A 57671-nucleotide genomic window follows, 5' to 3' on the forward strand; every position below is an offset into this window, starting at 1 on the left:
GAGCCCAAGCAGGTCAAACGCAACGGGAAGATCAAAGAGGTGCGGCGGTGGCAGGCCCGCTACTACGACGCCGACGGCAAGGAGCACGCCAAGAACTTCGAACGCAAGACCGACGCCGACAACTGGGAGCGGGCCCAGCGGGCCTCAGTCCGAGCAGGCACACACGTCGACCCCGCGGCCGGGCAGGAGACCTTCGGGAAGTACGTCGCCCGGTGGCTGGCGAACAAGCGGCGGCTGCGGGAAACCACCCGCACCAACTATGAGTCGATCATCGATTCGCGGTACAAGCCGCTCGCCGGCCGTCAGATGCGGGGCATCCGCACCGCTGACATCCAGGAACTCGTCAACCAGTGGATGCGCCTGTCCGGCAAGGCGTCGAAGGAGCCGCTCAACGCATCGACGGTGGTCTACACCTACCGGATCCTCAAGGGGATCTTCCGCAGTGCCGTCGACGACGCGGTCATCGGACGCAATCCCTGCGTCAACGTTGAACTACCCGAAGTGCTGCCGACGCCGCTGCTCCTCCCCACCAACCAGCAGCTGTGGGAGATCCACGACCTGCTCGCCGAGCATTGGCGGGCCCCCGTGCTGCTGATGGCAACCTGCGGCCCGCGGATCGGCGAAGCGCTCGGCCTCTGCGACGACCGGGTTGAGTGGGACGACGACATGGCGAGGATCGACCAGCAGTGGAACGAGCGCCTGGGCCGGCTTGCACCGCTGAAGCGCGGTACGCGGGGGCGGTCCGTGCCTGTCCCCGGCTTCACGATGGACGCGCTGAAGGCCACCAGGAAGGCCCGCAGTACCGGCCCGGACGGGATCCTGTTCTGGTCGGATCGTCTGCCGCACAGGCCGTGGGGGCAGTCCGGGCTTCGCACCGCGCTGGCGAACGCAGGGAACGAGGTTGGGATCCCAGAACTCGACCCGCATGATCTTCGGCATCTGTGTGCGTCGGCGCTGATCCGAGCTGGTGAGGATGTGACGACTGTGGCGTACATCCTTGGGCATGCAACGCCGAACGTCACGCTGCACACGTACGCGCATCTGTGGGAGCGGGATGACAGCCGTGTTCGGGCCCGGTTGGAGGGCGCGTTCAAGCGTCCTAGCTGACAGTAGGCGGGCTTCGTGCGGACTGGGGGGCCATTTCGAGCCTGTGACCTGCGATTTTATCTGTTCAACCAGAACGCGCGGGACCGCACCATCGCCTCGGCGTACTCGGCGCGGCCGCGGGCCTGGGCGCCGGTCTCCACCCCGGTGCACTGGGACGAGCTCCCTGACGTCGAGCCCCGCGATTTCACGGTCCGCTCCGTGCCGGAGCGGTTCGAGCGCCTCGGCGACCTGTGGGCCGGCATCGACGACACCCATCATGATCTCAGTCCGCTGCTGCAGTGGTGGGAGCGGGATGTCGCCGAGCACGGTCTGGCCGACCTGCCCTACCCGCCCGACCATCCGAAGATGGCCGGCGAGCCGCGCCGGGTACAGCCCAGCCGTGCGAAGAAGACCACCTGAAGCCCACCGAACGTCTCGCGAGGCGCCCGTGACTGCCTGGCCGTCGGCTGGTCGCGTACGCTGATCCACATACCCGAGGTCTCGTTCCGGTTGCCGTCGGTCAGGGGGGAGTCGGCGCGGTGTGGATTGTTCTACTGGACCATTCGGCGTCCATGTCGCGGCCGTTCGGCAGCGATTCCGTGCACGCCCGTTTCGGCCGCCGTCGAGGCGACCACACGGGTGCGGGAACGCGGCCATTCCCGAACCTCGGCGGTCTTCGGCACCGGCGTTCCGCGGATGGTCGCACCCCGGCCGGCTCGCGTTCCGGGCCGCGTTCGGGCCCGCGTTCCGGTCCACATCTTTCCGGCGAGCGGAAGAGCGCTGACGACAGCCGGCCCGGAGCCGGCTCTACACAGCACGGAGAGTCCGGGCGCGGCAAACTCGACGTCGCCGTCGAGAGCGTCTCCCACGCGCTTGCCGAACTGCCGCCGGCCATGCCCACCGTCCTGGTCGGCTTCACCGACTCCGCGGACGTCGTCTACGAGGGTCGCGCCGGCGACCGCGCCACCTTCGAACGGACGCTGCGTACCGTCGCCCCGACCGGCGACAGCGGCGGCGCGGACGTCGCCTCCGCCCTGGAGCGCGCCCGGCTGCACCTCGCCGGCCTGCCCGAACAGCCTCCCTTCGCCCGCCTGCTGCTCGTCACCGACGACCTCACCGCCCCCGGCGACCTGCTCCAGGCCGCCTATGACTGCGCCCACTCGGGGATCACGGTCGACGTCGTCGTGCTTGACACGTCCCCGCGCGCCGGCGAGCTCGCCGAGGTGATCGTCGGTGTCACCGGCGGGAGCTGGGAGGCCGCCCCCGGTGAAGGGGATCTCGGCCGGGCGATCTCCGCCGCCGGCCGCCGCGCCGCGCTGCAGTCGCTGGAGGCGGGCACCCGTCCGGTGGAGGTCGAGCCCGTGCCCGCCGAGCCCGTGCCCGCCGAGCCCGAGCCCGAGCGCGCGCCCGCCGAGTCGCCGTCGGCGGCGGCCGTGGCCGTGGCGGCCGACGGCGCCCTGGGCGCTGACGGAGTGGACTCCGCAGGCCTCCACAGCGGGGAGCCCGCGGACGCACCCGCCGGCGAGGCCGTGCGGGCCGAGGCGGAGGAATCCGCGGGCGCGCAGCCGGGAGCGGGCGGGGCGGCAGGCCGGGGGCCCGATGTTCCGGAGGAGGCCACCGCGGCTCCGGGAGGCGAGAACGCGGGCGGGGAGGGCGCGGGCGGGGAGGGCACGGGCGGGGAGGGCACGGGAGGCGAGGAGCCGCCGGGGCGCCGGCGCCCGGCGCCGCGCCGGGTCGACGTCACCTTCCCGGTGTTCACCCTCGTCCCGACGGTCGCGAACGGCAACGTCGAGCGCATCGGGGAGTCGCTGCGCACGATCGTCCCGTTCCTGGAGGATCTCACCGGCCTGCGCTACTACCCGCCGCCGACCTACGTCACCGACGACACGACGGTCACCCATCTGCGCCGCACCTGCGAGCCGGACGCGCGGTTCACCACCGAGGACCACACCGGCGACATTCCCCCCGGCGTGCTCGCCGCCGACGAGGAGGCGGCGGTCGACCGGGTCCGCGCGCTGCTGGTGACGTTCACCGAGCATGTGCTCGACGTCGGTCCCGACACCGACCTGGTCCACGTCCGGCGCGAGGCGCTGGGCGGCTTCGCTGGCAACGTCCGCCGCTACCTGGCGGGACGTCCCACCTCCCTGGACGAGGACAGCGGCGCGGGGCCGTCCTTCCCCGAGCCGCCGATGATCTGGCGCCAGCGGTGCGCGGAGGACTTCCCGAGCTTCGCCGGCCTCTACTGCGAGCTGGTGACCCGCTACACCGACCGGCACATCCGCGCCCACTCCCGCAACCGCATCGACCCCGAGGTGCGCGTACGGCTGGTGGCCGAGCTCGGGCCGCGCGCCGCCGCGGCGATCGAGCGGTCGGTGGGTGGGGTGGTTGCCGACCCGCCGATCGACCAGGACTTCCGCGTCCGCCTCGGCGCCGCGCTCGACGACCTCCGCGCCATGGTCGACGCCCGAGACCCGGTCACCTCCGACTTCCTGCGCTCCGGTGCGAACGTGTTCGGTGTCTTCCGGTACTCCGGCGGCGCGGGGCGCTTCGGGCGGTCCGGCATGCTGGTGCCGACGTCCGCGCCGGCTGTGCTCATGGGGGCGGGGGCGCTCGGCAAGGTGGCCGCGGCGCTGCGCGGTGACGCGGTCCTCGACGAGTCGACCTGGGAACGGGCCGCGGTGTTCTGCGAGCTGGCGCTCGTGCACGAGCACACCCACGCCGCCATCGCGACCGGCCTGGACGAGCACGGTGCCCGCGCGGCCGCCGCCGGGACGTCCGCCTGGGCCGCAGGCACCCGGCTCAACGAGGCGCTGGCTGCCTGGGCGCAGGCGCACTTCTACCGCGACAACCCGCGGATGGCGCAGGAGTGCACCCACTACATCCGGTCCGGAAGCCACCGGACCTGGCCCTACCGAGGCGCCGACATCCTGGAGCGGCTGTACCAGGACGGCGGCATCGAACCGGTCCGGCGGTTCATCCGGCTGCTGCGGGTCACACCCGAGACCGCCCAGGCGGAGTTCGACCTGCTCCCGGCCCGCTGACATCCCGCGAGCGGGCCGGAGCCGCGGCGCTCAGCGCTGCGGGCTCACCCCCCAGGAACCTCCGAACGACGCGCCCGGATCGAGGACGCGCAGCCCGGCGCCGCTGTTGAACGCGTTCGCGGGGCAGGTCAGCGGCTCCACCGCGATGCTGCGCCGCCGCTCGCCGGGCGCGAACGTGTCTCCGGTGAACAGCTGCACGTAGGGCCAGGTCTCGTCCTGCCAGATGGCGAGACCGCCGCCCGCGGATGTCAGCGTGACGGTCGCCCGGCCGGCGTCGTCGCGGGCGAGGTCGGTGAAGCAGGTGTCGAGGACGAGGTCCCCGAGGCGCCGCGGGTCGCGCAGGTCGAACGGGCCGTCGGTGACGTGCTCCGCACCGGTGGGGATGAGGCGGTCGTTGACCACCAGCCGGGTCCTCGCCGGCACCGTCGCGGTGATGTCGTCCGCCTGGACCAGGGCACCGTCCGCCCCGGGCAGCACGAAGTAGGGATGGGCCCCCATGCCGACCGGCGCCGGGGCCGCCCCCAGGTTCGTCGCGGTCACGGTGACGGTCAGCCCGCCGTCGTCCAGCCGGTACAGGGCCGTGAACCCCACGGTGAACGGGTAGCCCGACTGGGCGTGCAGGACGACCTGTGCCCGCGCCGTGGCCTCGTCGAGGCGTTCGAGGTCCCAGGCCAGCCAGCGGGTCAGGCCGTGGCTCGCGTTGCCGAGCGCGACCTCGTTCACGGGCAGCTGGTGCCCGGCCCCGCCGAAGGTGTAGCGGCCCCCGTCCACTCGGTTCGGCCAGGGCAGCAGCAGCTGGCCGCGGCCCCGGGTCGCCATCGCGTCGGCCGGGTAGCCGTCGAGCACGGCGACCCCGTGGGCGCGGTACTCGCGCAGTCCGGCACCCACCTCGGTGATCACCGCGCTGCTCTTGCCATGCACCAGCTCGAGCTGTCGCCCCGACGGCGCGCTCGTCCCCATCGCCTGGCCTCCGTCCTCGTGCCGCGGGATGCGGCCCCGCCCGCCGTCGCGGCGGACCGGTTCATCATCGCCGTCGCGCCGGCCCACCCTGCGCGCGGCCCACCCGGCGCGGCGCCCCCTCCCGCCTCGGGTCGCACCTCCGGCCCCGGGCCGGGGCACCTCCCGCCGCCGGCGGGTGACTCTCGACGGCCGGGCGTCCGATATCGGGGGCCGCGTGGTGGTGGGAAACCCCGAAGCCTCGCTGGCGGTGGGGTTTATCACGGCAGTCGACACCTGCCGGCCGCGTGACGGCCAGGCCGCCGAGGAAATGGATGCCGTCATACGCCGCTACCGCCGTCGACCCTTGGATCCGTCCGCGGGAAAGGCATCTTCGTGGGGTCTGCCATTGCGCTGCGTGGCCACCGAAGGCGGGCCTTCCCAGCTCCAGAATTATGGAGCATACGGACCATTGCGGCTGACCCCACCAACGGCGGAATAGGAGGCAATTTCCCGTTCTAGGGTGTTCGAATGACCGACAGGCCCGAGAAACTCACCGGGGTCGTGGGGCTTCTCGCGCGTTGCTGCGCACGCTATCGCTGGCTTGTCCTGGCGGCGTGGCTGGTGGCGTTCGTGCCCGCGGTCCAGTACATCCGGGAGGGCGGCGCCCGGTACGCCCAGCAGGTCGCCCCGACCGGTTCCGAGGCGGCGCGTGCCATGGACGGCGTCGCCCGCTCGTCGCCGAACGCACAGCTGCCGGACGTCGAGACCATCGTGGTGCGGGCCCGGCTCGGGACGGTCGACGTCGGCCGGGCCCGCGAGCGGATCACCGCTCTGGTCGCCGAGGTGGGCCGGCTGCCTGGCGTCATCCTCGTCGCCGACCCCGCCGGGCCGCTCGGTGCCGCCACCGCCGGCATCGACCCGATCAGCGCCGACCGCAGGACCGCGCTCGTCTCCGTGCTCCTGGACGACGACGCTCTCACCCCGGACCTCGACGACGTCCGCGATGTCCTGGCGGCGGCCCGCGCCTACGACGGGCCGGAGATCCAGGTCGAGATGTCCGGTCCCGGCGTGACCATGATCGAGTCCTCGGATCTCCAGCCCGCCCCGCTGGCCGTCGCCGCGTTCGCCGTGATCGTGCTGCTGGGGGTCACCCTCCGCTCGCGGCTGGCTGTCCTGGTGTGCGTGCTGCCCGCCGCGGTCAGCGCGCTGCTTGCCGTCGCGCTCACCGCCCGGCTCTCGCATGTCACCCAGCTGACCCCGTTCGCCCCGGTCACCGCCGCCGTTCTCGCCTTCGGGACCTGCCTGGGCGGTGCGATCGTCGCCGTGCACCGGGCCCAGTCGGCGCTGTTGAGCGGCAGGAACCGGGCTCAGGCCGCGGCGGTCGCGACCACCCGCTCCGGTGCCGCGGTCGTCGTCGGCGGGTTCGGCTTCTGCCTCGCGATGCTCGCCCTCGCGGCCCTGCGCCCCAGCCCGTTCGGCGGTCTGGCGCTCGCCGCCGCGGGAGGCACGGCCCTGGCCGTGCTCACCCTGCTCACCCTGCTTCCCGCGCTGCTCGCGACGGGCGGCGCCCGGCTGCTCGGCTGGGCCGAACGGCACTACCTGGCCATGGCCGGCGCAGGGCTCGCCCGGCGGCCCGGTCTGCGGTCCTGGTGGGCGGCGCAGGTCGGCCGCTACCCGGCCCTCATCGTCGTCGCGGCCGGCGTCCTGCTCATGACGCTGGGCAACCAGACGTCCGGCCTGCGGATCGGTGGCGGTGACTCGGGTACCGACCCCACCTCGATGACCACCCGGCGCGCCTACGACCTGGCGAGCGAAGGCTTCTTCGCCGGCATCAACGGCCCGATCCTCATCACCGTGGACAGGGGGCAGCCCCGCAACCCCACCGAACGGATCACCGAACCGCGCACCGTCGCCGCGGTGCTCCGCGGTGTACCGGGCGTGCGGACGTCGGAGGTCTCCCTGGACGACCCGACGCGCGGACCGGCGGTCATCCGGGTGCTGCCCGCCGACGGCCCCCGCACCACCCAGACCAGCGACCTGGTCCGACAGTTGCGGGACGAGGTGCTGCCCGCCGCACTGCGTGGCACCGTCACGACCGCCGCGGTCGGCGGCCCGACCGCCATGTTCGACGACGCCGCGGACGAGTTCCGGTCCACCCTGCCGCTGTTCCTCGCCATCGTCCTGCTCACGATCGGGCTGGTGGTGTACGCCGTGGCGGGCTCGCCGGTGCTCGCCGTCGTACTCGGCGCGGCCGGCGTGCTGAGCGTCCTCGCCTCCGCCGGCCTGCTGCGGGTCCTGTTCCAGGACCCCGACCTGGCCCGGCGGCTGGGGGTGATGACCAGCCCCGTCGAGCCGTTCGTCCTCGTCCCGGTCATGATCTCGGTGTTCGGGCTCGGGCCGGCGATGAACCTCATCCTGCTCATGCGGCTGCGCGAGGGCGGCTCCGCGGATCCGCCCGCGAAGACCGGCGCCGGGGCCGGGGGAGCGTTTCGGCGTGCCGCCCGGCTGGTCGCCCGCCGCCGGGACGGGGCCCGGCCCGACCCGATCCGCGACGGCCGCGACGCCGTCCGCCGGGGGCACGCCGACCTCGGCCACGTCGTCCTGACCATGAACTTCGTGATGGTCTTCGTGTTCCTCGCCGTCGTCGCGCAGCCACCCCGCACCCTGAAGATGCTCGGCTTCGGCCTGGCGATCGGCCTGGCGGTGGACGCCGTACTGGTGCGCGCGGCGATCCTGCCCGCCTCCGTCCACCTCGGCCAGCGCTGGCAGGCGGAGCGCACCACCCGCCGCGGGCAGGGCGCGTCGGGGGCCGCGGCCCCTGCCGGCAAGGGAAAGGGGACCGCCGCCGGGGCCGGGGCCGGCGGGTCGGCCGCCTCCGGTGGTTCCGCCGCCTCGGGTGGCTCGGGCGGCGGGCGCGTCGCCGGCGGATCCGGAGCGCCGCTCGTCCGTTGAAACCCCTTCCGGAGATGTCGCCGCGCGATCCGGGAGAAAGCTCGCCCCGTATTGTTCTCCCGGATCGCGTGCATTGTTCCGGGCTGGCAATCTCAGTTCCGGGCTGGCAATCTCACTGGACCTCGTCACGCCGGCCGGCGCCATGGCGCGGACCCAGGCACCGGAGCCTGACGCGACCTGGGATGGCCCCGGGGTGCCGGCCCGTGTCTGGTATGGCCGTGGTAACAAGGGCCTTGTTCGCCCGGTTCTGCTCGCCGACGGTTTCAACATGGGCCCGACCGACTTCGACTGGCTCTGGGAGGGGCTCGACGGCGACCCGGCCCGCGAGCAGTTCCTGAAGGCACTGGAGCGGGTGGGAGGCTGGCCCCGCATCCCGCGCCTGATCGGTGTCGCCAACGGCGTCGGCGACGGCCGCCGCAACGGCATCCCGGCGGGTGTCGAGGCACTGCGCAGCAGCGGCCCCTACTTCACCGGGACCACGCTGTTCACGCAGGCCGGCGGGCGCAACCAGCTCGTCGCCGACCTGCGCGGCGTCCTCGGCGAGCGCAAGGTCACCACCGACAACCTCCCCCAGATCGACGGCGCGCCCGGCGGCACGCTCGACTCCTTCGGCATCCTCGCGGACGCGCTCAACGCCGCCGACGCCAGCCGCTCCGAGCTGGACGAGTTCCTCTGCTCCTCGCGCCCCACCCCGCACACGATGATGACCGAGGAGCTCAGCACCTGGATCCTCGACCGCGTCGCGCACTGACCTGATCTGACCTGATCTGACCGGAACGATGGCCGGGCGCTGGCGGCCGTTGCGCCGCCTGCGCCCGGTCCCGGCCACGAACTCATTGACCGACATGCCGGCACAAGACTGGACGGACGCCCCCGTCGACGGCATCGTTGCCCGCGGTTGCTCCGCGACGATGGCCGTCACGAAGGTGGGTCAGTGCAGAACCGGAGGTCAGAGCAGATCCGGGGGTCAGAGCAGATCCGGGGGTCAGAGCAGATCCGGACCGAGGCACGCCTCGACCTCATCCGAGGCTCCGCCGCCCGCCGGCGCCACGACGCGCGCACCATCGCGGCACTGACCCGTAATCCCGGGTGCAACCGGCGGGCCGTCCTCGACGCCGCCGGGGTGGACAAGGACGGCCTGTCCCGCCACATCGGCTTCGCGGCCCCCTTCGGCCAGTCCCAGTTCGCGATCATTCGCGGCAACGCCTTCGAGGCCCGGGTCAGGAACGACGGCGGCACCGACCTGCTCCGTCTCCTGGCGGACTGTCTGGGGTTCGATCTCGGCCCCGCTGGTTCCCCCGGTGTCACCGTCCTCGACCTCGGCGCGTCCGCCGAGCAGGACGGGGGAGTCCGTCCTGCTGCGGAGAACCTCGCGGACCGGCTGGACCGGACGGTCACCGCGCTGCGCCCGGACCCGCACGGGATCGTTCTCGTCGCCCATCCGCTGCTGGCGCTGCCCGTCGGCGGGCAGGACGTCCACCTGGAACCGGACCTGCTGGTGATCCGCCCCGACGGGCAGTTCCACGTCGTCGAGATCAAGTCGTTCCCGGTCGTCGACGGGCAGGCCGACGGGGAGAAGGTCGCCGCCGCCGCGGTCCAGGCCGCCGTCTACGTGCTGGCACTGCGCCGGATGCTGCGCGCTCGCGAAGTCGTCCCGACCGTGCCGATGATGCCGGTCGTCCCGCCGGCCACCGTCTCCCACGACGTGGTCCTCGTGTGCCCCCGCGACTTCTCCAACGCACCCCTGGCGACCAGGGTCGACGTCCGGCGGCAGTTGCTCGGACTCGAGCACCAGCTCACCCGGCTGGCCACCATCGAGGCCCTGCTCGATGACCTGCCGGCCGACCTGACCTTCGACCTCGCCGCCGGCCCGGACGGTGCGCCGACCCGGCCCGCCACCGAGCTCACCACGGGACTCGACCTGCTCGACGCCCGCTACACACCGGACTGCCTGTCCACCTGCGAGCTCGCGTTCCGCTGCCGGCACGAGGCCGCCGGCCGCACCGCCGCCCTCGGCGCGAGCGTGCGCGAGGACCTCGGCGGCATCGACACCGTCACCGAGGCGCTCGACCTCGCCCACGGCACCCGCGCGCCGGCCGAGGACCAGGCCGAAGCCGCCGAACGCCTGCGGATCACCGCCAGGATGTACGCCGAGGCGCTGGCCGGCGCGTCCCACCCGCCCGGCGGTGCCGACGGGTGAGCGCGATCAGCTCGTACGCCCGCGCGCTCGCCGCCGCCACCGGGACCGCCGCGCCGATCGCAACCGTGCGCCATGTGCACCTGTCCGAGCGTCCGCTCGTCCTCGTCCCGCTGACTCTGGCCGGTGAGGCGAACGCCCCGCTCGCCGCGCTCGTCGGGACCCGCCAGGCCGACCCGACCCTCCTCGTCGTGCCCCAGCCGCGGAACCGTGACCTGCGCTTCGCCTTCGCGGCCGACCTCGCCGAGATCGTCCTGCCGCACGTCCTCGGCTTCGCCGCCGACGCCGAGGAGCTCGCGAACGGGCCGCGGGCCCACGATGCCCCCCAGCTGATCCTGCCCAACCCGGCGGGCCTCGCCTTCCTGCGGCTGTTCGGCCGTTCCACCCGTTTCCGTGCCACCGACGGTGACTACGCCGTCCCGCCGAGCGTTCCCCTGCTCGGGCGGTGGCTCACCTTCTTCGCCGAGCGGGCGGAGATCCCCGGCTCCTCGCTGGCCCGGGCCGTCACCGACCTGCTCTCGCTGCACTGGGCGACCGGACAGAGCGCCCTCGAGGACGCGAACCTCGCCGCCGCCATGGGCTGGATCGACCCGCCTCCCGGCCGGGACGGTCCGACGTCCGCCCGCCTCGCCGAGGACCCGGCGCACAGCCCGCCGGCGGGCCCCACCACCGACCCCGGCTTCGACAACGACATCCTCGCCCCCGCGATCGCCGCCTACGACGCGGTGACCGATCCCGCCGCGCTGCCGACGGTGCTGGCACGTCTGCGGGACGTCCTGCGCGGCCAGCTCCAGCCGACCTGGGACCTGGTCTGGCGTGCCCTGGACCTGCTCCGCCAGCTGCCGCCCGGCGCGTCGGTCGCCGGCCGCTGGGAGACCGACCGCGCCCGCTACACGGGATTCCACACCTACATGGCCGAGGAGGGCCTGCCGCAGGCCCGCCTCGACGGCGCGGTCGCAGCCGCGCGGCGGCTGAACCGCATCGAACAGGCCCAGTCCGCCTACGACGCCGAACGCGCCTTCGACGACCCGCTGGTCATGGCCGACCATCGGGTCACCGGCGAGGCCTTCCAGGGCACCGTTCTCGCCGTCGACCGCGACCGGCGTGTCCCCAACGGCCGGGGCAAGGGCCGGCTCGTCACCCGCCCCCTGCTCACCGTGCGGACGGAGGACCCGGTCCGCCTCACCCTCGGTACCCGCGTCGTCGCCAGCAGCCGGCGGAAGCAGGAATGCCTCATCGTCGCCATCGACACCCCCGGCGGCGACGATGGCCTCACCGGCGCCGGTGCCGGCACCGGCACCGGCGCGGACGGCGGCCGGAGCGCCACGGGCGCGACTCTGATCACTCTGGAGGCGCAGAGCGGAATGGGCCGGTCCGCGGCTCCCGCCCCGGGCTCGGTCCCAGAGGCGGGTGAGACCCTCTGCTACAGCGCGGTCCTCGCGGACGGAGTCCGCTCCGTCGCCATGCCGGACGCCGCGGACACCCCGTGGACGCACGGCGGCCCGCCCGAGCCCTACGAGCCGAACGAACGCGACACCGCAGAGGCCTGGGATTGACGTCCTCCCCGCCCTGAAGGGCGGGGATTCCAACTCCTACACGCCCACGAGGGGAGGTGTGGAATGTTGAGGTTCGCGGTTCCTGGGCTCCGGCAACCCGGTGCCTCCCCGCGCAGTCACGGCCCGTCCAGCCGCGATATTGCATGCCGCGTTGGTGTCGGCGTTGGCCGTGTGCCCGCAGGCGACGCACCGGAATCGCGCTTGGCTCTCGCGCGATGCGGCGGCGACATGCCCGCAGGCCGAGCAACGCTGACTCGTGTAGGCGGCCGGGATCCTCTCGATCCGGCCGGGCGCTTTCTGTTTCAGCCGTTGAACGAGGAGTCCCCACCCGTTGGCGAGGATGCCGCGGTTCAACCCGGCTTTCTGTCGGACGTTCTTCCCAGGCTCGGCGACCGTGCCGTGTGCCGACCGGGTCATACCGCGGATGTTCAGGTCTTCCACCCGGATCAGGTCGTACCGGCGGGCGAGGTCCGTGGACGTCTTCTCGGCCCAGTCCTTGCGCCGGTCGGCTTCCCGGGCCATCACCCGGGCGATCTGCTCCCGGAGCCGGGTGCGCCGGTTGCTGCCCCGCCTGGCCCTGGCCATCCGGCGTTGCATCCGGCGGAGCCGTTCCGCTTCCTTCGGCCGCAGCCCGGGGCAGACCAGCAGCTCCCCCGTCGACAGTGCGGCCGACACCGCCACCCCGCGATCCACCCCGACGATCTTCCCGGTTCCCGGGGCGTCGATCGGCTCGGGTGCGACGGCGAAGGCGATGTGCCAGCGGCCCGCCCGGTCCCGGGTGATCCGATAGGACCTGAAGTCCGGAACCTTCCGCGACACGCGGAACTTCACCCAGCCGACCTTCGGTACCCAGCAGCGGGACCACTTCCGGTTCAGCTTCTCGACCCTGGCGTTTTTCCCTACGATCTGGAAACCCTCGGACTGGCCGCGCTTCCGGTAGGCCGGGCGCCTGTGCGAACCGTTGAAGAAGTTACACATAGCCTGGTCGAAATCCCGCAACGCCTGCTGCTGAACCGTCTGCGACCCAGCCCGCAGCCAGTCGAACTCTGCCCGCGCGGCGGTCAACTGCCGGCAACGTTCCAGACGGTTCGGCGCCCTCCCCCGATAGGGCGTCCACCACGACTGCTGTTCGACGGCAAGATTCCACACAAAACGCGCATGCCCGCAGTGCTCATCGAGCCCGGCAACCTGTTCGGGTGCCGGATCGAGCCGGTAGCGGGACATACTCTGATTCTACCGAAAGGATTTTCGTATGCGTTCCCGTGCGGGGCGCCGTTTCCTCCCCGGCCTGAAGGTCGCGGTATCCATGGCGAGATACCGATGACCACACCCACACCCATCCCCACGTCGATGCCTACGCCTGCCGCCCAGCCGGGCGTAGGCGTAGGCGCCGACGGGACTGATCGCCCGACCGCGTCCGATCTCTCCGCCGGACCTGGTCGCTCGGCGGCGGCCGGCCGTTCGGCGGCCGCCGAGGCCGAGCAGGCCATCCGCGGGATCCTGGACGATCTGGCGTCGGGGCGTCACCGCGGCGTCATCGTCGACTCGCCGCCCGGTGCCGGGAAGTCGACCCTCGTGGTCCGGACAGCCGCGGTCCTCGCCGCCTCCGGCGAACCGCTGATGATCGTCGCCCAGACCAACGAACAGGTCGACGACCTCGTCGAACGGCTGTCGGCGCGCTTTGCTGCGGAGCTGCCCGGCGCCCGGATCGGACGCCTCGGCCGCGCCGGCTACGTCCCGTCCCCCCGCCTGGCGGAGCTCACGAACGTGGTCACCGCGAGCGACGTCGGCGGACTCGGTGAACCCGCCGTGACCATTTCGACAGCGGCAAAATGGACGTACGTCCGGGACGGGACGTGGCCCTGGGCGATCATCGACGAGGCGTACCAGATGCGGTCCGACACGCTGCTGGCCATCGCCTCCCGGTTCGAACGGGCACTGTTCGTCGGCGACCCGGGTCAGCTCGACCCGTTCTCGACGGTTACCAACGACCGCTGGCACGGCCTGGTCTGGAACCCGATGCAGAGCGCCGTCGCCGTGCTGCAGCGAACCAACCCCGACCTGCCGGTCCACCGCCTGCCGGTGTCGTGGCGCCTGCCGCGCACCGCCCAGGCCGTGGTCGCCGACGCCTTCTACCCGTTCACCGGGTTCCGGACAGGCACCGACTTCGGGGAACGTGGCCTGGTGCTCCCAGGGCGCGGCGACCGGCCGGTTGACGAGGTCCTCGACATCGCCGCGGGCACAGGCTGGGGGCTGCTCGAACTCCCCGCCCGCCACACCGTGCGCACGGACGCCGAAGCCGTGGCGGCTGTCGCGGCCCTCACCCGACGGGTTCTCGAGCGGGGCACGGTCGCCCGATCCGGCGGCGAGGAAACCCTGGTCACCGCGGACCGGATCGCGGTCGGAGCCGCCCACCGCGATCAGGTGGTGGCCATCCGCGAGGCTCTCGGCGACGACCGGATCGTGGTGGACACCGCCAACCGCCTGCAGGGCCGGGAGTACGAGGTCACCGTGATCCTGCATCCGCTCTCCGGCCGGCGCGACGCCACCGCCTTCCACCTGGAAGCCGGCCGGCTGTGCGTCCTGGCCTCCCGGCATCGGCAGGCCTGCCTGGTCGTCGCCCGGGCCGGCATCCGGGACCTGCTCGACGCCCATCCCACCAGCGATCCCGTCCACCTCGGAGAGCCGGTTCGGTTCCCGGACGGTTGGGCCGCCAACCAGGCTGTTCTCGCCCATCTGGCGTCCAGCCGCGTCCAGGTCTGACGCCCGTCGCTCGCCCGACCGGGTCCGGGTGGCTGCCTCTCGCGCCTCTGGGTCTCCCGTGCCTCTGCGCCTGTGGCGCAATGCGCCTGCGGAGCAATGCGCCTGCGCATCCCGCGGCCGCACGGCGCCAGGTGGCAGCGTGCGGCCGTGTCGGGCTACCGCCTGCGTTCAGCGTGGCTAGGCCGCCAGGTAGCCCCGGCGGACGGCGTCACCCACCAGGTGGGTGATGTACTCCCACAGGGCTTGCGAGCCCTCGGAGACGACCCGCTGGTGTGCCAGGACGTCCTCGGCGCGCACCCCGTGCGCCAGCCAGCTTCCGCCGCCCGTCGCGTAGTTCAGGATCAGGGGCTGGAGGCGGTCCAACGCCCGGGCGAAGCGCGCGTCAGGGGTGCGGCGCGCCTCGAACTCCTCCCACAGCGAGCGGAGCTGGACCGCCTGGTCGCGGGGAAGCTGGGGGAACAGCCGGTCGGCCGCTGCCCGCTCCCGGGCCTCCTGCTCGGCGATAGCCGTGGTGTCGTAGACGAAGGTGTCCCCGGCGTAGATCTCCACGAGGTCGTGAACGAGCAGCATGCGCAGCACCCGGCCGGTGTCCACCTCCTCCTCGGCGTACTCGCCGAGAAGCACGGCCATCATGGCGAGATGCCAGGAGTGCTCGGCATCGTTCTCGGCTCGGGAGCCGTCGGCGAGGTGGCTGCGCCGGAGTACCGACTTGAGCTTGTCGATCTCCAGGATGAACGCGAGCTGCCGCGCGAGCCGGGAATCAGCCACCGACGGCAGTGCGACGACGGGCTCACCGGGCCCCGCCTGTGACGCCGCATCCAGTGGGGGCGGGGACTGCGTCGACACCTGACCTCCTCGTATCGCCTTACGCCAGCTGTGGATTCGCGCCGCGACGCCACAGCATGACGCACCTGCCGTGTGCCCGCTCCCTGCGGAGTCTCGTGATCCGCTGGCAGGTTGCGGGGTGCATCGTGCCCTCAGTGTGCGCGGAATCGCCGCCACAGGCGTCGCCTTGCGATGTGAACAGAATCCGATCACCCTTCGGGTTGACAATTGGACAACGATCGATCAACCAGGCGGCTTTTTGTGGCTACTTAGTAGATAGAGGTGATGTCCTGTTGTAGTTCACTCTCCGGTGGGTGACTCCGGGTCGGCGGTCGCGGTGCGCGGCCGGACCCGCTATCCGTCCTGTGGCAGGGGTTCTTTGCCCTCGGCCGGCGGCTGGGCCGGGGCCGGCGGGGTCTGGTCCCCGGTAGGCGCCTGAGCTGGCGGGGTACCAGGTGGCGTGGCACCGGTCGGGGTGGCACCGGTCGGACCCGCACCGGTTCTCGGGGCCTGCTGGGGGACGGCTGCGAAGTCCTTGCCGCGGATCAGGACGAGGGCCAGGGTGCCGCCGAGGATCGCCAGGATGCCGGCCGTGATGAGCAGCTCGTTCAGCGCACCGGCGAAGCTGGCGTGGATCGCGTCGGTCAGTACGGGCCGGGCCGCTGCCGGGGCGGCGCCGATCACCTGGCCCGCGCCGCCGCCGTGCACCGCGTCGGCGATCTGGTTCGCCTGCCCGGCCAGCGCCGGGACGCCCGCGAGCCGGTCATCGAGGCCGTGCGCGAGCCGGGCGGTGAAGATCGAGCCGTAGACGGCGGTGCCGACCGCGATACCGACCTGACGGAACGTGGTGTTCACCCCCGACGCCATGCCGGACCGGAACGGGTGCACGACACCGACAGCCGTCGAGGCCAGTGGCGGGTTCACCAGACCCGACCCGGCGCCCGCGACGACGAGACCCGGAATGAGGTGCGTCCAGTCGGACCCGGCGTCCAGGCCCGCCATCAGCAGCAGCCCGGCACCGACGAGTGCGAGGCCCGGGCCGATGAGCCAGCGGACCGGCACGACCGTCGACAACCGCCCCGCCGCGGCCGACACGACCATCGCCGTCGCGGAGAGGACCACCATCCGCAGGCCGGCCCCGAGCGCCGAGTAGCCGAGGTCGTTCTGCAGGTAGACCGTCAGGTAGAGCAGCATCGCGTACAGCGAGCCGTTCATCGCGAACGCGGCGACCGAGCCGCCGAGGAACGTCGGGATCCGCAGCAGCGACAGGTCGAACATCGGGTGTGCCACCCGCGTCTCGGCCACGGCGAACGCCACGAGGAGCACCGCCGCCAGGACGAGACAGATGATCACGCCGGCGTCGCCCCAGCCGTCCGCACTGGCCCGGATCAGTCCGTAGACGAGTGCGACCAGCCCCGAGGTCAGCGTCGCGAACCCGGCCAGGTCCGGCCGGTGGGCATGCGGGGCGCGCGACTCGCCTACCTTCCGCAGCGTGATCGCGATCGCGGCCACACCGACCGGCAGGTTCACCCAGAAGATGCCCCGCCAGCTCACTCCGCTGGTGATCAGACCGCCGAGGATCGGCCCGAGCGCGGTCGACACGCCGGCGACCGCGCCCCACGCGCCGAACGCGATGCCGCGTTCCCGGCCGTGGAAGTTCATCGCGAGCAGCGCGAGCGACGTGGAGAACAGGATCGCCCCGCCGACACCCTGCAGTGCCCGGGATCCGATCAGCATCAACGGCGTCTGCGCCGCCGCGCACAGCGCGGAGCCGGCGGTGAAGGTCCCCAGGCCGATGAGGAACAGCAACCGGCGGCCGTACCGGTCGGCGAGCGAGCCGGAGGTCAGCAGCAGCGCGGCGAGGGTGAGCGCGTAGGCGTCGACGACCCACTGCAGGTCACTGAAGCTGGTGTTCAGCTCCTGCTGGATGTCGGGCAACGCCACGACGACGATCGTGATGTCGAGCAGGAGCATGAACGTCGACGCCAGCACCGCGACCAGCGTCCACCATCTGCGTTCCATAGACCCTCACACGTCTCCTCCGGACCGGCGCCGGCCCCGCGGCCGGGGCGAGCTCGCTCGCAGGACCGCCCCGCGACGCCGGTCTCCACTCTGCCGACCACTCGGAAACGAACCGTCGGATGGGGCGCGTTGTGTAGATTTCCATCCGTGACGACGGCTGTCCTGCGGGAATCCGACACAGCACTGGTTCGAAACGTGGTGACCGACCCGGACGACCTCCGGATCATCCGTGCCCTGCAGCTCGCGCCGCGAGCGCCCTTCGCGCGGATCGCCGCCGCGCTGCGCCTGCCCGAACGGACGGTCGCCCGACGCTACGGCGCGTTGCGCCGGGACGGGATCCTGCGGATCTTCGGCGTGCTGAACCCGGCCACGACAGGCGAGCATCCGTGGAGCGTGCGGGTGCACTGCCGTCCGGACAGCGCCGAGGCGCTGGCCGCGGCGCTGGCGTGGCGCGACGACATCGCGTGGGTGGTCCTGTCCGCGGGCGGGTCCGAGGTGACATTCGCGATCCGGTCGCTGTCGGCCGAGCAGCGCGACACCCTGCTCACCCACCGGCTGCCCCGCGCGACCCATGTCCTGAACGTCGAGGCCTCCGTGCTGCTGCATTACTTCGCCGGCCAGCGCTCCGACGACTGGGGGGTGCTGGCCGGGTATCTGGACACCGACGAGACAGCCGCGCTGCGCGCTGCCGCCACCCCGTCGTCCGCCGTCCCCGCGCCGCGGCCTGTGYCGCTGGAACCGGCCGACGAGGCGATCGCCACCGTCCTGGCCCGCGACGGCCGCGCGAGCTACGCGGAACTGGCCGCCGCGGCGGGGGTGAGCGACGGCCGGGTCACCCGCCGGCTCGGCGCGCTGCTGCAGAGCGGCACGATGCACCTCGACATGGATCTGGCCATGACCAGGCTCGGCTACAACGCGAAGGCCCATCTCTACATGGGAGTCAGCCCGGCACGGCTGCACGAGACCGGCCAGACGCTCGCCGACCTGCCGGAGGTCGCGTTCGCCGCGGCTAGGTCCGGCCGGCACAACCTGGTGGCCTCCGTCGCCTGCCGCGATCTGGCCGATCTCTACGCCTTCACCACCCGCCGTGTCGGCCAGCTCGACGGTATCCAGACCCTGGAGATCTCCCCGGTCTTCCGCACGGTCAAGCAGTCCGGAGCCTGGACCGACGACGGCCGTCTGGTCGAACCGCCCCTGGCGCACCGCCCGCGCCGCCAGCCGGCCTGACCGGCTGACGGCGCGGGCGACCCGATGGACGCTACGGGTGCCGGTCCACCGTTTCTCGTCCCCGGCGCACCCTGTTCTCTGGTAGCGTCGCAGCGTCCGTGAACCGGCCTGAGGAGGTGAGACCCGTTACCGCTGAATCCGACCGGGTGCTCTCCCTCCGTCCCGCGGAACGGTTCATCTGACCCAGGTGGCCGTCGGGAGCGCCCAAAGCGTCCCGAAAGGCAATGAGATTCATGCGTTTCACCTCGGAGACGACGACCTCGACCGGTGTTTCGGAAGGTCGGTTCGTCCTTGACGGCATTCCCGGTGTGCTCTGGTCGCCGGCTGATGCATTCGGCCCGCGCCCACTGATACTRCTCGGGCACGGCGGCGGTCAGCACAAGTGTGCCCCCGGCCTGCTGGCCCGTGCCCACCGGTATGTAACGGAATTCGGTTTCGCGGCGGCGGCGATCGACGCTCCCGGGCACGGCGACCGCCCGAGAACCGCGCAGGACGAACGGTTCGCCGTGCAACTGCGTAACGGGATGGCGGCTGGCGAGCCCGTCGGCGAGCTGATCGCTCAGGACAACGCCGTCCGTGCCGCGCAGGCTGTTCCCGAGTGGCAGGCCACCCTGAACGCTCTTCAGAGCCTCGACCGGATCGGCGCCGACGGACCGGTGGGGTACTGGGGCGTCTCGCTCGGCAGCATGATCGGCATGCCGTTGGTCGCCGCCGAACCGCGGATCACCGCGGCTGTCCTTGGCCTCGTCGGCTACGACATCCTTACCGATGCGGCCTCGCGCCTCACCGTCCCCGTGCAGTTTCTGCTCCAGTGGGACGACGAGATCGTGCCACGCGCGGCCGGCCTCGCCCTGTTCGACGCCATAGCCTCCCCCGAGAAGACGCTGCACGCCAACTCCGGTCGGCATGTCGACCTACCCAGATTCGAAATGGGCAGCGCTGAACGTTTCTTTGCCCGCCATCTCGTCGATAATGCCGTCACGACCGGGGCCCGTTAACCGCTGCGGGGATGACGCCGTCGGCGTTCGCAAGGGATGCCCTTGCGGACGCCGGCGGTCAGCGCCTTCGGGTACTGCCAACCGGGGGTGACACCTTCTCGACTCAGGTTGATCAACTTCCCCGCGAGACCACGAGAGACCCAGGGATGCGTGGCGAGGATCAGTCCTGGCCATCGCCGACGAGGTTGGGCCGGTCAGCGCGCGAGGTCCTTCGTTCCGGCCCGGGGTCTCTGGCCGATGTGTTCCATCGCGTCGACTGCGGGAGCGGTGAAGATCGTATGCCGCGATGATCGTTACCGGTGATGAGATGTGACGGGGTGTGGGCCGGAGACAGCCCGGGTGCGGGTGGTCGAGTCCTGGCTGTCAGAGGGCTGTGGCGTAGATGCGTGCCGCCTGGCCTGAACGGGTCTGGGTGTCGCGTTCGTGGGTGAGGCCGGTTTTCCTGGCGACACGCTGGGAGGGAGTGTTGTCCGGGTGGATGACCGCGATGAGGCGTTTGATGCCGAGGACGTCACGGGCGAGGTCTCTACAGGCAGCGGCGGCTTCGGTGGCGTAGCCGTGGCCTTGGGCATCGGTGCGGACGTGGTAGCCGATCTCGATGTCGGTGGTTCCTTCGATTTCCTGGGGAGTCAGGCCGCAGTCACCGATGAACTCGCCGGTGGACCGGAGCGTGACCAACCAGAGCCCGAAGCCCTCACGCCGGTAGAGGCGCTGGTTCCAGTCGATCCAGGCCAGGGCTTCGTCGCGGTCCTTCGCCCGCGGGTAGTACCGCATCACGTCCGGGTCGCCGAGGAGCGCGGCCATATCGTCGAGGTCGTCTGTGGCCATCGGGCGGAATGCGAGCCGTGGGGTCGGGGCCGGGATGTGCTGCTCGTGATTCACAAGGAAGCACTCTCTCACCTCACCCACATCCTGATCATCAGATCTCTGGTGTATTGCGGCAGTCCCGGCCGTGAGGAACCGTGTAGATCTCCCGACGACGGAGCCCTTGAGGCAGCAGATGATCTTCTTCGGTCGTGCCTTCGGCGGTGCGGCGTTCGGCGTAGGCCTGGTGGCTGGGTCACAGCGCAGCCGGCAGCGCACGACGCGGTACAGCGTGGCGTCGGCCTGGCGGTCCCGCCCCGTTTGAGTCGGTGCCGGTGCGTCCGTCCGGACGAGGCGGGCAGCGGGGCGACGCCGCAGAGCGGCGTGAACGCGGCCTCGGCACACAGCCGGCCGGAAGTTGCCACCGGTACTGACGAGTAGCTGGCCGGCGCTGTCAGCGCCGACCCCGTTCAAGGCCAGGCAGTCTCGGAGCGGCCGCGGCCAGGCGAGCCGACGCGGGGCTCGCTCATCTCCTCACGGTCACGTGACACCGAAGGGTGGGCGGTGGTGAGGATTGCGACCCGCATGGCCTGCCACGGCGTTCAGGRACCGGACGCCATACCGGCCTGCGGGCTGTCAGGGGTCAGGAGGGGTGTTGAGAGGAGGTCGGTGTCGTTCCCGGTCCGCCTGCGCGATGTCCTTGTGGAAAGGGCTGCCGATCCACAGCTGCTCGCCCGTCGCGGACGTGCTGCCCCAGAACAGGCCTTCCATCTCACCGAAGCGGGTTCGCCGCGGTAGCCGGGCCAGTGGTTTGTCGCCCGTGGGTCTGCTGGGCATCAGTCGCCGGGCACGCAGCACGATGATGCTGCGATCGGTGACGACAACGATCCGGCGGCCGATCATGAAGTGGGACGCGGRCATCAGAACGACCAGGAACTGCGAACGAGTCTGGGCCCTGAACACCTGCCGGACCTGTTCACCGGGCTCCAGATAAGGCCGGGYACGAGAGGTCAGTTTGTCGCGTATCGCCATCGAGGACTGAGCGTAGACCCTGCGTGCTCTGCGTGGAGGCCTTTCCATCAAACCGCAGCCCCGGCCGGTGCTGGCCGCTCCCGGCAGAGTTTCCGGGTCGGTCAGCGCGGCGCGGACGAGGTGAGGAGGACGCCGCCGGTGGGAAGGTCGACGCCGAGGTGGGTGGTAGGCCCTGAACATGACGCTGATGAGCGCGACCGTGCTGGCCGGCGGTTGCTCGCGCACCTGCACCAAAAGGCCGGTTATCCTGGGCATCAGCGTCCGACTCGGGTTTTCTGCGGTGCCTGCCGTCTGCCTGCCTGCGGCGTGTGGAAGGTGACGGGCGACGCGATGAAAGGCATCAGCCCTCAACCTGTTGCGCGGAGCCATCTCGCCCCGGTCTGCGCTGCTCCTGTCATTGCTGACCGAGGCCGAGGCTGAGGCGACTGTGACGGGTGAATGCTCGGATGCGGGCCGATCACTGCACAGCCTCCTCGTCGATCTCGTGCTTTCCGGACCCGCGGAGATCGTTGTCGATCTGGGTGCGGGGCGGGGCGACACCCTGGCCGAGACTGCCGCCCGCGCTCCGGCGAGTTCCCTGACCGCTGTGGACATTGATGGCAGAGCCCTGGCTGTCGTCGCCGGACGGATCCCGGGCGTCCAGGTCGTAGAACACGATCTTGTTGGCCCGTTGCCGTTTCAGGGGGAACACTGCGACTGCGTGGTGTCGCACAACGTGCTCGAGTGCCTGGTCGACCCGCCGGCGTTGCTCCGTGATATTGCCCGGGTCCTGCGACCAGGCGGGCGTGCGGTGCTGGGCCATACCGACTTCGAGTCGATAGTGGTAGCGGTCGAGGGTCGGGCTCTCACCCGCCGGGTGCTGCAGACCTACGCGGATCTGCCGGTGCTCTACGAGCACATGGCCGCAGCTGATCCCTGGATGGGCCGGAAGCTGGCCGGACTGGTTCGGCGGAGCCCGCTGAGTCTCGAATCGGTACGGACTTTCACGACGGTTCACACCGAACTGTCCGAAGCGAGAAGCGCCCGCCTGGACGAGGTGATGACGGCGGTCCGTCGAAGTGCCGAAAGAGGTCTCGGGTCGGTCACCGTGAACGAGGTCGACGAATGGCAGGAACAGCTGTGCACGGCGCAGGCCGCCGGTGAGTTCTTCTTCGCTGAGACGGCGTTTGTCGTGGTGGCGTCGAAGCCATGAGGCGTGACCGGGCCGAGCCGGCGGCCGCCGCGGACCGGTGCTGGGCCGCCGCCCGACCGGCCTGCGGACGGCGAGGCCCTCGCGCGGCCTTGAGGAGACGCACCCGGCCGGTCAGACCCGTCCACGCGGCTAACGGAGGGTGATGACTGTCTGGAGATAGGCCGAGGGCAGGGCGACCGCGTTCTCGCTTCCGCCGTAGCGGTCCCAACGGCGGGCCAGGTCGGTGAGCTCGGCTGCGAGCTGGTCGCGCCCCGCCGGATCAAGGGCTTCGAAGGCCTTGAAGGTCGGGCCGTACCAACGGCGGAAGAAGGCGACGAACTCCTCGGCGGACGCGAAGCGGAAGGTACACGTCTGTTCGACGGATTCCGCTGTGGCGATCGCGTTGCCGAAAAGGTCGTCCAGGTGTGGGAGGGTTCCCCACAGCAGCGGGGAGCTCACCCCGGCCGGCGGTGGGACGAACGTGGAGATGACCCGGAACATGTCCCCGACGAAGCCGTCGGGCGTCCACGAGGCGAGGCCGACGATCCCGCCGGGACGCGCCGCGCGCACGATCTCGGCGGCGGTGCGCCGGTGGTCGGGCGCGAACATCGAGCCGAAGACGCTGAGGACCGCGTCGAAGCTGCCGTCGGGCACCGGCAGGTGCTGGATGTCGCCGACCCGGAACTCGGCGTCGAGACCTTCGGCGCGGGACCGTGCCTCGGCGTCCGCCAGCAGCTGGGGAACGTAGTCGATGCCGACGACGTGGGCGCCGGCGCGGGCGGCGGCGATCGCGGCGTTGCCGGTGCCGCAGGCGACGTCCAGCACGCGCCAGCCGGCGTGCAGGTCGGCGGCGTCGGCGAGCAGCTCGCTGCTGAGCACGATGCGGGATGCGACCTTCGCGAAGTTCCCGCTGGACCAGGTCTGCTGCTGGCGTTCCGTGACGGCGGCCAGGTCCGGTGAGGTCTGGGTGGTGGGCATGCCAACTCCTCGAGTCGGTCGCCGTCCGTGATGGTGGCGGCGCACGGAGCCAGCATGCGTCGGATGGAGGTCGGCCGACGAGTACGGATCTCGTACTGGTCGGATGTCGGCCGGACGACAGCCGTCGCTCTGTGTTGTCCGGTACCGGATGTGTAGTACCTGAGGCGGGAAGGCAGTGCGAGCATCGGGGCATGGGTCGCCACGTCGAGTACTGTCCGATCGCGCTGGGCGTCGAGATCGTCGGTGACCGTTGGACGCCCCTGGTCATCCGCGAGCTGAGTGTGGGGGCGAGCGGCTTCAACGAGATCCATCGTGGGCTGCCCCGGCTGAGCCGGACGCTGCTGGCTCAGCGGCTGCGCATGCTCGAACGCCGTGGGCTGGTCCGCCGCGCGCCGGCCCCGCGCGGCCAGCAGGTGCGGTATTCGCTGACCGAGGCGGGGCAGGCGCTGTCACCGGTGGTGTGGGCGATCGGCCAGTGGGCGGCCGAGTGGATGTTCGGCGATCCGACGGACGAGGAGTGCGACGGCCTGGGCCTGATGTGGYGTCTGCACCAGTGCGCGATCGCCGGGGTGCTGCCGGATCAGCGGACCGTGGTCCACCTGGTGCTCACCGGCGCGGGCGCGGCCGAAGGCTGGCTTGACATCGATGACGGTGCGGTCACRGTGTGCCGGGAGGCGCCCGGCCGTGACGACGACCTGATGCTCGAGGCCGAAACGGCGCATCTGCTCCGTTGGCTGATGGGAATGGCGTCCTTCCGGGAGCTGCGGATCAACGGGCAGGTCCGCATGTTGGGGCCGGCAGGCCTGGTGCGGGGGTTCCCGGACTGGTTCAACACGGGCGTCTTCGCCGAGAGCCTGGGCCGGGGGCGGCAACGCCGCCCCCAGACCAGCGTGCCCTCCCGGCCCTCCCCGCGGGACGTCGTGCCGGCTGTGCAGCACGGTGTGCCTGCAGCACAGGAGATGCTGCCCGCAGTTCAGGAAGCGCTTCCTGCCTGAGCGCTGCGGGGCGCGACGTCCCCGGCCCCCGCGGCGCCTCCGGCTCCCTCGGATCCCGCTGGCTCCTCGGTCCCTCCGGCTTCGCGGGATGGTCGGGCCGCTCCGGCCAGCGAGGTCCCTCCGACGAGGGTCTTCTCGGCCGGGGCCGGGTCGGCGCCGGGCGCCGCCGTGCGGACCGCTGCGTCACCTGTCGCCTCCGAGGCCGAGGCGCTGCCAGCTTTCGCGACCGCCGTGGCTGCCGTGGCTGCCGCCGCGCGGCCTGCCTCGGCGCGGGCGGCTTCGAGCCCGGAGACGGTCCGCAACGGGACCTCGGGGAGGATCACCGCCAGCACCAGGCCGACCGCGATGACGGCGGCGGCGACCAGGAACACCAGGTCCATCGAGTTCGAGAAGCCGACCATGAACGGGTGGACGAGAGCCTTGTCGATCTCCTGCAGGAACGCGGAGTCGTCCAGGGAGCCGCTGGAGGTGACCTGGCGGAGCTGGTCGGGGTGGGCGGCGGCGGCCGTGGCGAATCCGGAGCTGCCCTGTGCGTCCTGGTAGGCGTCCGCGATCTGGGTGGGTGCCGCGCCGAAGAGGATCGACAGGAAGACCGCGGTTCCCAGGGTGCCGCCGATCTGCCGGAAGAAGGTGGCGGACGCCGTCGCCACGCCGATGTCCCGGGGGGCCACGCAGTTCTGCAGCGCGACGACCAGGGTCTGCATGCTCTGGCCCAGTCCGAGGCCGTACAGCGCCATCATGAGGCTCGTCTGCCACAGCGGCGTGTCGGCGCCGATCCGGGAGAGCAGGAGGAACCCGGCGATCATCGCCGCGGCGCCGATGATCGGGTAGGGGCGGTAGTGGCCGGTGCGGGCGATCAGGCGCCCGGAGATCATGGACGCCGTCATGATGCCGGTCATCAGGGGGAGCATCAGCAGGCCGGCTTCGGTCGGCGACGCGCCCTTGACGATCTGCAGGTAGAGGGGGATGGTCGCGAGGCCGCCGAACATCGCGATGCCGAGGACGACCGACAGCGCCGAGCCGACGGAGAACGCGCGGGCCCGGAACAGCCGCAGGGGGATCAGCGCGTCGTCGCCCATGCGTTGTTCGGCGACGATGAACCACGCGAGGCCGAGTACGCCGATGACGTAGCAGGCGATGGAGACGGGGGAGCCCCAGCCCCAGTCGCGTCCCTGTTCGGCGACGAGGAGGAGCGGCACGACCGCCGCGATGATCGCGACGGTTCCCCACCAGTCGATGCGGGAGTCGCCCCGGCTGCGGCCTCCCCGCAGGACCCGGTTGACGGCCACGAGCGCCGCCAGTCCGATCGGGACGTTGATCCAGAAGATCCAGCGCCATCCGGCGAGCCCGAGCAGGCTGTCGCGACCGGACAGGAACCCGCCGATGAGCGGCCCGGCGACGCTGGAGGTCGCGAAGGTCCCCATGAAGTAGGCCATGTACTTGGGGCGCTGCTGCGGCGACACGATGTCCGCCATGATCGACATTGCCAGCGAGAACAGGCCGCCGGCGCCGAGTCCCTGGAACGCGCGGAAGCCGGCGAGCACGTACATGTCGGACGCGATCCCGCACAGCACCGAGCCGACGATGAAGACCGAGATGGCGATCATGAACAGCGGCTTGCGCCCGTAGATGTCCGAGAGCTTGCCGTAGAGCGGGGTGGTCACCGTCGAGGTGATGAGGAACGCCGTGGTGACCCAGGCCTGGGCGGACAGCCCGTGCAGGTCGTCGCCGATGCTCCGGATGGCGGTCGTGACCACTGTCTGGTCGAGCGCGGCGAGGAAGGTTCCCAGCAGCAGTGCCGTGACGATGGTCATGATCTGGCGGTGGGTGAGCCCACCCGGTGCCGGGGCCTGCGTCGCGGTCGTCGTGTCGGCGGTCATACGCGGTGTGCCTCCGGAGCAGAGGTGTCCGTGCCGGCGCGGGTCGGGACGTCCTGCGGTGTGGACCGGCCGTGCGGTCCCGACGTGCCGTGCGGCGCGGGCCTGCCCTGGGCGGACGTCTCCGGGCTGAGTCGAGACGTCTCCGGGCTGAGTCGAGTGGTGTCGGGTCGGGAGACCCAGGTGGGCTGGTGCACCTCCATCTCGTCCCCGAACCTGCGCAGCAGGGTGGTGAAGGTGACCAGGTCCTCGCTGCTCCAGCCGGCGAGCATGTCCTCGTAACGCCGGTTGCGGATCTCAATGTGGTCTCTGTAGACCTCCCGGCCCGCCTCGGTCACGTCAAGGACCACGGCGCGCCCGTCATCCGGATCGGCGCGACGCTCGACATAGCCGGCCCGGACGAGGGCCGAGACCTGCCTGCTGACGGTGGACGGATCGGACTGGACGGACGCGGCGAGGGCACCGAGCCGCTTCGGGCCGTTCGCGGCCAGGTGCGAGATCAGGATCTGCGCGGCCCACTCGACATCGTCCCGGGCGCGGGCGAGGTACTGGCTGCGGGCGCGGGCGAGGCCCCGGAGCAGGCGTGCGAGATCGTCGGCGAGCTGTGCCACCTGGTACTCGCGGTTCACCGGATGCTTGCGGCTCTCTGGATGCTCGTGGTCCGCCGGATGCTCGTGGTTCGCCGGGCGTTGCTGGTCGGTGGGTGCCCTGGTCTCGTCCATGCGCGCGGTGCTCTTCCTGATGTCGGTCAGCTGGAACGGGTGCCGCTGCCGCTGGGGCGCGGTACCGTCCAGTCGCATGATCCGCCAAGCCGGTCGTCCTGGCAATTTGGCTGCAGCATACAACTATTCCGGCCTCCGGTCTTTTTTCGGGTAACGCGCCGTTCGGGTGACCTGGACCACAGCGACGGGCCCGCGCGATCCCGCAGATCAGCGGTCCGGGATCAGGGTGCCACCGGTGGACGTCCCGCCAGTGAGCGGAGGACGGTCTCGGCCTTCACCGAAAGCTCCTCGGCCTGGGAGAGCAGGGCGTCCGCACGGGCGTCCAGCGCCCGCTGCGAGGCAGCGAGATCATGATCGCTGACGACATCCGGGGATGCGTCGGGCCGGCCGTCCGCCGGACCGTTCGCCTGGGGCGGCCGCGAGGTGGCCGGCCCAGGCGCGGAGGCGCCCGTGGAGGTGCGTTGCGGGCGGGGCGGACTGCCCGGCTGCGCTGCCTCGGCCCGACCTGCGTGGGCCGGCACCCGACCGGTCCGCGGCGGCGCGGCGGACGAACCCGGCGTCACCGGCTGGGCCCGGTGCGGGTGTGGGGCAGCGGGGGGAGTGGCTCCTCTGGACGTCCTGACCGGTCGCGGTGCTGTTCCGCGCGGGACGCGGGCCGACGGGCGACCCGCGCCCGACCGCCGGCCACGGCCTCCCTTGCCGTTGGCCGCACCCGGGCCTGTTCCGTGGGCACTGCCGTGGGGGTCGGCACTGCCCTGGGGCTCGGTTCTGCCGTGAGGCTCGACACTGCCGTTCCGATCGCCCGAAGTCATCCGGGTGGTTGCCTCGCTGTGCCCCGCGATGCCGGTGGATGCCGCGGCAGCTGTCCGGCTGCCGGGTGCGGGCGTGGTGTCCCGCGGGGACGGGACGGGTTCGACGGGAGGGGCCGCCAGGGCCGTCCGCAGCCGAACCCGGGCCGCGAGCCGCCTGAGCGAGGTCCCGAGCGTGCTGGGTTCCGCTGATCGAGCACTGCCGCCTGGCCCGATGCCGCCTGGCCCGATCCCGCCCGGCCCGATCCCGCCGGGTACGGATCCGTTCGGAACGGTCTCGCCCGCAGGCAGGTCTCCCGCCGGCGTGGTCCCCGGAACGCCCGCCTCGGCCGTGGTGCGGCGGCCGTCGGACTGCCCGCCCGCGCGCATCGTCTGGATGCGGGAATCGAGATGGTCCCGGTCGTCGACGAGCCGGGCGAGTTCGCAGTGGATGCGGTCCAGGTCGTTGTGCAGCCGCCGGCACTGGCGGCGCTGGGCCCGGTCGGTGCTGGCGCGGCGCCCGCGGATCAGGTCATCGCGCAGGAGCTCCAGATCGCGGTGGAGCAGGTCCTCGAGCCGTGAGAGCTGGCCCTGGGACGTCCGCGCGCGCAGCCGGGAGAGCTGCCCGGTGACCAGCGGCGAGGCGGCCAGGGCCCGGACGCCCAGGATCATGATGGCGAGGCCCGCGATCTCACCGGTGATGGCGAGCGGGTTGAGGCGGAGCATGCCACCGAGGAGGAAGACGCCGATCGCCACGCCACCGAGGGGCTCGAGGCTGACCGCGGCGGGCAGGGAAGCGGGTAGCGGGGCCATCTCGTAGGCGCTCTGCAGCAGCAGGCCGCTGCTCAGCGCGACCACGACGACCGCGTAGGTCTGCCAGGACGTCGGGACCGCCCCGATGCCGGACGTCTCCGCCAGCCGGCCGACGCTCCCGATGAGGGCACCCTGCAGGGCGGAGAGCAGGCCCGCGCCGCCGGCGAGCAGGGTGGCACGGCGCGCCGGGTCGAGCCGGCGGGTGCCGAGCACCGACCAGGCCGCCAGGCCACCGATCGAGCCACCGGTCAGGATCCAGCCGAGCGTGGTCGCCGCTTCGACCTCGCCCTGGTGGGGATCACCGGCGAGGAGGAAGGTGGCCAGGCCGATCGCGGTCGCCATCGCTGCCAGCCAGTCCCGCCGGGGGACCCGTCTTCGCGCCCAGAACGCGGCCAGCGGCAGCGCGAAGAGCAGCTGGCAGACCTGCAACGGCGCGACGAAGGCGACGGTCGACCGGGCGAGCGCGGCTGCGGACGCGAAGGTCCCGACCGCGGACAGGAGCACACCGAGGTCCCACATCGGACGCCGGACCAGCCACAGCAGCAGCCGCAGCCGCAGCACGTCCTCGGGCGGCGCGTGGAAGGCCACGCGCTGTTGGATCACTGCGGCGACGCCGAAGCACACCGCGGATCCCAGGCCCAGCAGGTAGGTCGTCAGCATCCCTGGTCTCGTTCCGCGCCGGGCGGCGCTACCTGTACATATCCTGCCCGATCACCCGGCGGAGCCGGCAGGGCCCTCCCGGTCAGCACCGGTGAGATCACACGGTCCCAGCCTGGATCCGGCCCGCTCCGCCGCCGGCCCGCTCCGTCTCCGGTCGGCGCGCCTTCGGGTTTACCGTCGGCGGGCGCGCGGTCGTGGGACGTCCCGCCGTCGGGCGTGCCGGCTGCCGTGTCGACGACGTCCGGGGTACGGGGCGCGGGGGAACCGGGCCGCGTCAGGCTCCGGGAGGCGCGGGGGCGTCGGGGCCGCCGTCCGGCGGCTGCTCGCCCCGCACCAGGAGCGGGTCCCGGGAGAGGCGTTCCGCCTGGGCCCGGACAGCCTCCTCGTCGCCGCGCCAGGCCGCCGCGGTGACCGCGTGGACGACCGCGGAGAGCAGGGTGAGCCGGTCGAACGCGGCCCGGTGCGGGGTGCGGCCGTCGGGACGCCTGTGCAGCGTGGCGTAGAGGCGCGGCAGGGCGAGGTACTCGTCGAGCACCCCCGGCAGATGATCGCGGACTGTTCGCTCGATGGTACGGCCCGCGCTGTCCGTGGGGCCGTGGGACCGGCCCGCGAGCCCGGGGTCGTCAACGAACTCGCGGACCGCGTCGGCGAGATCGCGCACCGCCGAGACCAGGTCCGGCTCCACGGGTGTGGACCGCCCGGCCAGCCTGGCGATCTGCGCGTCCAGGACGTCCCGCACCTGCGCCCATCCACCGCTGTCCCGCTCCGCCTCGTGCTGTACCTCTTCGTGCTGTACCTCTTCGTCCTGCTCGGAGCTGTGCTGCTCGAAACCGTCCCGCTCCGCGGGGGGTGCCTGCCCCGGGTGGGGGAGCTTTGCCTGGGGTGAGTTCGTGCGTGACGGCTCCGGCACGTCCGAGGGGCCGCGGAGGCCTGGCGGGCCGGGGACCGGGCGCGCGGGGCGGCGGGTCGGCATGGCGAGGGCGCCTGYAGCGTAGAGCGCGGCGGTCGCGAGGGGCCAGTACGGGGCGGGCACCACGCCGGTGGCACCGAGGGCGATCCCGCACAGGCCCGCGGCGCAGCCGACCGTGTTCCGGGCCGAACCCAGCCAGGAAACGATGCGCTTACTGATAGCCACGGATTTCACGGAACGCCTCCGAGAGGGAGGACGACCGCGCGTCGAACATCGCGCCTCCCGTCTCGTCCGCGATGGCGCGCATCTCGTCGACCTGGGCGTCGCCGAAGACCACGGAGAAGGTCCGTACCGCCCGCGCGGTGTCGGGGAGTGCCCGGTAGGCGGCGCGGAAGGCATCCGCCGTCTCGCCCTGGTTGTTCTCCCCGTCGGTCATCAGCACGATCGAGGTCAGGTGACTCGGGTCGTCCCCCACGGCGTCGGACGCGTAGCGGTAGGCCGCGTTCAGCGCGGTGTAGATCGCGGTGCCGGAACCCAGGGTGAGGCCGTCGGCGGCGGCGGTGATCGCGGCCAGGTCGCGGGAGCCGGGCGACGGATCGGTGACAGTGAACTCCTGGGTGCGGTGCACCACCCCGCTGAAGGTGATCAGGGTGACGCGCTCCCGTTCGCGGAACCGGGTGAACCGCCCGGCGAGGGAGTCGTCGGCACCGGCCAGGCCGGCGAGCGTGGAACGCAGCAGGGCGAGCCGTTCCCCCTCCATGGACGGGGAGACGTCCAGGACGAAGATCGCGTGGGCGGGGCGACGGAAACGACCCAGGTAGGCGGTCAGGAGCTGGTCCGCCACGGCGCGGGTGGCGGGGAAGGGCAGTTCGGCGGGCAGCGGCCCGGTCGGCCACGGCGCGGGATCGATCCGCACGCCGGGAGTGGCGGGGCGCCGGTGGGTCTCGGTCGCGAGGCGCCGCTGGATGTCCGGTGTGCGCAGCCAGCTGACGAGCGCGTCGTAGGCCGCCCGGTGGTCGGCCCGCAGGAGCTGCAGCGGGTAGTCGGCGGTGATGATCCCGTCCCGCGGGTAGATGATCGTCAGTGGCGTCGAGCGAAGCCTGTCGGCGTTGAGCGCGAGGATCTCCGACTCGTAGTTGATCACCGCGCCGACGGGGGTCGTCGACCGGACGAAGGCGTCTGTCAGCCAGGCGGAGCTGCCGGCGGTGAGGACCTGCCCGGAGAAGAAGGACGTCAGCGCGTCGGGCCGGATGTCGTCGACGGTGAGGGCGTCGGCGGTGCCGGCGAGGGCGGCGGCGATGCCGGTCAGCGCGGAGAAGCCCGAGTTGGAGGCGGCGGGGTTGGTCATCGCGTAGGTGAGCTCGCCCACCGCGACCTTCTCCGCGACGTCCGCCCAGGTCACGGACGAGTTGCCGACCCAGCCGAACCGCCGCGCCAGCTCGGGACGCACGCCGACGACCACTGGCGACATCATCGTCGTCGCCCGGGCGACGACGGTCTTCGCGTCGTCGAGGGCGAGGTGCAGGTAACGGTCGGACGCGAGCCACGCGGCGTCGGCGTCGGCCCGCCCGCCGGCGATCCGGTCGACGGCGTCCAGGGTCCCGGTGTACTCCAGGGTGACCTCGACGCCGCTCTCACGCTGGAAGTCGTCGAGGATCCCGCCGAGGTCACGCAGTTCCGACCCGGCCAGGATGTGCAGCGTGCCGCCGACGCGGCCGGGTCCGCCGGGCCCGTCCGGCCGGGTGGGGGATTCTTCCCCGCCGGTGCAGGCTCCGGCACCGGCGAGGACGGCGAGGACCGCCAGGCACGCGACCGCGCTCCGCCGCAGCCGGCCCGGGTTCAGGCGGTGGATCATCCGGTGCCTCCCCGGTAGCGTTCCTCGATACGGCCGATCATCCGCTCGGAGATCTCCTGGCTGGGCGGCTCGACGACGTCGATCAGCTCGGGCGGCCCGGAGCCGGTGTTCGCGGCGCTCTGCCCGCGCTCCTGGCCCGCGGCGGCCGGGTCGCTGGGCCGGAAGCCGTGCCGGACGGCGAGCCGCACCAGCCCCGGGTCGGTGGTCAGCAACTGGCCGACCGCGTCCCCGGCGTCGGTGAGCGGCACCACGGTGTGCCGGGCGTAGATCGTCGGTGTCGGGTAGAGAAGCAGCATCTCGTTGGTGATCGAGCCGTCGTTCGCGCGGACCCGTTCCAGGAACTGCGCCTCGTAGATCATGACGAGCGGCGCCTTGCTCATGCCGATGGAGAGGTACTCGTCGAACGGTTCCGCGGTGGTGCTGTTGAGATAGCCCTGGCGCAGGAACAGGTCGGCGGCGAGGGCGGCCATCTCGTCGGCCTTGGCCGGATCGGTGACCACCTGGTCGTCGTTCGCCACGTAGGAGACGAGCGCCAGGTACAACGCCGCCGAGTTCGAGGTGCGGACATCCGTCGACCCGATGAGCACCGAGCGGTCGGTGGCGTACGCGGTGTCGGCGCCCGGCAGCTGGGACCAGCGCCGGCCCTCCGCGACCAGGCCCAGGTAGGCGCGCATGTCGAAGAAGCGCACATCGCCCTCGGCGCGGACCACGCCGGCCCTGGTCAGCAGCTCGGCGATCGGGCCGAACGTGGCGATGGCCATCGGCGAGTAGAACGGCAGGTGCGAGCGGGTCAGGTTGTGATCGCGGCGGATGCGGTCGGCCTGCGGGGTGTTCGCGGGGAAGACGAGGTCGTAGCCGCTCAGGTCCGGCCGGGTGGCGATGTCGCGGCTGCCGGCGATGTCGACGGTCAGCCGGTAGCCGGCGTCCGCCAGCGCCCTGGTGACGTCGGGATCGGTCAGGAACGACCGCTTCTCCGACCCGACCAGGGCGCGGACGGTGACCAGCTCGTCGTCGCCCGCACCGAGGCGCGGGACGACCGCGAGCGCGGCGACTCCCGCGATCAGCAGGAGCGCCAGCGCGGGTCCGAGGACGCGGGTCAGGCGCACCACGCGATCATCAGGGCACGGAGCGGCCTGCCGGTGTCGCCGCCGCGACAGTACGGAGGGTGTTCACCTGAATGTCATACAGAACACCTGTCTGGCGGCCTTCGGTCATGTGCGTCGGGCCTCCGTTGTTGCGGTTGGCGCAGTCGCCGTCCGCTCGACCCCGGGCCGTCATGTCTGATCCGTTCCCACGTTCTCCGTGGTTGCTTCGCTTGGTGGCGCGCGCCGCCGGCGACGGACGCCGTCGCCGCGCTGGAGGATCTGTGGAGCCTCGCGGGCAGGATGTTCGCGGCAGCGAACTGGCCGGTGACCCCTCGGCCGACCCGTCGGCGCAGTCCCGGCGGGGGGTGGGCCGGCGCGGACTGATCGCCGGTCTCGCCGCCGCGCCGCTGGTCGTGGCCACGGCCTCGGCCGCCTCGGCCGCTCCGGCCGGGTCCGGCGCGGCGGGTGGGCGCCCCGGCGGTCCTGGCCGCGGGAACCGGACCCTGGTGATCGGCCACCGCGGCGCGTCGGGCTACCGCCCGGAGCACACCCTGGCCTCCTACGAGCTCGCCGCGCGGATGGGCGCCGACTTCGTCGAGCCGGACCTGGTGGTGACCAAGGACGGTCACCTCGTCTGCCGGCACGAGCCGGAGATCGGCGGCACGACGGACGTCGCCGACCGCGCCGAGTTCGCCACCCGCCGGGTGACGAAGCAGCTGGACGGCGTCGCCGTCACCGGCTGGTTCACCGAGGACTTCACCCTCGCCGAGCTGAAGAAGCTGCGGGCGAAGGAGCGGCTGCCCGCGGTCCGGCAGGAGAACACGCTGTACGACGGCCGGTACGAGATCCCGACCCTCATCGAGGTCCTCGAGCTGCGCCGGCGCCTGTCGGCGGAACTCGGCCGCGAGATCGGCGTCTACCCGGAGACCAAGCACCCGACCTACTTCCAGCAGGCCGGGCTGGCACTCGAGCAGCGGCTGCTGGACGTCCTGAACCGCAACGGGCTGAACACCCGCACCGCGCCGGTGTTCGTCCAGTCGTTCGAGACGAAGAACCTCGGCGACCTGCGCCGCCGCGGCCTGCGGACGAACGCGGTGCAGCTGCTGAGCTCGGCCGGGGCGCCCTACGACCTGACCGCCGCCGGCGACCCGCGCACCTACGCCGATCTGATCACCCCCGCCGGGCTGAAGGGCATCGCGGCCTACGCGAACGGCGTCGGCCCGGAGAAGGTCCAGGTCATCCCGGTCGGCGCGGACGGGAAGCTCGCCGCCCCGACGGCTCTGGTCCGTGACGCGCACGCCGCCGGGCTGCTGGTCCACCCGTACACGTTCCGCGCGGAGAACCAGTTCCTGCCACCGGACCTGCGCCGGGGGACCGTCACCAGCGACTACGGCCGCGCCATCGACGAGCAGGTCGCCTACCTGCGCGCCGGCATCGACGGGGTGTTCACCGACAACCCGGACATCGGCGTCGTCGCCCGTTCCGAGGTCGCCGGCCGCTGACCCGGCCCCCGAGGCCCCGGTTTCCGCGGGTCCGGCTCGCGCGAGCCGGACCCCGTGGCCTCGCGGGGCGGGCCGGATCTCAGGACGGGTAGAGCTCGGTCTGCTCCACCTCGGCGATCGTGGCCTGCGGTGGCGGCAGGAACCCCAGCTGGACGGTCCGCGGCTTCAGTAGCGCGCCGAGCAGCCAGTCGGCGGCCACGTAGGCCCGGTTGGTCGCCGACCTCAGCGCCATCAGGTGGTAGCTCCGGGTGACGGCCGCGGCGGGCAGGCCGGAGAGGTTCAGGCCCAGCGGGTTGGCGACCGCGTCAGCTCCGCCGAGGTCGACGACGAAGCCCAGGTCGCGGTGCTGGTACGGCCGCATCTCGCCGAAGCCGAGCGAGGCGGCGATGTTCCGTCCCGCGGCGGTGCCCTGCCTGACCGCGTTCTGCGCGGTCTGCCCGGCGGGGACGCCGCCGCGGGTCGTGTCCGGCACCGCGGCGGCGTCCCCGAGCGCGAACACACCGGGCAGGCCGGGCACCCGGAACCGGTCGTCGACGACGATGCGGCCCCGCACGGTCTCCGTCCCGAGGGCGCGGACCAGCGGGTTCGGGGTCACCCCCGCGCACCAGACCAGGGTGTGGGCCGGAACGACCTCGCCGGTGGTGAGCGTGACCGTGTCCGGACGGACCTCGCGGACCGAGGTGGACAGCTGGACCTCCACCCCCCGCTCCCGCAGCACCTTCGACGCGCCGTCGCCCAGATGTTCGTCCAGCTCGGGCAGGACCCGGTCGGCGAGGTCGACCAGCAGCCAGCGCACCTCCTCGACCCGCAGCCGCGGGAACTGCTCCAGCGCCTTGATGGTGAACCGGCGCATCTGCGCGGCCAGCTCCGTCCCGGTGTAGCCGGCGCCGACGACGACGAAGGTGCAGCGCGCCCGGCGCTCGGCCTCCTGCGCGCTGGCATCGGCGAAGGCGAGCTGGCGCAGGACGTGATCACGCAGGTAGACGGCCTCGGCCAGGTTCTTCATCCCGAGCCCGTGCTCGGCCAGGCCGGGGATGTCGAAGGTCCGGGTGTGTGCGCCGGGCGCGAGGACGAGTCGGTCCCAGCCCAGCGTGAACGGCGTGCCCGCCCGGCTGAGCACGGTGACCGTCCGGCCGCCGGTGTCGATCTCGGTGGCATGGCCCAGGTGGGACACCGTCCGCCGCAGGGTCCCGCGGACGGACACCGCCAGGTGCCGCGGCTCGATGTCCCCGGCGGCGACCTGGGGCAGCAGCGACGTGTAGAGCAGATGGTCGACGGGGRAGACCACGGCAAGTTCCGCCGCGCCCGCGGGCAGCCGAGCCTCCAGGTAGCGGAGCACGCCGAGGCCCGCGTAGCCGCTGCCCACCACGACCACCCGCGGCCGGCCCGAGCCGCGCCGGGCGGCGGTGGGCATGACCTCGGCCCGTGCCGTGGTCGCTGCCGCCGGCCCGGACCCGGTCTGGCGCCAGCGCTCGGCCTGGCGGATGAGGCGGGCGACGGTCGGCGAGTTCCTCATGGCAGCGCTCCTCATCGGCGAGCGGTGGCGTCCCCGGCAGCGTTTCCGGCGTTCGCGACGGCGTTCCCTGGAGGGTCGGTCCCAACCCGCGTTCCGGCCCGGACGGGCCGGGGATCCCGGGCGGCGAAATCATCGTTTGTGGTGACACCGACCCAGGATGGTGACGTCATGAGACTGAACCATCACTGAACCGGAGGTGGGCACGATAGAGGTCGGACGGGTGCTACCCACCGTCGGCCCTCAGGGTCAGATGGCTACGGGTGCCCGGCCAGCCGGAGATCACGTGAGGTAACTCGGATGGAGGAGTACGCGATGAGGGCGACATATGAAGCACCGGCTATCCAGGCCCAGGGCTCGTTCCGAGACTCGACCCGTGCCGGCGTGCTGATCGTCGGTGGTGGCGGCGGCTGGGGCCGCGGCTGGGGCTGGGGCGGCGGCTGGGGCGGCTGGGGCTGGGGTGGCTGGGGCTGGGGCGGCGGCGGTGGCTGGGACTGGTGAGCCCGGCGCTGTGACCGCACTCTCCCGAGGAGGCGAGTCAGGGGCATGAGCCCCGTGGCGGGCCCCGTTTCCCCGGCGGCCCGCCCACGGTCGTGCAGGTCGGTGATCATCATCCGAGCTGCACGGCCTTTGCCGTCTCTGTTCATCGCTGTGCGGCGGCATCTTCTTCGGCAGGACATCTTCTTCGGCAGCATCTTCTACGCAGGTCAGGGGGGCTCGTGAGGATCGTCTGCGTGGGTGGGGGGCCGGCCGGCCTCTACTTCGCCATCTCCGCCATGCGCCGGGACGCCGGCCACGAGATCACGGTGATCGACCGGGACTCTCCGGCCGCCACGTACGGCTGGGGCGTCGTCTACTGGGACAACCTGCTCGACGTCCTGTTCCGTAACGATGCGGACAGCGCCCGGGAGATCCGGGCGGCGTCCGCGCTCTGGCAGGAGCAGCGGATCAGCGTCGGCCCGGGCCGCGTCGCGCACTTCGCCGGCTATGGGTTCAGCGTGCAGCGGTCCGTCCTGCTGGAGATCCTCACCCGGCGGGCCGTCGAGCTCGGGGTGCACGTCGAATACCGGCGCGAGATCGCCGACCTGACCGACCTGGCCGACCTGGGCGCCCTCGGCGGGGTCGGGACGCCGTCGTGCCCGGACGYCGATCTCGTCGTCGCCGCCGACGGCGCGAACAGCCAGCTGYGCGCGATGTTCGACGGCCAGTTCGGCACCCGGACCGACTTCGGTGCGAACCAGTACATCTGGCTGGGGACGCCGCGGCGCTTCGACAACTTCACCTTCGCCTTCGAACRCACCCCTGCGGGCTGGCTGTGGTTCCACGCCTACCCGTCCGGTGCGGACATCAGCACCTGCATCATCGAATGCGCACCGGGTACCTGGGAGCGGCTCGGGTTCGCGACCGCGGACGGCGGCGAYGTACGCCGCCGCCTCGGCGAGATCTTCGCCGGCCCGCTCGGYGGACAGGGCCTGATCGACCACCCCGGCCGCCCCGCCCGGTGGCAGCGGTTCGCCCAGATCAGCAACCGCAGCTGGTACGCGGGCAACACGGTGCTCCTCGGCGACGCCGCCCACACCACCCACTTCACCCTCGGCTCGGGCACCGCGCTGGCGATGCTGGACGGAGTCATGCTCGCCCAGATGCTCTACGAGCACGGTGACGTCCCCGGGGCGCTCGCCCAGTTCGACCGGGACGGCCACGCCGCCCTCGCTCCGCTGCAGGCCCGCGCGCGGACGAGCATGGCCTGGTTCGAACGGGTCGACGCGCTGCTCGACCGGATGCCGGCGGGCGCGGACGGACCCGACCCGGTCGAGTTCGCGTACGCGATGGCGGTCCGCCAGAGCGACCAGCCCCCGTGGCGTTACCAGACCCACCGGGCGATGCAGCTGCCGGTGGTGCGCCGGGCCCAGCGCGCGCTCGACACCGGCATCCGGTGGTATCTGGCCCGCCGGCGCGGTGAGCCGGTGCTGCCCGCCCGGCCGCTGCCCGCCGGCGTGGGCCGGCCCGCTGCGCCGGCCGGGTCCGCTGCGCTGGCGGGGTCCGGGATGCCGGCCGAACCGGCCGAACCGGCCGAGCCTGCGGTGCCGCACGAGCCCGCGGGGCGGCCCGAGCACGTGGTTCCGGTCGGGCCGTCGGCGGGGACCGGGCCGGGCGCGACCGGCGACGTCAGACGGCAGCCTGCCAGAGCAGGGGGATCTGGCGCCCGCCCTGCGGGCTCGTGAAGCCGACCACCTGGCCTCGGCGGTTGATCGCGTTGGCGTAGCCCGCGGACAGCGGCGCCGGGCCGTCGAGCCTGCGGGCCTCGCCGTCGGACCACAGGTTCCTGGCATGCTGGATCGACAGGCGCGTGACGGGAGCTGTGGCTGATGGGCGACGGGTCCGGGCCGCGGCCCGGCGTGCGGGTGCTGTTCGTCGACGACGAGCCCCAGCTGCTGCGGGCGATGCGGATCACGCTGCGGGCCCGGGGCTACGAGGTGCGGACGGCGGTCGACGGCGGGCAGGCGCTGTCCGAGGCCGCCGGGCACCCGCCCGACCTCGTGGTGCTCGACCTCGGCCTGCCCGACATGGACGGCATCGACGTCATCCGCGGTCTGCGGGGGTGGACCCGGGTGCCGATCATCGTGCTGTCCGGCCGGACGTCCGGGTCGGAGAAGATCGCCGCTCTGGACGCCGGTGCCGACGACTATGTCACCAAGCCGTTCTCCGTCGAGGAGCTCCTCGCCCGCATGCGCGCGGTGAGCCGGCGGTCCCCGGCGGCCGAGACCGGGCCGGCGGTGGACGTCGGCGGCTACCGCGTCGACTTCGCCGCCCGGTCGGTGACCGCCCGCGGGGACGGCAGGCCGCCGGTGCATCTGACGCCGACCGAATGGCGACTGCTCGACGCGCTGGCCCGCGATCCGGGCAAGCTGGTCAGCAGCCGCGCCCTGGTCAGCGAGGTCTGGGGCCCGACCTACCCGGACGACACCTCGTCGTTGCGGCTCTACATCAACCGGCTGCGCCGCAAACTCGAACCGGACCCGACCCGGCCGTGCCACCTGACCACCGAGCCCGGCATGGGCTACCGCTTCCAGCCCTGACCTGCGGAGATCCGCCCGGCGGCTCGCCGCCCGCCCCTACCCGACTGGGCGCGCATTTCTGACGCCAGTGTCTACTTTCTGGTAGACACGAGAGGCAGAGCAAAGACGGACGCCGCGACGCACGGACAGGGCGACGACACGATGCGCTTCATCTTTCATTACCCGGAGACGTCAGGGACCAGCGGCGACTTCCTCGACCCCGGACCGCTCGGGGACGTCGCCCGGGCTGCCGAGAAGGCCGGGTTCGACGCGCTGTCCCTCACCGAGCACCCGGTTCCCGGCGCCCGCTGGCTGGAGAACGGCGGGCACCAGAGCCTCGACCCGTTCATCGGCCTGGGCTACGTGGCCGCTGTGACCGAGCGCCTGCGGCTGCTCACCCATCTGTCGGTCGCGCCCTACCGCAACCCGTTCCTGCTCGCCAAGGCGGCGGCGACGGTCGACAAGGTCTCCGGCGGCCGGTTCACGCTGGGTATCGGGACCGGCTACCAGAAGTCCGAGTTCTACGCGCTGGGGGTGGACTTCGAGGAGCGCAACGCCCTTTTCGACGAGATCCTCGACGTCCTGCCGCTGCACTGGAAGGGCGAGCCGTTCAGCTTCAAGGGCCTGCACTTCGACGCCCGCAACGTGATCGCGCAGCCCCGGCCCGTCCAGGACCCGATTCCGATCTGGATCGGCGGCAACTCGAAGCTGAGCCGCCGGCGGGTGGCCGCGCGCGGGCAGGGCTGGATGGCGATGTCCGGCGGCCCGCAGCTGTCGACCACCGCCCGGACGGTCTCGATCGGGTCCCTCGCGGACCTCGGCAGCATGATCCGCGAGATGCGGGACGCGGCCGCGGCGAACGGCCGCACCGACCTGATCGACGTGTCCTACTCCTACTCGGGCGTGACCTCCCCCGAGGCCGTCACCACCGACGTGGACCGCCACCGCGAGGCCCTCGCCGAGATCGAGAAGGCCGGTGTGACCTGGACGGTGATCTCGTCGCGCACCCGTTCCGCCGCCGAGACCATCGCCTTCGTCGAGGCCTTCGGCGCGACCTACCTGTCCTGACCGCGCCGCGCAGGCGCGACCGATGTGCATCTGACGTGGAGTGGAGGCGAGGTCCGGCGTGGGCTGGTTCGAGGATCGCGGTGGGTTGGCGGGCACTGTTGCCATCATCAGTGGCGGAGCGGGCGGGATCGGGGGAGCAGTCACCACGGACCTCGCCGCCAACGGCGTAAGGCTCGCGGTCATCGACATCGACGGGCCCGCCGTCGAGGCGCTGCGGGCCACGTTGAAGGAGCAGGGCGCCGACGCGATCGTGCACCACGGCGACGCGCGTGACCCCGAGGAGCTCGCGCGGCTGTTCACCGCGGTCGACGAGGCCTGGGGCCGGCTCGACACCCTGGTCAACGTGGTCGGCGGCACCTTCCGGGCGCCGTTCGTCGAGACCCGGCCGAAGGGCTGGGACGCGCTGATCCGGCAGAACCTGACGCACATCCTGCACACCTGCTCGCTGGCCGTGCCGCGGATGCAGGCCGGCGGGCGCGGCGGCAGCATCGTCAACCTGACGACGGTCGAGGCGCACCGCGCCGCGCCCGGCTTCGCGGTCTACGCGGCGGCGAAGGCCGCCGTCGAGCAGTTCGGCCGCACGCTGGCCGTGGAGGTCGCCCCGAGCGGTATCCGGGTCAACAACGTCGCCCCGGACTACACCCCGACCCCGAACATGCAGAAGATGTCCGGGGGCGGCGACAACGCCTACTCGACGCCCGTCGGTGTCCGGGTCGGGATCCCGATGGGCCGGCCCGGCGACGTCACGGACGTGTCCGGCTGCGTGGTCTTCCTCGCCTCCGCACTGTCCACCTACGTCACCGGGACGACGCTGCACCCCGACGGCGGCACCTATGCCTCGTCCGGCTGGCTGAACTGGCCCGGGGTCGGCTGGTCGAACCACGCCCCGGCGCACGTCCTCGCCGCGGTCGACCCCGCGACCGGCAGGCCGGTGGCTCTCGGCGACGAGTGACGGCGCCGGCCGGCAGCCCGGCAGCGCCCGCCGGGATCAGCCCAGGGTGATGGGGAGCTTCTCGTAGCCACGCACGGTGCTGGTGTGCAGCCGCACCGCGCGCTCGTGGTCGACGCCCCATTCGGGGAAGCGGCGCAGGGTCTCCTGCAGGGCGACCCGCGCCTCCAGCCGGGCGAGCGCGGCGCCGAGGCAGAAGTGCACGCCGTGGCCGAGTGAGACATGGCTGTCGAACTGGCGGTGGATGTCGAACCGGTCCGCGTCGGGGTACTTGCGCTCGTCGCGGCCGCCCGAGCCGGTGATCAGCAGGACCCGGGACTTCGCCGGCATCCGGGTGCCGTGCAGCTCCACGTCGGTGGTGAGCGTGCGGCCCTGGACGGGGGAGGGCGCCTCGTAGCGCAGCAGCTCCTCGACCGTGTTGCCGATCAGCGACGGGTCCGCGACGAGCTCGGCGCGCTGGTCGGGATGCTCGGCGAGCACGGAGCAGGCCCAGCCGAGCAGGCGGGCGACCGTCTCGGTGCCGGCGCTGATGAGCAGGTTGGCGAAGTCGGCGGCCTCCTGGTTGGAGAGGCGGCGGACCCCGTTGTCGGTGACGATCTCCGCCTGGACCAGGCTGGTCATCATGTCGTCGCGCGGCTGGGAGCGGCGCAGCTCGAGCTGCTCGGTCAGATAGGTGTGCATCTCGATCTGGGCGCCGAACGACACGTCGTTGACCATGCCGGCGCCCTCCTCGATGTGGAAGGTCAGATCGATGAGGCGGCGCATCTGCTCGCGGTCCGCCGGGTCGACGCCGATCAGCTCGGAGATCACCTTGGACGGCAGCTCGGCGGCGAAGTCCTGGACGAAGTCGAAACCGTCGCCGCCGATCTGCGGGTCGAGCATCTCCGCGCACAGGGCCCGGATGCTGTCCTCGAGGGCGGAGATCCGCCGTGGAGTGAACGCCCGGGAGACGAGGGTCCGCAGCTCGGTGTGCGTCGGCGGGTCGAGGAAGATCATGTGGCCGGTCTGCATCGGCTCCGGAGACATGATCTCCAGAACGGTGCCGTACGCCGAACTATAGGTCTGCGGATCGCGGTGGGCGGCCTCGATGTCGTCGTACCGCGACAACGCGTAGAAATTCAGTTCATCGTTTCGGTAGACCGGTGCTTTGTCGCGCAGCTCGCGCCAGACATCGTAGGGCGCGAGGTGAAGCACTTTGTCGTAGGGATTCCAGGTTAATTCCGTCATGGCGCACACTATGTCATAGGCGAGTGCCTGACGAATGGYCGCGCAGGCCGCGGCGGCGCGGTCGTGGGAAGGGCGGAACGCGCACCGCGGGCGCACGCCGCGGGCGCGCCTCGCCGCGCCGCGGGCGGGCGGAGCATGCCGGCCCCGGGATGCTCCGAGGCCGGCACGTGTGTGTAGTCGAGCGGGAGTCAGACGCCGTCGCGCTGGAGCAGCAGGACGCCGGAGGGGGTGCCGCCGCCGGAGGTGACGACCGCGGTCCGGGCGTCGGCGACCTGGCGTTCGCCGGCCTCGTGGCGTAGCTGGGTGACCGCCTCGTAGAAGAAGCCGTAGCCGTGGGTGCGGCCTTCGGACAGCTGGCCGCCGTGCGGGTTCAGTGGCAGCTCGCCGTCCAGCGCGATGCGCCGGCCCTTGTCCAGCCAGTCCTGCGCCTCACCGATCCCGCAGAAGCCGAGCCCCTCCAGCCAGGAGATCGCGTTGAAGGTGAAGCCGTCGTAGACCAGGGCCAGGTCGACGTCCGCGGGGCGCAGGTCGGTCCGGGTCCACAGGTGGGCGGCCTGGCCGAGGACCTGCGGCTCGTGGGTGATGATCCCCTGGTCCCAGGAGACCCGCTCCAGGATCTGCGTGCCGACGGCCTCCACCCGGATCGCCGGCTTCGGCAGGTCGCCGGCGACGGAGGCGTCGGAGACGACGACCGCGATCGAGGCGTCACACGGCACGTCGCAGTCGTACAGGCCGAACGGCGTGGTGACCAGCCGGGCCGACATGTAGTCGTCGAGGGTGAGCGGGTCGCGGTAGATCGCGTTCGGGTTGAGGGCGGCGCCCGCGCGGCCGTTCAGCGCGATCGCGGCGAGCATCTCCCGGTTGGCGCCGTACCGGTGGAAGTACTGGTTGGCGTTCATCGCGATCCAGTTCGCGGCGGACATCGCCCCGAACGGCGCGCGCCACAGCGAACTGGAGTTGGAGGACCGCCCGCCGGGCGAGCCCAGCCCGAGGGCCCGGTAGGTCGACTCCCACACGGTCCGGAAGCACAGCACGTGCCGGCACAGTCCGGAGGCGACCGCCAGCATCGCCGCGATCACCGAACCACCCGGTCCGGGCAGGTCACCGCCACCGTTCGTCCAGGTGGGGTGTAGCCGCAGGGCCTCCTCGACGGCGGTCACCCCGCCCTCGCTCATCCCCATCGCGGTCGGCCCGGGGTAGGTGGACAGGCCGTCGATGTCGTCGAGGGTGAGGCCGGCATCCGCGACGGCCTTCAGACAGGCGTCGACAGTGAGCTCCAGCGGATCGACCATCAGCCGCCGGCCGATCCGGGACCGGCCGATCCCGGACAGGACCGCGCGGTGCTCGAAGCGGTCCGCGCTCAGCGGCGCGCGCGGGGTGGGCAGGTCGGGCTCGCCGACCCGGTCCGTCGGGTCGGTGCCGCCGGTCGGCTCGAACAGGGCGAGCCAGACGTCCTCGTGCTGTTCGAAGCGGACGGCCACCTCCTGCCCGATGTGGACGTCCGTGGGCTCGCAGCCGGTGATGTTCGTGGTCAGCCGGACACTGGCGTCCTCCGCCAGGGCCACGTTCGCGATCACGTAGGGCGGCTTGAACGCGGGTGACCACTGCTGGGCATTGATCGTGAACCCGACGACGGTGGCCCGGCCGGAGACCTCGGTGGGCGCGTGCGAGCGGCTGCGGCACCGCGGGCAGATGGGCACCGGGGGATGCACGAGCTGGCCGCAGTCGTTGCAGCCCTGGACCCGCAGCTTCCCGTCAGCCCCGGACTTCCAGAACCACTCGGTCGCTGGGGTGATCTCGGGAAGTGGGCGCATGCCTGCTCTTCGTCCTCTCGTGTGGTCGGTCCCGCCCGTGTGGTCAGTCCCGCCCGTGTGGTCAGTCCCGCTCGTGTGGATCAGTCCCGCTCGTGTGGTCAGTCCGCCGAGACGGGAAAGGCCCTGGTGGTCGCGTAGACGGCGAGCCGGTCGTCGCCGGCGTCCCGGACCTCGACCCGGCCGAGACCGGATCGTACGGTCGCCGTCGCCACGGCGGGGCCGGTGCGCACCGGGCGCAGGTACCGCAGCGCCAGCAGCGACAGGGAGGTGCCCGGGGTGAGCGAGAGTGCCGCCTCCTCGGCGGCGAGGGCGATCAGCCCGCCGTTGAGGGTCCGCGCGGCGTTCAGCCCGTCGTCGGTCCGCGGCAGCACGGCGACGCCGGGCTCACGGATCTCGCACCGGGCGCGCCGGGCGAAGGGCTCGCGCAGCCGCTGGCGGGGGAGTGAGACGTCCGGCTCCCGGGACATCTCCGGGGTCAGCAGCACGGACGGATCCGGGGCGGCCATGAAGGACGCCACGCCGAGCGCGAGGCTCTCCCCGTCCGCCCCGGTGAAGTCGATCTCGATGACGGCGACCGACCGGCCGTTCTTCACCAGCCGGCCGGTGGCGTCGATCCGCTCGGTCTCCCGCAGCGGACGGTGGACGTGAATGTCGAGGTCGAGCGTGACCGGGACCCGCGGAGCGATGTAACCCATCATCGTGCGTCCCGCGACCACGTCCGCCCAGGTCGCGAGAATGGACGTCCGCACGCTGGACGTGCCGGGCGCGAACATTTCCGGAACGACGGCCGCCGTTCCGTGGAACTCGTCGCCGACCCGCGCGGCCTCGAATCCCAGTTCGAGAATGATATGCCCGTCGCGCCGCAGGCCGTCACTGCTTGTTGTCGTCATCCGTCCCTTTTCCGAGGTCCCTTTCCGGGCCCCCTGGCCGGGTCCCTCGGCCGGGCGTCATGCCAGGCCGAGGAGACCCCGGCCCGCTGGACTAGCTGCGGCCGGACAGGTAACGGACGATGGGGGTGGCCGCCGGGTAGGTCTCGGTGAGGCCGGAGGAGAAGTAGCCGGAGTCGGTGACGATCGTGATGCCGCTGATCGCCGAGGCGGCGGCGCTGACCAGGAACAGCAGCGGGTAGGCCTGCTCCAGCGAGGTCGCGGCCTCGATCCCCACCTCGGCCCGGTAGTCGGCGCCGAAGCCCAGCCAGGTCTCCTTGTTGTCCTGGGCCAGCGGGGTGTCGGTCGGGCCGGGGCAGATCGCGTTGATGCGGATGCCCTGCTTGAGCAACGGCAGCGCCTGGGTGGCGACATAGGCGCAGACGGCCTGCTTGCTGTTCATGTAGTCGGCCTTGCCGTTCTCGACGGCCCATTTCGAGGCCTCGTCGAAGTCGGTGATGGCCAGGAACTCCTTGAGCTGCGGGAGGTTGGCCTCCCAGCCGAGGCCCGCGGCGGAGGAGATGAAACCGATCGCGGAGCCGCTGGGCAGCTGGCCGGCGGCGAGCAGCCGGTCGATGAGGTAGCGGTGCCCGATGAAGTTGATCTTCTCGATGCCCGGGGTGCCGTCGGCGACGCCGGCGGCGGAGATCAGCGCGTGCACGGGCCCGTCGAGCTGCGCGAGCGCGGCGTCGATCGAGGCGGCCTCGGCGAGGTTGACGTGGATCGCCTGGACACCGTCGAGCTTGATGTCGGCGTAGTCGAGCACCACGACCTCGGCGCCGGCGCTGACGGCCAGCTCGGCGGCCGCGGCACCCATGCCCGTCGCGCCCCCGACGACCACGACCCGCTTGCCGTCGAAGCGGAAGGCGTCAAACAGCGTCATCTTCTGTCTCCTGATCGTGTCTGGTGTGAGTGCTACGCGACGACGCCACGGATCTTCAGATCCAGGACGGCTTCCTGGTCCAGGCCCAGCTCGGCGAGGATCTCGTCACCGTGCTCGTTGAACTGCGGCGCGCGGCGCGGCGGCGCCGGCTGCTCGTCGTACTGCACCGGCACGGTGCTGAGCTGGAAGGGGATCCCGTCCGCGGTCGTGCATTCCTGGACATAGCTGTTTGCGATCGACTGCGGGTCCGCCGCAGCCTCCAGGGTGTCCTGGACGACGGTCCACTGGCCGACGAAGGTCGCCAGCCGCTCGCGCCATTCGGCGAGCGGGCGCGCGGCGAAGACCTCGACCAGGATGGCGATCGCCTCCCCGCTGTTGGCCAGCAGCGAGGCGTGGTCGGCGAAGCGTGGGTCGGTGACGAGATCCGGGCGCTCGATCACCTCGCACATCGGTGCCCAGTACTTTCCGGCCTGCAGGCAGGTGAAGGAGAGCCAGCGGCCGTCCTTGGTCAGGTAGTTGCCGCTGAGGGGGTTCATCCGCTGCTGGTCCGCCGGCGGCGGCGTCCACGGCACGCCGAGCAGCAGCGACAGCGCCATGGCCTGGCCCATCGACCACACCGCCGAGGAGAGCAGCGAGACATCCACGGTGGTGGCCTCACCCGTGCGCTCCCGGTGGAACAGCGCGCCCATGATGCCACCGGCGATCGTCATCGCGCCGATCGAGTCCCCGAAGCCGGGCCCGGGCGGTACCGGCACGTGCCCGTACTCGGGCCGCATGATCCCGACCGCGACGCCGGAGCGGGCCCAGAACGCGAGCGAGTCGTAGGAGCCGCGGTCCGCCTCCGGCCCACGCTCGCCCTGGCCGGTACCCCGCACGTAGATGATCTTCGGGTTGTGGGCGCGGATGTCGTCGACGTCCACGTGCAGCTTGGTGCGCACGCTCGGCAGCTTGTTCGTCAGGAAGACGTCGGACGTCGCGGCGATCCGGTACAGGATGTCGCGCCCCGCCTCGGAGGTGAGGTCGAGGCCGAGGCTGCGCTTGCCCCGGTTGGAGTGCTCGAGCAGGACGTGGACGTCCTTCGGGACGACGGCGATGCCCGAGGAGGCCAGGGCGCGCATGGCGTCGCCGCGCTCGACGTGCTCGATCTTGATCACGTCGGCGCCGAGGTCGGCCAGGAGAGCCGAGGCTGCGGGGACGAACGTGTGCTCTGCGACCTCGAGAATCCGGACGCCCTGCATGACCGGTGTCATGACCATCCTCCTGCTCGCGCCCGCGGTCGAGAGTTCGGCCGGCCGACGAATATTTAACATTGACGTCGATACCAGGTTCGCAGGGGTCGGTCCAGGTTTGCGGGCCACGCCCAGCCCAGGGGAGGCTGGGCCACAGCCGCTGATCTGGCCATCTCGAACTGCAGCCACCAGCAGTGCGGGCGGAGGGCTCACCCGCGGTCAGGCCTGGCACGAGTGCGGTCAGGACCGGCTTGTTGCACCGTCGTCACGTCTGTGACGACACTCTCACGCCCGCGCCGCGGAGGCCAGGCACCGCTGACGCGAGACGCCGCGGTCAGCGAGGGGCCGCGGTCAGCGAGGTGCCATCCGCAGCGCGCCGTCGAGGCGGATCACCTCGCCGTTGATGTAGCCGTTCTCCAGCAGGTCGGTGGCGAGGCGGCCGAAGTCGGCCGGGGTGCCGAGGCGCTTCGGGTGTGGGACACCGGCGGCCAGGCCGTCGCGGATGTCGTCCCGCAGCCGCCCGAGCATCGGAGTCTCGAAGACACCCGGTGCGATGGTGTTCACCCGGATCGCCCAGCTGGCCAGGTCACGGGCGGCGACGATGGTCATGCCGCGCACGCCCGCCTTCGCGCTGGCGTAGGCCGTCTGACCGATCTGGCCCTCGAACGCGGCGACCGACGCCGTCAGCACGACCGCGCCGCGGTCGCCGTCGAGGAGCTCGGAGTTGCGCGCCATCCGCGCCGCGGCGAGCCGCACCACGTTGTAGGTGCCGACCAGGTTGATCCGGATGATGTCGGCGTAGCTGTCGATCGCGCCGGGACGGCCCTCGCGGTCGAGGATGCGCAGCCGGTCACCGCCGCGGCCGGCGCAGTGGACGACTCCGCGCAGCGGGCCGTCGGCCGCGGCCGCGTCGAGCGCCGCCTCGAACTGGTCGGTGTCGGTGATGTCCGCAGCGACGAAGCGCACGCCCAGCTCCGCGGCGACGTCCTTGCCCGGGGAGGAGGGCAGGTCGACGATGGTGACCGACGCGCCGCGCTCCAGCAGGACCCGCGTGGTGCCCAGGCCGAGGCCCGACGCTCCGCCCGTCACCAGTGTCGACTGTCCGTTGAGCTGCACGAATCCTCCAGCGTGATGATGCGCGGGCGGGCGGTCGCACACCCCGGTGCGCACACGCCGGTGGCCACGGCAACACGGTGGATTGTCTGCTGCGGCCGCCGAGCGCCGAGGCGTTCACGCCGCGCCGGTACCCGCCTGATCTGACCGGTTCTGGGCCCGCCACATGGCAGTGGCCGACCGCTCCGACAATATTGACGCCCAGGTCAGAACGAGCTTAGGCTGTGGCGCAAAGCACAGGGCGCCGCCCGGCGCGATGCATGGGGCGCCGATGCGTGAGGCGCCCGCGCACGGGGCAGCCAGCCCACAGCGCACCAGCGCACCAGGACGGCCGCACCGCGGACGTCGCGCCACCACAGCGACCGCAGGTCCGTGCTGCCCGCCAGCCAGCGCTCGGCCGATCCCGCGCGATGCCCGGATGTTCCGCTGGCGTCGGGCGCGGCGCCGTGCCCGACAGATCGATGAGTCGATTGGGGATGGCAGACGTGGGTCAGCTGCGGGTTGTTCAGTGGGCCACCGGCAACATCGGTACCTACGCGTTGCGGGCGGTGATCCAGCACCCCGGTCTCGCGTTAGCCGGTGTGCTGGTGCACGGGGAGGAGAAGGCGGGCCGCGACGCGGGCGACCTGTGCGGGGTCGACGCGACCGGCGTGACCGCCACCCGGGATGTCGAGGAGATCCTCGCGCTCGGCRCCGACTGCGTCCTCTACATGCCCCGGTACTTCGACGCCGACGAGGTGAGCCGGATCCTCGCCTCGGGTGCCAACATCGTCACGACCCGTGGAGAGTTCCACCGGCTGGCGAACATCGACCCGGATGTGCGGAAGAAGGTGGAGGCCGCCTGCGAGCAGGGCGGGACGTCCGTGCACAGCACCGGGAGCAGCCCGGGGTTCATCTCCGAGGCGATCCCGCTGGCGCTGTCGTCGATCCAGCGCCGGCTGGACCGGCTCGTCATCCAGGAGTTCGCGGACCTGTCCAAGCGGAACTCGCCCGGGCTGCTGTTCGACGTCATGGGTTTCGGTCAGCCGCCGGCGAGCGTCGACGAGGCCCGGCTGGCCCACGGCGTGATCAGTTTCGGGCCGTCGCTGGAGCTCGTCGCCGAGACGCTGGGGATGCCGCTGGACTCGGTGGAGGGCTCCGGCGAGGTCGGTGTGTCACCACGGCCGGTGCACATCGCCGCGGGGACGATCGAGCCGGGCACGGTCGCGGCCCAGCGGCTCACGGTCTCCGGCATGCGGGGCGGCCGCGAGGTCATGAGCTTCCGGGCCAACTGGTACTGCACCACCGACCTGGAACCGGCGTGGGACCTGCGTGACACCGGGTGGCATATCTCCGTCGAGGGTGACGCGCCGCTTGACATCGACCTGCGGTTCCCGACCCCGCTGGAGCGGATGGCCGAGGTCTCCCCGGCCTACACCGCCAACCGGGCGGTCAACGCGGTGCCGGTCGTCGTGGCCGCCGCGCCGGGCATCCGTACCTCGATCGAGCTGCCGCAGATCTTCGCGACCGGGCTGGGCTGAGACGCCCGGGCTGGGCTGAGACGCCCGCGACGCGGCCGCCCAAGGACCCGCCCGGTGGACCCGGGCGGGTCCTTGGGCGGACCCTGGCAGAGGTGCCAGGACGGTGCCTCCGCCCGGGTTGAGCAAGTTGTTCTCGCACTGCAGTTGGTTGATTCCCCTGTTCTGAGAATGTAACTTTCGGGCATCCTTTCCGGGTGCCGCCGGGGCCTGTCCCACGGGGCCGCCCAGCGCTGACCAGCGCCGGTCGGGGCCGGTCGGGGCCGGTACCGTGGCGCGCCGGCCGGCGGGTGCCCGGGAGTCGCAGTGGTGGTCTGGAGGAGTTCGTGCTGAGCATGGCGATCGGGGAGGATGGCACATGAAGCCACTTGAGGGGATCCGCGTTCTCGAGGTCGCGATGTACGGGTTCGTGCCCTCGGCGGGCGGCGTCCTCGCCGACTGGGGCGCCGAGGTCATCAAGGTCGAGCATGCCGTGACCGGTGACCCGCAGCGCGGCCTCAAGCAGACCGGCAACCTCAAGGTCGGCGACGGCCCGAACCCGAACATCTGGCACGCCAACCGCGGCAAGCGCAGCCTGGGCCTCGACATGGCCAGCGTGGAGGGCAAGGAGGTCCTCGACGAGCTGGTCCGGCGCGCCGACGTCTTCCTCACCAGCTTCCTGCCGCGCTCGCGTCAGAAGCTCGGCATCGACGTCGAGGACATCCGTGCCCTCAACCCGAAGATCATCTACGCCCGGGGCAGCGCGCTCGGCCCGCGCGGGCCGGAGTCCGACAAGGGCGGCTTCGACATGACGGCGTTCTGGGCGCGGGCGTCGTCCGCGGCCAGCATCACGCCGCGTAGCCACAAGGGCATGACGCCACCGCCCGGGCCGGCCTACGGCGACACGATCTCCGGCACGAACCTTGCCGGCGGTATCGCGGCGGCCCTGTTCAAGCGCGAGCGCACCGGCGAGCCGTCGGTCGTCGACGTCTCCCTGCTGGGTAGCGGCCTGTGGGCCATGGGCCAGACGATCGCGCTGTCGCTGCTGCTCGACGAGGCACTGCAGGCACCGGAGCCGGGCGGGCACGGGTCGCCGAGCAACCCGCTGTCCGGCCTCTACCGCACCTCGGACGACCGCTTCCTGTCACTGGTGATGTTGCAGCCGGGGCGGTACTGGGCGGACGTCTGCCGGCACATCGACCGGCCGGAGCTGATCGACGACCCGCGTTTCTCCTCGGCCGAGGAGATCGCGAAGCACACCGCGGAGGCCGTCGAGATCCTCCGCGAGGTCTTCGCGACCCGCACGCTGGCGGAGTGGACCGAGCGCCTCGGCACGCTGTCCGGCCCGTGGGCGCCGGTGCAGGACTCGTTGCAGGTCGGCAGCGACCCGCAGATCCGGGCGAACGAGTACCTGCTGTCCGCCGCCGGTGAGATGGAGGTGGTCTCCAGCCCGGTGCAGTTCGACGTCGGCGCGCCCCAGCTCGGCCCGGCGCCGGAGTTCGCGGCGCAGACCGAGGAGATCCTGATGGAGCTCGGTCTCGACTGGGAACGGATCATCGAGCTGAAGACCGCCGGCGCGGTCACCTGACCGCCGCTCGGCCGCGGGAGGACGGACCCGTCCTCCCGCGGCCGAGTCGCCGGTCGCCGGTGTCAGCGGGAGCGCTTGGCGGTCGCGCGCTCGACGGCGGCCCAGTGTGCGTCGTCCACCCACAGCCGCGCGAACGTCCGGGCTGCCTCCTCGGCCGACACCGGGGCACCGGGACGCCCGATGACATGCTTGATCGCCCGGGCGGGAGCAGTGGTGAGGGAGTGGGCGAGAGCCCGCCAGCCGGCGTCGAAGTCGGCGCGGGGCAGGACCTGGTCGAGCAGGCCGAGGCGCTCGGCCTCGGGCGCGGTCAGGGTCTGGCCGGTGCCGGCGAGGAGCAGGGCCCGGCCCGGGCCGACCAGCGCGGCGAGCCGTTCGGCGCCGCCCCACGCGGGCATGATCGCCAGGGTTGACTGGGTGAAGCCGATTTTGATGTCGTCGGCGGCTACGCGGATGTCCGCCGCCACCGCGACCTCGGCTCCGCCGCCGAGGGCGTGCCCGTTGACGGCGGCGATCACGGGAGCGGGGAAGTCGGCGAGCCGGTCGCAGATGGCGCGCATCCGCAGCGCCATCGCGGCCGCATCGTCCTCGGTCCGCAGGGCCGCGAGCTCCTTGAGGTCGCCGCCGGAGACGAACGCCCGGTCGCCCGAGCCCCGGATGACCAGCGCGCCGGCGCCTTCGGCGGCGTCAAGAGCCTTCTCCAGCTCACCCATGGTGGCCAGCGAGATGGCATTGCGAGCCTCGGGTCGGTCGATCGTGATGACGGCGAGACCGTCCTCACGCTCAAGATCAATCATGGACCCAACTCCACTGTGAGAATATAGTCACCAGAGAATATAATTCTTTGTAATTGAGAGTAGCATTATCGCCCCGCGTGCACGATTGTTTGCGGGGCCGGTAGCCGGGTGGCGGGCAGCGCCTGGTCGGACCAGGTGGCGGCCGGCGGCGTGTCGGCGGTGCGTCAGCGTGTCGAGCGCGTCGGCAGTGCGCCGACGAGAGGTGGAAACTGTCCGGTTGTCCTGGGAGAGTCTGGTGATCGCGGCACAGATCGGAGCTCGTGGCATGCGCACGGTCCCCCCTGACCTGGTCAAGCGGTACGAGTCCGAAGGCTGGTGGACACAGGAGACGCTCGGCGACATTCTCGCCGCGGGGCTGGCGGCCGCGCCGGACGCGGAGTTCCGCATCCACTCGGCGGTCCGGCCGTGGAGCGGCACCTTCGCCGACGTCGAGCGGGTCGCCCGCCGGTTGGCGGCGGGCCTGCGCGCGCGGGGCGTCGGCCCCGGCGACGTCGTGGTGTTCCAGCTGCCGAACTGGATGGAGGCGGCCGCGGTCTTCTGGGCCTCGTCGCTGCTGGGGGCGGTTGTGGTCCCCGTCGTGCACTTCTATGGCCGCAAGGAGCTCGGCTACATCCTGGAGCGCACCGCGCCGAAGGTCTTCGTCACGGCGGAGGGGTTCGGGCGGATGGAGTTCCAGCCCGACCTGTGTGCCGGCGTCCCCGTGGTCGGCGTGGTCGGCCGTGACTTCGACGACCTGCTCGCCGACGAGCCGCTGGCCGGCGTCGTCGCGACGGACCCGGCGTCCCCCGCGGTGATCGCGTTCACCTCCGGAACGACCCGCGATCCCAAGGGCGTCATCCACAGCCACCAGACCCTGGGTTTCGAGACCCGCCAGCTCGCCGGGCTCTACCCGCCCGACCGCGGCCGTCAGCTCACCGCCGCTCCGGTCGGGCACTTCATCGGCATGCTCAACGCGTTCCTGATCCCGGTGCTGGACGGCCGCCCGATCAACCTGGCGGATGTCTGGGACCCGGGGCGGGCGCTGGAGCTGATGCGCACCGACGGCCTCACCGTCGGCGGCGGCGCGACCTACTTCGTCACGAGTCTGCTTGACCACCCCGACTTCACCCCGGAGCACCTGGCCGGGATGAAGTACGCGGGCCTCGGTGGCTCCTCGGTTCCCGCCGCGGTCACCACCCGGCTGGCCGGGCTGGGGATGACGGTGTTCCGCTCCTACGGCAGCACCGAGCATCCCTCGATCACCGGTTCGCGACACACCGCCCCGGAGGACAAGCGCCTGTTCACCGACGGCGACCCGCTGCCGGGGGTGGAGATCCGCCTCGAGCCGGACGGCGAGATCCTCAGCCGTGGGCCCGATCTGTGCCTGGGGTATATCGACGAGGAGCTGACCGCGCAGGTCTTCGACGCCGAGGGCTGGTACCGCACGGGCGACGTCGGCGTGCTCGACGAGGACGGCTACCTCACGATCGTCGACCGCAAGGCGGATTTCATCATCCGGGGCGGGGAGAACATCAGCGCGCTGGAGGTCGAGGAGGTGCTGCTGGCCATGCCGGGTGTCGCGGAGGCCGCCGTGGTCGCCGCTCCCGACGCCCGGCTCGGGGAGCACGCGGCGGCGGTGCTGCGGCTGCAGGTCGGCGCCGCCCTGCCCACGCTGGACGAGGTGCGCGCCCACTTCGAGCGGGCCGGCCTGGCCCGGCAGAAGTGGCCGGAGGAGGTACTCGGGACAGCGGACTTCCCGCGCACCCCCAGCGGTAAGATCCAAAAAGTCGTCCTGCGCCGCGGCCTCGCCCAGCGATAGGCCCTGCAGTCGCGGAGGACCCTGGCGCCGGCGGTAGACATTGCGGCCAGGCGGGTTAGAGAATAGGGTTCTCCTTATCAGTAAGGGAGGATCTCATGCCTACGCGAGTGCCGCCGTACCCCATCTTTGACGCGGACAACCACCTGTACGAGACCGAGGAGGCGTTCACCAAGCACCTCCCGGAGCAGTTCAAGGGTGCGATCCGGTACGTCCAGATCGACGGGCGTACGAAGATCGCGATCCGGGGTCAGATCAGCGAGTACATCCCCAACCCGACCTTCGAGGTCGTCGCCCGCCCGGGTGCGCAGGAGGACTTCTTCCGCCTCGGCAACCCCGAGGGCAAGTCCTACCGTGAGATCATCGGCAAGCCGATGCGCTCGATCTCGGCGTTCCGCGAGCCGAAGTCCCGTCTCGAGCTGATGAACGAGCAGGGCATCGAGCGGACACTGATGTTCCCGACGCTGGCGAGCCTCATCGAGGAGCGCATGCGGGACGACCCGGAGCTGACGCACGTCGTCATCCACGCGCTCAACGAGTGGCTGTACGAGACCTGGAAGTTCAACTACGAGGACCGGATCTTCACCACCCCGGTCATCACGCTGCCGATCGTCGAGAAGGCGATCGAGGAGCTGGAGTGGGTCGTCGAGCGCGGCGCCCGCGCCATCCTGATCCGCCCGGCTCCGGTGCCCGGGTACGGCGGCTCGCGGTCGTTCGGCCTGCCCGAGTTCGACCCGTTCTGGGAGCGGGTGGTGCACCACAACATCCTGGTCGGCCTGCACTCGTCCGACAGCGGCTACAACCGCTACACCCAGGACTGGGAAGGTCAGACCCGCGAGTACCTGCCGTTCCAGCCGGACGCCTTCCGGATGATCGGCCAGTGGCGCCCGATCCAGGACACCGTGGCGGCGCTGGTCTGCCACGGCGCGCTGTCCCGGTTCCCGGACCTCAAGATCGCCGTCGTCGAGAACGGCGCCTCCTGGGTCGCCCCGCTGCTCAGCGAGCTCAAGGACGTCTACAAGAAGTACCCGCAGCAGTTCCTCGAGAACCCGGTCGAGGTCGTCCGCCGCAACATCCATGTCAGCCCCTTCTGGGAGGAGGACATGGCCAAGCTCGGTGAGCTGCTCGGCATCGAGCGGGTGCTCTTCGGCTCCGACTTCCCGCACCCCGAGGGCCTGGGTGACCCGGTGAGCTACGTCGACGTGCTGGAGAACCTCAGCGACGAGGACAAGGCGAAGATCATGGGCGGCAACCTCGCCAGGCTGATCGACGCATGACCTGGGCGACCATCCCGGAGATGGTGCTGAGCGCTGCCGACCGCTTCGGTGCTGCCGAGGCGGTCGTCGACGGTGAGCTGCGCCTCACCTTCACCGAGCTGGTCGGCCGTGTCCGCACGGCCGCAGGCGCGTTCGCGCAGGCGGGCGTCGGCAAGGGTGACCGGGTGGCGATCTGGGCGCCGAACTCCGCCGAGTGGATCATTGCGGCCTTCGGGCTGCTGACCGCCGGCGGCGTCCTCGTTCCGGTGAACACCCGATACAAGGCCGAGGAGGCCAACGACATCCTCACCCGCAGCGGGGCGAAGATGGTCCTGGTGCAGGAGGGCTTCCTCGGTCAGTCCTACGAGGGCGTCACCGCCGTTCCCGCGGTCGACATCAAGTCGGGCTTCCTCGACACGGGCACACCGCTGGAGAAGCCGGTGGTGGTGGACGGCGAGGAGATCGCCGACATCCTGTTCACGTCGGGGACGACCGGGCGGCCCAAGGGCGTCATGATGAACCACGCGCAGACGCTGCGGCTGTACGAGGAGTGGTGCAACCAGGCGGACCTGCGGGAGGGCGATCGCTACCTGATCGTCAACCCGTTCTTCCACAACTTCGGGTACAAGGCGGGGATCGTCGCCGCGCTGATCCGGGGCGCGACGATCGTGCCGATGGCGGTCCTGGAGATGGACCGGCTGCTGGCGCTGATCGAGCGGGAGCGGATCACCATGCTCCCGGGGCCGCCGACGCTCTACCACTCGCTGCTCGCGGCCCAGGGCGACGCGGACCTGTCCTCGCTGCGGTGCGCCGTCACCGGGTCGGCCGACATCCCGGTCGAGCTGATCCGGCGGATGAAGGAGGAGCTGCCGTTCCGGTCGATCATGACCGGCTACGGGCTCACCGAGGCGGGGACGGCGACGGCCTCGCGGCCCGGTGACTCCTTCGAGGACATCGCGACCACGGTCGGGAAGGCCTGCGACGGCGTCGAGGTCTCGATCGCGACCGACGGCGAGGTGCTGATCCGCGGGTACACGGTGATGCAGGGCTACCTCGACGACCCCGTCGCCACCGCGGAGACGATCGACGCCGACGGCTGGCTGCACACCGGTGACCTCGGCACCCTCGACGAGCGGGGCTACCTTCGGATCGTCGGCCGCAAGAAGGACATGTTCATCGTCGGCGGTTTCAACGCCTACCCGGCGGAGATCGAGGGATTCCTGCTGGAGCACCCCTCGGTCGCGCAGGCGGCTGTGATCGGCGTGCCCGACGAGCGCCTCGGCGAGGTCGGCAGGGCCTTCGTGGTCCGGCGCGGGCCGGTCACGGAGGAGGAGCTGATCACCTGGAGCCGGGGGAAGATGGCCGGCTTCAAGGTGCCCAGGTCCGTCGAGTTCCTGGAGAGCCTGCCGCTGAACGCGTCAGGGAAAGTTATGAAGGACCAGCTGCGATAGCCCCAGCTGCCCGAGGCCCAGGCGCGGGCCCGGGGGGGAGCGGTGGAAGCCGCCCGCCGGGCCCGGGGTCGGTGTTGACGTTCCGTCTCCAGAAGGTAACGACACGACGATGAGCGATTCTTTCCAGACCAACTCCGGCCTGCCGGTCAGCGCGCTGTACGGGCCCGCCGACCGCGGGGCCGAACCGCCGGAGCCAGGCAGGTTCCCGTTCACCCGCGGCAACTACGCGTCCGGGTACCGGGGGCGCACCTGGACCTTCCGCCAGTACTCCGGGTTCGGCACCGCCGAGGAGTCCAACAGCCGCTACCGCTACCTGCTCGACCAGGGCGGCACCGGTCTGTCCGTCGCGCTCGACCTGCCGACCCAGTGCGGGTACGACTCCGACGACCCGGAGGTCACCGAGGAGGTCGGCCGGGTCGGCGTCGCCGTCGACACCCTCGCCGACGCCGAGGTGCTCTTCGACGGCATCCCACTGGACAAGATCAGCACCAGCTTCACCATCAACGGCACCGCCGCGATCCTGCTGGCGTTCTACGTGGCCGCCGCGGAGAAGGCGGGGGTGCCCCGGGCGAAGCTGACCGGCACGATCCAGAACGACATCCTCAAGGAGTACGCCTCCCGCGGGACGTGGATCTGGCCGCCGGAGCCGTCGCTGCGCCTGATCGCCGACACGATCGAGTTCTGCGCCGCCGAGGTGCCGCGCTTCAACGCC

General features: G+C 71.8%; 44 protein-coding genes and 1 pseudogene (1 of these 45 running past the window's edge). 24 read left to right on the forward strand and 21 right to left on the reverse strand.

Annotated elements, in window-relative coordinates:
- The 3 genes and pseudogenes from CC117_RS21905 to CC117_RS21915 all read left to right on the forward strand — a co-directional run.
- Positions 1 to 1107: tyrosine-type recombinase/integrase (locus CC117_RS21905; RefSeq protein ID WP_071087121.1), on the forward strand; the 1107-nt coding region annotated here is incomplete at its 5' end.
- A gap of 54 nt (positions 1108 to 1161) precedes the next feature.
- Positions 1162 to 1506 (forward strand): annotated as a pseudogene (gene ligD, locus CC117_RS21910) (non-homologous end-joining DNA ligase LigD); the annotation flags it as partial.
- Positions 1507 to 1979: 473 nt separating this feature from the next.
- A complete protein-coding gene (locus tag CC117_RS21915; RefSeq protein WP_131803118.1) occupies positions 1980 to 4127 on the forward strand; it encodes a vWA domain-containing protein in 2148 nt (715 codons plus the stop codon).
- 30 nt (positions 4128 to 4157) lie between these two features.
- Here CC117_RS21915 and CC117_RS21920 read toward each other — a convergent pair whose 3' ends face one another.
- Positions 4158 to 5087 carry an aldose 1-epimerase family protein gene (locus CC117_RS21920; RefSeq protein WP_071087227.1) on the reverse strand — a complete coding sequence of 310 codons (930 nt, stop codon included), beginning with the start codon at positions 5085 to 5087 and terminating at the stop codon, positions 4158 to 4160.
- A 507-nt stretch (positions 5088 to 5594) separates the two neighbouring features.
- Here CC117_RS21920 and CC117_RS21925 point away from each other — a divergent pair.
- From CC117_RS21925 to CC117_RS21940, 4 genes are all read left to right on the forward strand, one after another.
- Positions 5595 to 8018 (forward strand): MMPL family transporter, encoded by a 2424-nt coding sequence (locus CC117_RS21925; RefSeq protein WP_071087127.1) that lies wholly within the window; start codon positions 5595 to 5597, stop codon positions 8016 to 8018.
- Between the two features lie 142 nt (positions 8019 to 8160).
- Positions 8161 to 8769, forward strand: coding sequence for a hypothetical protein (locus CC117_RS21930; RefSeq protein ID WP_241830312.1), 609 nt, complete (start codon positions 8161 to 8163; stop codon positions 8767 to 8769).
- A 225-nt stretch (positions 8770 to 8994) separates the two neighbouring features.
- Positions 8995 to 10218 carry a hypothetical protein gene (locus CC117_RS21935; protein WP_084132570.1) on the forward strand — a complete coding sequence of 408 codons (1224 nt, stop codon included), beginning with the start codon at positions 8995 to 8997 and terminating at the stop codon, positions 10216 to 10218.
- A complete protein-coding gene (locus CC117_RS21940) occupies positions 10215 to 11771 on the forward strand; it encodes a hypothetical protein (RefSeq protein ID WP_071087131.1) in 1557 nt (518 codons plus the stop codon). The genes CC117_RS21935 and CC117_RS21940 overlap by 4 nt, the downstream gene beginning before the upstream one ends.
- Positions 11772 to 11807: 36 nt before the next feature.
- Here CC117_RS21940 and CC117_RS21945 read toward each other — a convergent pair whose 3' ends face one another.
- Entirely contained in the window at positions 11808 to 12995 is a 1188-nt protein-coding gene (locus CC117_RS21945; protein ID WP_071087133.1) for an RNA-guided endonuclease InsQ/TnpB family protein, read from the reverse strand.
- A 96-nt stretch (positions 12996 to 13091) separates the two neighbouring features.
- On the opposite strand from CC117_RS21945, the gene CC117_RS21950 reads away from it, so the two are divergent.
- Positions 13092 to 14534, forward strand: coding sequence for an AAA domain-containing protein (locus tag CC117_RS21950; protein ID WP_241830314.1), 1443 nt, complete (start codon positions 13092 to 13094; stop codon positions 14532 to 14534).
- Between the two features lie 177 nt (positions 14535 to 14711).
- On the opposite strand, the gene CC117_RS21955 is transcribed toward CC117_RS21950, so the two are convergent.
- Positions 14712 to 15380: an HD domain-containing protein gene (locus tag CC117_RS21955; RefSeq protein ID WP_198541943.1), complete on the reverse strand. Its 669-nt coding sequence runs from the start codon at positions 15378 to 15380 to the stop codon at positions 14712 to 14714.
- Between the two features lie 333 nt (positions 15381 to 15713).
- The gene (locus CC117_RS21960; protein ID WP_071087135.1) at positions 15714 to 17381 is read right to left on the reverse strand and encodes an MFS transporter; all 1668 of its coding nucleotides are present in this window, start codon (positions 17379 to 17381) and stop codon (positions 15714 to 15716) included.
- Positions 17382 to 17528: 147 nt separating this feature from the next.
- Here CC117_RS21960 and CC117_RS21965 point away from each other — a divergent pair, with 147 nt between their 5' ends.
- Positions 17529 to 18608, forward strand: a complete 1080-nt coding sequence (locus tag CC117_RS21965; RefSeq protein WP_071087137.1) for an Lrp/AsnC family transcriptional regulator — start codon at positions 17529 to 17531, stop codon at positions 18606 to 18608.
- Positions 18609 to 18841: 233 nt separating this feature from the next.
- The gene (locus tag CC117_RS21970) at positions 18842 to 19606 is read left to right on the forward strand and encodes an alpha/beta hydrolase family protein (RefSeq protein WP_071087139.1); all 765 of its coding nucleotides are present in this window, start codon (positions 18842 to 18844) and stop codon (positions 19604 to 19606) included.
- Between the two features lie 363 nt (positions 19607 to 19969).
- Here the strand turns inward: CC117_RS21970 and CC117_RS21975 are convergent, their stop codons facing one another.
- Complete coding sequence (locus CC117_RS21975; RefSeq protein ID WP_084132555.1) at positions 19970 to 20488, reverse strand: GNAT family N-acetyltransferase; 519 nt, start codon at positions 20486 to 20488, stop codon at positions 19970 to 19972.
- Between the two features lie 558 nt (positions 20489 to 21046).
- On the reverse strand, positions 21047 to 21331 hold the full coding sequence (locus CC117_RS21980) for a hypothetical protein (RefSeq protein WP_084132572.1): 285 nt from the start codon (positions 21329 to 21331) through the stop codon (positions 21047 to 21049).
- Between the two features lie 595 nt (positions 21332 to 21926).
- Here CC117_RS21980 and CC117_RS21985 point away from each other — a divergent pair.
- Positions 21927 to 22634 carry a methyltransferase domain-containing protein gene (locus tag CC117_RS21985; protein ID WP_241830319.1) on the forward strand — a complete coding sequence of 236 codons (708 nt, stop codon included), beginning with the start codon at positions 21927 to 21929 and terminating at the stop codon, positions 22632 to 22634.
- A gap of 129 nt (positions 22635 to 22763) precedes the next feature.
- On the opposite strand, the gene CC117_RS21990 is transcribed toward CC117_RS21985, so the two are convergent.
- Positions 22764 to 23591 (reverse strand): class I SAM-dependent methyltransferase, encoded by an 828-nt coding sequence (locus CC117_RS21990; protein ID WP_071087143.1) that lies wholly within the window; start codon positions 23589 to 23591, stop codon positions 22764 to 22766.
- A 191-nt stretch (positions 23592 to 23782) separates the two neighbouring features.
- On the opposite strand from CC117_RS21990, the gene CC117_RS21995 reads away from it, so the two are divergent.
- A complete protein-coding gene (locus tag CC117_RS21995; RefSeq protein WP_071087145.1) occupies positions 23783 to 24586 on the forward strand; it encodes a winged helix-turn-helix transcriptional regulator in 804 nt (267 codons plus the stop codon).
- Here the strand turns inward: CC117_RS21995 and CC117_RS22000 are convergent.
- From CC117_RS22000 to CC117_RS22025, 6 genes are all read right to left on the reverse strand, one after another.
- On the reverse strand, positions 24565 to 26466 hold the full coding sequence (locus tag CC117_RS22000) for an MDR family MFS transporter (protein ID WP_071087147.1): 1902 nt from the start codon (positions 26464 to 26466) through the stop codon (positions 24565 to 24567). The two genes, CC117_RS21995 and CC117_RS22000, sit on opposite strands and share 22 nt — an antisense overlap.
- Complete coding sequence (locus tag CC117_RS22005; RefSeq protein WP_241830315.1) at positions 26463 to 27263, reverse strand: MarR family winged helix-turn-helix transcriptional regulator; 801 nt, start codon at positions 27261 to 27263, stop codon at positions 26463 to 26465. The genes CC117_RS22000 and CC117_RS22005 overlap by 4 nt, the downstream gene beginning before the upstream one ends.
- 143 nt (positions 27264 to 27406) lie before the next feature.
- Positions 27407 to 29446, reverse strand: coding sequence for a DMT family transporter (locus tag CC117_RS22010; protein ID WP_071087149.1), 2040 nt, complete (start codon positions 29444 to 29446; stop codon positions 27407 to 27409).
- Positions 29447 to 29720: 274 nt separating this feature from the next.
- Positions 29721 to 30590, reverse strand: coding sequence for a hypothetical protein (locus CC117_RS22015; protein WP_131803119.1), 870 nt, complete (start codon positions 30588 to 30590; stop codon positions 29721 to 29723).
- The gene (locus CC117_RS22020) at positions 30568 to 32211 is read right to left on the reverse strand and encodes a substrate-binding domain-containing protein (RefSeq protein WP_071087155.1); all 1644 of its coding nucleotides are present in this window, start codon (positions 32209 to 32211) and stop codon (positions 30568 to 30570) included. Before CC117_RS22020 ends, CC117_RS22015 begins: the two co-directional genes overlap by 23 nt.
- A complete protein-coding gene (locus CC117_RS22025; protein WP_084132558.1) occupies positions 32208 to 33320 on the reverse strand; it encodes a hypothetical protein in 1113 nt (370 codons plus the stop codon). The genes CC117_RS22020 and CC117_RS22025 overlap by 4 nt, the downstream gene beginning before the upstream one ends.
- Positions 33321 to 33661: 341 nt before the next feature.
- On the opposite strand from CC117_RS22025, the gene CC117_RS22030 reads away from it, so the two are divergent.
- A complete protein-coding gene (locus CC117_RS22030) occupies positions 33662 to 34798 on the forward strand; it encodes a glycerophosphodiester phosphodiesterase (protein ID WP_071087238.1) in 1137 nt (378 codons plus the stop codon).
- Between the two features lie 79 nt (positions 34799 to 34877).
- Here the strand turns inward: CC117_RS22030 and CC117_RS22035 are convergent, their stop codons facing one another.
- A complete protein-coding gene (locus CC117_RS22035) occupies positions 34878 to 36314 on the reverse strand; it encodes an NAD(P)/FAD-dependent oxidoreductase (protein WP_071087159.1) in 1437 nt (478 codons plus the stop codon).
- A gap of 312 nt (positions 36315 to 36626) precedes the next feature.
- Between CC117_RS22035 and CC117_RS22040 the strand changes: the two genes are divergently transcribed.
- The 5 genes from CC117_RS22040 to CC117_RS22060 all read left to right on the forward strand — a co-directional run bounded on the left by CC117_RS22040 (position 36627) and on the right by CC117_RS22060 (position 41390).
- Positions 36627 to 36812 (forward strand): lasso RiPP family leader peptide-containing protein, encoded by a 186-nt coding sequence (locus CC117_RS22040; protein ID WP_071087239.1) that lies wholly within the window; start codon positions 36627 to 36629, stop codon positions 36810 to 36812.
- A 233-nt stretch (positions 36813 to 37045) separates the two neighbouring features.
- Positions 37046 to 38536 carry an FAD-binding monooxygenase gene (locus CC117_RS22045; RefSeq protein WP_071087161.1) on the forward strand — a complete coding sequence of 497 codons (1491 nt, stop codon included), beginning with the start codon at positions 37046 to 37048 and terminating at the stop codon, positions 38534 to 38536.
- Between the two features lie 144 nt (positions 38537 to 38680).
- Positions 38681 to 39391: a response regulator gene (locus CC117_RS22050; RefSeq protein ID WP_071087163.1), complete on the forward strand. Its 711-nt coding sequence runs from the start codon at positions 38681 to 38683 to the stop codon at positions 39389 to 39391.
- 141 nt (positions 39392 to 39532) lie between these two features.
- On the forward strand, positions 39533 to 40438 hold the full coding sequence (locus CC117_RS22055) for an LLM class F420-dependent oxidoreductase (protein ID WP_071087165.1): 906 nt from the start codon (positions 39533 to 39535) through the stop codon (positions 40436 to 40438).
- Between the two features lie 58 nt (positions 40439 to 40496).
- Positions 40497 to 41390 carry an SDR family NAD(P)-dependent oxidoreductase gene (locus tag CC117_RS22060; protein WP_071087167.1) on the forward strand — a complete coding sequence of 298 codons (894 nt, stop codon included), beginning with the start codon at positions 40497 to 40499 and terminating at the stop codon, positions 41388 to 41390.
- A gap of 36 nt (positions 41391 to 41426) precedes the next feature.
- Here CC117_RS22060 and CC117_RS22065 read toward each other — a convergent pair whose 3' ends face one another.
- The 6 genes from CC117_RS22065 to CC117_RS22090 all read right to left on the reverse strand — a co-directional run bounded on the left by CC117_RS22065 (position 41427) and on the right by CC117_RS22090 (position 48582).
- A complete protein-coding gene (locus CC117_RS22065) occupies positions 41427 to 42614 on the reverse strand; it encodes a cytochrome P450 (protein WP_071087169.1) in 1188 nt (395 codons plus the stop codon).
- A gap of 188 nt (positions 42615 to 42802) precedes the next feature.
- Positions 42803 to 44428, reverse strand: coding sequence for a thiolase C-terminal domain-containing protein (locus tag CC117_RS22070; RefSeq protein WP_071087171.1), 1626 nt, complete (start codon positions 44426 to 44428; stop codon positions 42803 to 42805).
- Between the two features lie 98 nt (positions 44429 to 44526).
- On the reverse strand, positions 44527 to 45318 hold the full coding sequence (locus tag CC117_RS22075; protein ID WP_018637477.1) for a PaaI family thioesterase: 792 nt from the start codon (positions 45316 to 45318) through the stop codon (positions 44527 to 44529).
- 91 nt (positions 45319 to 45409) lie between these two features.
- Positions 45410 to 46237, reverse strand: coding sequence for an SDR family oxidoreductase (locus tag CC117_RS22080; RefSeq protein WP_071087173.1), 828 nt, complete (start codon positions 46235 to 46237; stop codon positions 45410 to 45412).
- 32 nt (positions 46238 to 46269) lie between these two features.
- On the reverse strand, positions 46270 to 47487 hold the full coding sequence (locus tag CC117_RS22085; RefSeq protein WP_071087241.1) for a CaiB/BaiF CoA transferase family protein: 1218 nt from the start codon (positions 47485 to 47487) through the stop codon (positions 46270 to 46272).
- A gap of 330 nt (positions 47488 to 47817) precedes the next feature.
- Positions 47818 to 48582, reverse strand: coding sequence for an SDR family NAD(P)-dependent oxidoreductase (locus tag CC117_RS22090; protein ID WP_071087175.1), 765 nt, complete (start codon positions 48580 to 48582; stop codon positions 47818 to 47820).
- 473 nt (positions 48583 to 49055) lie between these two features.
- On the opposite strand from CC117_RS22090, the gene CC117_RS22095 reads away from it, so the two are divergent.
- Entirely contained in the window at positions 49056 to 50099 is a 1044-nt protein-coding gene (locus CC117_RS22095) for an NAD(P)H-dependent amine dehydrogenase family protein (protein ID WP_084132561.1), read from the forward strand.
- Between the two features lie 355 nt (positions 50100 to 50454).
- Complete coding sequence (locus tag CC117_RS22100) at positions 50455 to 51663, forward strand: CaiB/BaiF CoA transferase family protein (RefSeq protein WP_071087177.1); 1209 nt, start codon at positions 50455 to 50457, stop codon at positions 51661 to 51663.
- A 62-nt stretch (positions 51664 to 51725) separates the two neighbouring features.
- Here the strand turns inward: CC117_RS22100 and CC117_RS22105 are convergent, their stop codons facing one another.
- Positions 51726 to 52457, reverse strand: a complete 732-nt coding sequence (locus CC117_RS22105) for an enoyl-CoA hydratase/isomerase family protein (protein WP_071087179.1) — start codon at positions 52455 to 52457, stop codon at positions 51726 to 51728.
- A gap of 265 nt (positions 52458 to 52722) precedes the next feature.
- Here CC117_RS22105 and CC117_RS22110 point away from each other — a divergent pair, with 265 nt between their 5' ends.
- The 4 genes from CC117_RS22110 to CC117_RS22125 form a co-directional block, all read left to right on the forward strand.
- Positions 52723 to 54255 carry an AMP-binding protein gene (locus CC117_RS22110; RefSeq protein WP_071087245.1) on the forward strand — a complete coding sequence of 511 codons (1533 nt, stop codon included), beginning with the start codon at positions 52723 to 52725 and terminating at the stop codon, positions 54253 to 54255.
- Positions 54256 to 54350: 95 nt separating this feature from the next.
- Complete coding sequence (locus tag CC117_RS22115) at positions 54351 to 55529, forward strand: amidohydrolase family protein (RefSeq protein ID WP_071087181.1); 1179 nt, start codon at positions 54351 to 54353, stop codon at positions 55527 to 55529.
- Positions 55526 to 56959, forward strand: a complete 1434-nt coding sequence (locus tag CC117_RS22120) for a FadD3 family acyl-CoA ligase (protein WP_071087183.1) — start codon at positions 55526 to 55528, stop codon at positions 56957 to 56959. Before CC117_RS22115 ends, CC117_RS22120 begins: the two co-directional genes overlap by 4 nt.
- 109 nt (positions 56960 to 57068) lie before the next feature.
- Positions 57069 to 57671, forward strand: the beginning of a protein-coding gene (locus CC117_RS22125; RefSeq protein ID WP_071087185.1) for a methylmalonyl-CoA mutase family protein. It continues 975 nt past the right edge of the window; the window shows 603 of its 1578 coding nt (coding positions 1-603); its start codon is at positions 57069 to 57071; the stop codon falls past the right edge of the window.

The sequence above is a fragment of the Parafrankia colletiae genome (assembly GCF_001854655.1).
Lineage (GTDB): Bacteria > Actinomycetota > Actinomycetes > Frankiales > Frankiaceae > Parafrankia > Parafrankia colletiae.

Excerpts from the sequence above, each read along its gene's own strand:
- CC117_RS21915 (WP_131803118.1), top strand. The coding sequence starts at position 1,980 with ATGCCCACCGTCCTGGTCGGCTTCACCGACTCCGCGGACGTCGTCTAC.
- CC117_RS21920 (WP_071087227.1), bottom strand. The coding sequence starts at position 5,087 with ATGGGGACGAGCGCGCCGTCGGGGCGACAGCTCGAGCTGGTGCATGGC.
- CC117_RS21925 (WP_071087127.1), top strand. The coding sequence starts at position 5,595 with ATGACCGACAGGCCCGAGAAACTCACCGGGGTCGTGGGGCTTCTCGCG.
- CC117_RS21930 (WP_241830312.1), top strand. The coding sequence starts at position 8,161 with ATGGCGCGGACCCAGGCACCGGAGCCTGACGCGACCTGGGATGGCCCC.
- CC117_RS21945 (WP_071087133.1), bottom strand. The coding sequence starts at position 12,995 with ATGTCCCGCTACCGGCTCGATCCGGCACCCGAACAGGTTGCCGGGCTC.
- CC117_RS21950 (WP_241830314.1), top strand. The coding sequence starts at position 13,092 with ATGACCACACCCACACCCATCCCCACGTCGATGCCTACGCCTGCCGCC.
- CC117_RS21960 (WP_071087135.1), bottom strand. The coding sequence starts at position 17,381 with ATGGAACGCAGATGGTGGACGCTGGTCGCGGTGCTGGCGTCGACGTTC.
- CC117_RS21990 (WP_071087143.1), bottom strand. The coding sequence starts at position 23,591 with ATGCCCACCACCCAGACCTCACCGGACCTGGCCGCCGTCACGGAACGC.
- CC117_RS22000 (WP_071087147.1), bottom strand. The coding sequence starts at position 26,466 with ATGACCGCCGACACGACGACCGCGACGCAGGCCCCGGCACCGGGTGGG.
- CC117_RS22005 (WP_241830315.1), bottom strand. The coding sequence starts at position 27,263 with ATGCGACTGGACGGTACCGCGCCCCAGCGGCAGCGGCACCCGTTCCAG.
- CC117_RS22010 (WP_071087149.1), bottom strand. The coding sequence starts at position 29,446 with ATGCTGACGACCTACCTGCTGGGCCTGGGATCCGCGGTGTGCTTCGGC.
- CC117_RS22020 (WP_071087155.1), bottom strand. The coding sequence starts at position 32,211 with ATGATCCACCGCCTGAACCCGGGCCGGCTGCGGCGGAGCGCGGTCGCG.
- CC117_RS22040 (WP_071087239.1), top strand. The coding sequence starts at position 36,627 with ATGAGGGCGACATATGAAGCACCGGCTATCCAGGCCCAGGGCTCGTTC.
- CC117_RS22050 (WP_071087163.1), top strand. The coding sequence starts at position 38,681 with ATGGGCGACGGGTCCGGGCCGCGGCCCGGCGTGCGGGTGCTGTTCGTC.
- CC117_RS22055 (WP_071087165.1), top strand. The coding sequence starts at position 39,533 with ATGCGCTTCATCTTTCATTACCCGGAGACGTCAGGGACCAGCGGCGAC.
- CC117_RS22065 (WP_071087169.1), bottom strand. The coding sequence starts at position 42,614 with ATGACGGAATTAACCTGGAATCCCTACGACAAAGTGCTTCACCTCGCG.
- CC117_RS22070 (WP_071087171.1), bottom strand. The coding sequence starts at position 44,428 with ATGCGCCCACTTCCCGAGATCACCCCAGCGACCGAGTGGTTCTGGAAG.
- CC117_RS22075 (WP_018637477.1), bottom strand. The coding sequence starts at position 45,318 with ATGACGACAACAAGCAGTGACGGCCTGCGGCGCGACGGGCATATCATT.
- CC117_RS22080 (WP_071087173.1), bottom strand. The coding sequence starts at position 46,237 with ATGACGCTGTTTGACGCCTTCCGCTTCGACGGCAAGCGGGTCGTGGTC.
- CC117_RS22085 (WP_071087241.1), bottom strand. The coding sequence starts at position 47,487 with ATGACACCGGTCATGCAGGGCGTCCGGATTCTCGAGGTCGCAGAGCAC.
- CC117_RS22100 (WP_071087177.1), top strand. The coding sequence starts at position 50,455 with ATGAAGCCACTTGAGGGGATCCGCGTTCTCGAGGTCGCGATGTACGGG.
- CC117_RS22105 (WP_071087179.1), bottom strand. The coding sequence starts at position 52,457 with ATGATTGATCTTGAGCGTGAGGACGGTCTCGCCGTCATCACGATCGAC.
- CC117_RS22110 (WP_071087245.1), top strand. The coding sequence starts at position 52,723 with ATGCGCACGGTCCCCCCTGACCTGGTCAAGCGGTACGAGTCCGAAGGC.
- CC117_RS22115 (WP_071087181.1), top strand. The coding sequence starts at position 54,351 with ATGCCTACGCGAGTGCCGCCGTACCCCATCTTTGACGCGGACAACCAC.
- CC117_RS22120 (WP_071087183.1), top strand. The coding sequence starts at position 55,526 with ATGACCTGGGCGACCATCCCGGAGATGGTGCTGAGCGCTGCCGACCGC.